The sequence below is a fragment of the Sporosarcina sp. ZBG7A genome (assembly GCF_000813425.1).
Lineage (GTDB): Bacteria > Bacillota > Bacilli > Bacillales_A > Planococcaceae > Sporosarcina.
This window is the reverse complement of sequence record NZ_JWIB01000016.1, coordinates 1-57,671: the sequence shown is the minus strand read 5'-3', so window position 1 is coordinate 57,671 and position 57,671 is coordinate 1. Positions and strand designations below refer to the sequence as shown.

Annotated in this window: 59 protein-coding genes, 1 other RNA gene, 1 pseudogene and 1 riboswitch (1 of these 62 running past the window's edge); of the genes and pseudogenes, 19 read left to right on the top strand and 42 right to left on the bottom strand. The window is 41.7% G+C overall.

The features are described from left to right. Together RL70_RS07580 and RL70_RS17520 are read left to right on the top strand one after the other, a co-directional pair. Positions 1 to 1,203 carry the 3' portion of a heavy metal translocating P-type ATPase gene (locus RL70_RS07580; protein ID WP_039042807.1) on the top strand. 702 nt of this gene lie to the left of the window's left edge, so 1,203 of the gene's 1,905 nt are visible here — the last part of the coding sequence; its start codon lies off the left edge, out of view; the stop codon is at positions 1,201 to 1,203. Positions 1,204 to 1,598: 395 nt separating this feature from the next. Next, a pseudogene (locus RL70_RS17520) lies at positions 1,599 to 1,748 on the top strand (IS5/IS1182 family transposase); the annotation flags it as partial. A gap of 399 nt (positions 1,749 to 2,147) precedes the next feature. On the opposite strand, the gene RL70_RS07575 reads toward RL70_RS17520, so the two are convergent. Together RL70_RS07575 and RL70_RS07570 are read right to left on the bottom strand one after the other, a co-directional pair. Continuing rightward, the gene (locus RL70_RS07575; RefSeq protein WP_231567250.1) at positions 2,148 to 3,179 is read right to left on the bottom strand and encodes a YihY/virulence factor BrkB family protein; all 1,032 of its coding nucleotides are present in this window, start codon (positions 3,177 to 3,179) and stop codon (positions 2,148 to 2,150) included. Positions 3,180 to 3,207: 28 nt separating this feature from the next. After that, a complete protein-coding gene (locus RL70_RS07570) occupies positions 3,208 to 3,573 on the bottom strand; it encodes a hypothetical protein (RefSeq protein ID WP_052245844.1) in 366 nt (121 codons plus the stop codon). 245 nt (positions 3,574 to 3,818) lie between these two features. Here RL70_RS07570 and RL70_RS07565 point away from each other — a divergent pair, with 245 nt between their 5' ends. Further along, positions 3,819 to 5,195 (top strand): sodium:alanine symporter family protein, encoded by a 1,377-nt coding sequence (locus RL70_RS07565; protein WP_039042806.1) that lies wholly within the window; start codon positions 3,819 to 3,821, stop codon positions 5,193 to 5,195. 42 nt (positions 5,196 to 5,237) lie between these two features. Beyond that, the gene (locus RL70_RS07560) at positions 5,238 to 5,459 is read left to right on the top strand and encodes a DUF1128 domain-containing protein (RefSeq protein ID WP_039042805.1); all 222 of its coding nucleotides are present in this window, start codon (positions 5,238 to 5,240) and stop codon (positions 5,457 to 5,459) included. 69 nt (positions 5,460 to 5,528) lie between these two features. Here RL70_RS07560 and motB read toward each other — a convergent pair whose 3' ends face one another. Then, positions 5,529 to 6,287: a flagellar motor protein MotB gene (gene motB, locus RL70_RS07555; protein ID WP_039042804.1), complete on the bottom strand. Its 759-nt coding sequence runs from the start codon at positions 6,285 to 6,287 to the stop codon at positions 5,529 to 5,531. Beyond that, the gene (motA, locus tag RL70_RS07550) at positions 6,271 to 7,086 is read right to left on the bottom strand and encodes a flagellar motor stator protein MotA (protein ID WP_039042803.1); all 816 of its coding nucleotides are present in this window, start codon (positions 7,084 to 7,086) and stop codon (positions 6,271 to 6,273) included. The genes motB and motA overlap by 17 nt, the downstream gene beginning before the upstream one ends. Positions 7,087 to 7,276: 190 nt before the next feature. Here motA and RL70_RS07545 point away from each other — a divergent pair, with 190 nt between their 5' ends. The 3 genes from RL70_RS07545 to RL70_RS07540 all read left to right on the top strand — a co-directional run bounded on the left by RL70_RS07545 (position 7,277) and on the right by RL70_RS07540 (position 9,423). Continuing rightward, a complete protein-coding gene (locus RL70_RS07545) occupies positions 7,277 to 8,509 on the top strand; it encodes an aminopeptidase (RefSeq protein WP_039042802.1) in 1,233 nt (410 codons plus the stop codon). 100 nt (positions 8,510 to 8,609) lie between these two features. Beyond that, complete coding sequence (locus RL70_RS17850; protein ID WP_156137944.1) at positions 8,610 to 8,750, top strand: hypothetical protein; 141 nt, start codon at positions 8,610 to 8,612, stop codon at positions 8,748 to 8,750. A 91-nt stretch (positions 8,751 to 8,841) separates the two neighbouring features. Beyond that, positions 8,842 to 9,423 carry a carbonic anhydrase gene (locus tag RL70_RS07540; RefSeq protein ID WP_039042801.1) on the top strand — a complete coding sequence of 194 codons (582 nt, stop codon included), beginning with the start codon at positions 8,842 to 8,844 and terminating at the stop codon, positions 9,421 to 9,423. A gap of 139 nt (positions 9,424 to 9,562) precedes the next feature. Here the strand turns inward: RL70_RS07540 and RL70_RS07535 are convergent, their stop codons facing one another. Next, a complete protein-coding gene (locus tag RL70_RS07535; protein ID WP_039042800.1) occupies positions 9,563 to 10,108 on the bottom strand; it encodes a GNAT family N-acetyltransferase in 546 nt (181 codons plus the stop codon). Positions 10,109 to 10,318: 210 nt separating this feature from the next. On the opposite strand from RL70_RS07535, the gene RL70_RS07530 reads away from it, so the two are divergent. From RL70_RS07530 to map, 3 genes are all read left to right on the top strand, one after another. Then, a complete protein-coding gene (locus RL70_RS07530; protein WP_039042799.1) occupies positions 10,319 to 11,053 on the top strand; it encodes a hypothetical protein in 735 nt (244 codons plus the stop codon). 134 nt (positions 11,054 to 11,187) lie between these two features. Next, positions 11,188 to 11,553, top strand: coding sequence for a DUF4870 domain-containing protein (locus tag RL70_RS07525; protein WP_039042798.1), 366 nt, complete (start codon positions 11,188 to 11,190; stop codon positions 11,551 to 11,553). Between the two features lie 83 nt (positions 11,554 to 11,636). Further along, positions 11,637 to 12,383 (top strand): type I methionyl aminopeptidase, encoded by a 747-nt coding sequence (map, locus tag RL70_RS07520; RefSeq protein ID WP_039042797.1) that lies wholly within the window; start codon positions 11,637 to 11,639, stop codon positions 12,381 to 12,383. A gap of 43 nt (positions 12,384 to 12,426) precedes the next feature. Here map and RL70_RS07515 read toward each other — a convergent pair whose 3' ends face one another. The 3 genes from RL70_RS07515 to RL70_RS17515 form a co-directional block, all read right to left on the bottom strand. After that, positions 12,427 to 13,590 (bottom strand): DEAD/DEAH box helicase, encoded by a 1,164-nt coding sequence (locus RL70_RS07515; protein ID WP_039042837.1) that lies wholly within the window; start codon positions 13,588 to 13,590, stop codon positions 12,427 to 12,429. A gap of 58 nt (positions 13,591 to 13,648) precedes the next feature. Then, positions 13,649 to 15,118, bottom strand: a complete 1,470-nt coding sequence (locus tag RL70_RS07510) for an amidase family protein (protein ID WP_052245843.1) — start codon at positions 15,116 to 15,118, stop codon at positions 13,649 to 13,651. Positions 15,119 to 15,193: 75 nt separating this feature from the next. Then, complete coding sequence (locus RL70_RS17515; RefSeq protein WP_082003357.1) at positions 15,194 to 15,343, bottom strand: Fur-regulated basic protein FbpA; 150 nt, start codon at positions 15,341 to 15,343, stop codon at positions 15,194 to 15,196. A 176-nt stretch (positions 15,344 to 15,519) separates the two neighbouring features. On the opposite strand from RL70_RS17515, the gene RL70_RS07505 reads away from it, so the two are divergent. Further along, complete coding sequence (locus RL70_RS07505) at positions 15,520 to 16,740, top strand: carboxylate--amine ligase (RefSeq protein WP_039042796.1); 1,221 nt, start codon at positions 15,520 to 15,522, stop codon at positions 16,738 to 16,740. 54 nt (positions 16,741 to 16,794) lie between these two features. On the opposite strand, the gene RL70_RS07500 is transcribed toward RL70_RS07505, so the two are convergent. Next, complete coding sequence (locus RL70_RS07500; protein WP_039042795.1) at positions 16,795 to 17,514, bottom strand: YebC/PmpR family DNA-binding transcriptional regulator; 720 nt, start codon at positions 17,512 to 17,514, stop codon at positions 16,795 to 16,797. 166 nt (positions 17,515 to 17,680) lie between these two features. Continuing rightward, positions 17,681 to 17,786: riboswitch (TPP riboswitch) on the top strand. 79 nt (positions 17,787 to 17,865) lie between these two features. Between RL70_RS07500 and RL70_RS07495 the strand changes: the two genes are divergently transcribed. From RL70_RS07495 to RL70_RS07480, 4 genes are read left to right on the top strand one after another with little or no spacing between them, the layout of a single operon-like run. Continuing rightward, positions 17,866 to 18,861 (top strand): ABC transporter substrate-binding protein, encoded by a 996-nt coding sequence (locus RL70_RS07495; protein WP_039042794.1) that lies wholly within the window; start codon positions 17,866 to 17,868, stop codon positions 18,859 to 18,861. 13 nt (positions 18,862 to 18,874) lie between these two features. Next, positions 18,875 to 19,165 carry an MTH1187 family thiamine-binding protein gene (locus RL70_RS07490; protein ID WP_039042793.1) on the top strand — a complete coding sequence of 97 codons (291 nt, stop codon included), beginning with the start codon at positions 18,875 to 18,877 and terminating at the stop codon, positions 19,163 to 19,165. Then, positions 19,162 to 19,947 (top strand): ABC transporter permease, encoded by a 786-nt coding sequence (locus RL70_RS07485; protein ID WP_039042792.1) that lies wholly within the window; start codon positions 19,162 to 19,164, stop codon positions 19,945 to 19,947. The genes RL70_RS07490 and RL70_RS07485 overlap by 4 nt, the downstream gene beginning before the upstream one ends. Beyond that, positions 19,928 to 20,662, top strand: a complete 735-nt coding sequence (locus RL70_RS07480; protein WP_039042791.1) for an ABC transporter ATP-binding protein — start codon at positions 19,928 to 19,930, stop codon at positions 20,660 to 20,662. The genes RL70_RS07485 and RL70_RS07480 overlap by 20 nt, the downstream gene beginning before the upstream one ends. A 240-nt stretch (positions 20,663 to 20,902) precedes the next feature. Here RL70_RS07480 and RL70_RS07475 read toward each other — a convergent pair whose 3' ends face one another. The 5 genes from RL70_RS07475 to RL70_RS07455 form a co-directional block, all read right to left on the bottom strand. Beyond that, positions 20,903 to 22,627 (bottom strand): AAA family ATPase, encoded by a 1,725-nt coding sequence (locus RL70_RS07475; RefSeq protein ID WP_039042790.1) that lies wholly within the window; start codon positions 22,625 to 22,627, stop codon positions 20,903 to 20,905. A gap of 543 nt (positions 22,628 to 23,170) precedes the next feature. Beyond that, a complete protein-coding gene (locus RL70_RS07470) occupies positions 23,171 to 25,033 on the bottom strand; it encodes an ABC transporter ATP-binding protein (RefSeq protein ID WP_039042789.1) in 1,863 nt (620 codons plus the stop codon). Beyond that, a complete protein-coding gene (locus RL70_RS07465) occupies positions 25,030 to 26,754 on the bottom strand; it encodes an ABC transporter ATP-binding protein (protein ID WP_039042788.1) in 1,725 nt (574 codons plus the stop codon). The genes RL70_RS07470 and RL70_RS07465 overlap by 4 nt, the downstream gene beginning before the upstream one ends. A gap of 28 nt (positions 26,755 to 26,782) precedes the next feature. Then, on the bottom strand, positions 26,783 to 27,835 hold the full coding sequence (locus tag RL70_RS07460) for a cell wall metabolism sensor histidine kinase WalK (protein WP_082003355.1): 1,053 nt from the start codon (positions 27,833 to 27,835) through the stop codon (positions 26,783 to 26,785). Next, positions 27,832 to 28,509: a response regulator transcription factor gene (locus tag RL70_RS07455; RefSeq protein ID WP_039042787.1), complete on the bottom strand. Its 678-nt coding sequence runs from the start codon at positions 28,507 to 28,509 to the stop codon at positions 27,832 to 27,834. The genes RL70_RS07460 and RL70_RS07455 overlap by 4 nt, the downstream gene beginning before the upstream one ends. 191 nt (positions 28,510 to 28,700) lie before the next feature. Here RL70_RS07455 and ssrS point away from each other — a divergent pair. Beyond that, positions 28,701 to 28,890: non-coding RNA, 6S RNA (gene ssrS, locus RL70_RS17505), on the top strand. 47 nt (positions 28,891 to 28,937) lie between these two features. On the opposite strand, the gene RL70_RS07450 is transcribed toward ssrS, so the two are convergent. The 12 genes from RL70_RS07450 to RL70_RS07395 all read right to left on the bottom strand — a co-directional run bounded on the left by RL70_RS07450 (position 28,938) and on the right by RL70_RS07395 (position 41,028). Further along, positions 28,938 to 29,360 carry a DinB family protein gene (locus tag RL70_RS07450; RefSeq protein ID WP_039042786.1) on the bottom strand — a complete coding sequence of 141 codons (423 nt, stop codon included), beginning with the start codon at positions 29,358 to 29,360 and terminating at the stop codon, positions 28,938 to 28,940. Between the two features lie 27 nt (positions 29,361 to 29,387). Further along, a complete protein-coding gene (locus tag RL70_RS07445) occupies positions 29,388 to 29,897 on the bottom strand; it encodes a heme iron utilization protein (protein WP_039042785.1) in 510 nt (169 codons plus the stop codon). A gap of 23 nt (positions 29,898 to 29,920) precedes the next feature. Next, positions 29,921 to 30,700, bottom strand: coding sequence for an ABC transporter ATP-binding protein (locus tag RL70_RS07440; protein ID WP_039042784.1), 780 nt, complete (start codon positions 30,698 to 30,700; stop codon positions 29,921 to 29,923). 1 nt (position 30,701) lies between these two features. Continuing rightward, positions 30,702 to 31,688, bottom strand: a complete 987-nt coding sequence (locus RL70_RS07435) for an iron ABC transporter permease (RefSeq protein ID WP_039042783.1) — start codon at positions 31,686 to 31,688, stop codon at positions 30,702 to 30,704. A 17-nt stretch (positions 31,689 to 31,705) separates the two neighbouring features. After that, a complete protein-coding gene (locus RL70_RS07430; RefSeq protein WP_052245842.1) occupies positions 31,706 to 32,698 on the bottom strand; it encodes an ABC transporter substrate-binding protein in 993 nt (330 codons plus the stop codon). Between the two features lie 344 nt (positions 32,699 to 33,042). Then, positions 33,043 to 33,855, bottom strand: coding sequence for a Cof-type HAD-IIB family hydrolase (locus RL70_RS07425; RefSeq protein ID WP_231567249.1), 813 nt, complete (start codon positions 33,853 to 33,855; stop codon positions 33,043 to 33,045). A 68-nt stretch (positions 33,856 to 33,923) separates the two neighbouring features. Further along, the gene (locus RL70_RS07420; protein ID WP_039042781.1) at positions 33,924 to 34,778 is read right to left on the bottom strand and encodes an STAS domain-containing protein; all 855 of its coding nucleotides are present in this window, start codon (positions 34,776 to 34,778) and stop codon (positions 33,924 to 33,926) included. Positions 34,779 to 34,894: 116 nt separating this feature from the next. Beyond that, positions 34,895 to 35,677, bottom strand: coding sequence for a 3D domain-containing protein (locus RL70_RS07415; protein WP_052245841.1), 783 nt, complete (start codon positions 35,675 to 35,677; stop codon positions 34,895 to 34,897). Between the two features lie 188 nt (positions 35,678 to 35,865). Beyond that, positions 35,866 to 36,534, bottom strand: coding sequence for a peptide-methionine (S)-S-oxide reductase MsrA (msrA, locus tag RL70_RS07410; RefSeq protein WP_039042780.1), 669 nt, complete (start codon positions 36,532 to 36,534; stop codon positions 35,866 to 35,868). A gap of 921 nt (positions 36,535 to 37,455) precedes the next feature. Next, a complete protein-coding gene (locus tag RL70_RS07405) occupies positions 37,456 to 39,012 on the bottom strand; it encodes an ABC-F family ATP-binding cassette domain-containing protein (protein WP_039042779.1) in 1,557 nt (518 codons plus the stop codon). 142 nt (positions 39,013 to 39,154) lie between these two features. After that, the gene (locus RL70_RS07400; protein WP_039042778.1) at positions 39,155 to 40,495 is read right to left on the bottom strand and encodes an Nramp family divalent metal transporter; all 1,341 of its coding nucleotides are present in this window, start codon (positions 40,493 to 40,495) and stop codon (positions 39,155 to 39,157) included. Between the two features lie 179 nt (positions 40,496 to 40,674). After that, positions 40,675 to 41,028, bottom strand: coding sequence for a helix-turn-helix domain-containing protein (locus RL70_RS07395; RefSeq protein WP_039042777.1), 354 nt, complete (start codon positions 41,026 to 41,028; stop codon positions 40,675 to 40,677). A 145-nt stretch (positions 41,029 to 41,173) separates the two neighbouring features. Here RL70_RS07395 and RL70_RS07390 point away from each other — a divergent pair, with 145 nt between their 5' ends. Beyond that, positions 41,174 to 41,773: a nitroreductase family protein gene (locus RL70_RS07390; RefSeq protein WP_369795211.1), complete on the top strand. Its 600-nt coding sequence runs from the start codon at positions 41,174 to 41,176 to the stop codon at positions 41,771 to 41,773. A gap of 61 nt (positions 41,774 to 41,834) precedes the next feature. Here the strand turns inward: RL70_RS07390 and RL70_RS07385 are convergent, their stop codons facing one another. Continuing rightward, entirely contained in the window at positions 41,835 to 43,052 is a 1,218-nt protein-coding gene (locus RL70_RS07385) for a helix-turn-helix domain-containing protein (RefSeq protein WP_039042776.1), read from the bottom strand. A 111-nt stretch (positions 43,053 to 43,163) separates the two neighbouring features. On the opposite strand from RL70_RS07385, the gene RL70_RS07380 reads away from it, so the two are divergent. Together RL70_RS07380 and RL70_RS07375 are read left to right on the top strand one after the other, a co-directional pair. Further along, positions 43,164 to 44,465, top strand: coding sequence for an MFS transporter (locus RL70_RS07380; protein ID WP_369795209.1), 1,302 nt, complete (start codon positions 43,164 to 43,166; stop codon positions 44,463 to 44,465). Between the two features lie 108 nt (positions 44,466 to 44,573). Further along, on the top strand, positions 44,574 to 45,170 hold the full coding sequence (locus tag RL70_RS07375) for a hypothetical protein (protein WP_039042774.1): 597 nt from the start codon (positions 44,574 to 44,576) through the stop codon (positions 45,168 to 45,170). A gap of 74 nt (positions 45,171 to 45,244) precedes the next feature. Here RL70_RS07375 and RL70_RS07370 read toward each other — a convergent pair whose 3' ends face one another. From RL70_RS07370 to RL70_RS07305, 15 genes are all read right to left on the bottom strand, one after another. Next, complete coding sequence (locus tag RL70_RS07370) at positions 45,245 to 46,264, bottom strand: hypothetical protein (protein WP_039042773.1); 1,020 nt, start codon at positions 46,262 to 46,264, stop codon at positions 45,245 to 45,247. After that, a complete protein-coding gene (locus RL70_RS07365) occupies positions 46,261 to 46,806 on the bottom strand; it encodes a hypothetical protein (RefSeq protein WP_039042772.1) in 546 nt (181 codons plus the stop codon). The genes RL70_RS07370 and RL70_RS07365 overlap by 4 nt, the downstream gene beginning before the upstream one ends. A gap of 510 nt (positions 46,807 to 47,316) precedes the next feature. Then, complete coding sequence (locus tag RL70_RS07360; protein ID WP_039042771.1) at positions 47,317 to 47,925, bottom strand: serine/threonine protein kinase; 609 nt, start codon at positions 47,923 to 47,925, stop codon at positions 47,317 to 47,319. Positions 47,926 to 48,172: 247 nt separating this feature from the next. After that, positions 48,173 to 48,340, bottom strand: coding sequence for a hypothetical protein (locus RL70_RS18190; protein ID WP_231567248.1), 168 nt, complete (start codon positions 48,338 to 48,340; stop codon positions 48,173 to 48,175). A gap of 200 nt (positions 48,341 to 48,540) precedes the next feature. Beyond that, the gene (locus RL70_RS07355) at positions 48,541 to 49,128 is read right to left on the bottom strand and encodes an ankyrin repeat domain-containing protein (RefSeq protein WP_039042831.1); all 588 of its coding nucleotides are present in this window, start codon (positions 49,126 to 49,128) and stop codon (positions 48,541 to 48,543) included. A gap of 118 nt (positions 49,129 to 49,246) precedes the next feature. Next, positions 49,247 to 49,645 carry a VOC family protein gene (locus RL70_RS07350; RefSeq protein WP_039042770.1) on the bottom strand — a complete coding sequence of 133 codons (399 nt, stop codon included), beginning with the start codon at positions 49,643 to 49,645 and terminating at the stop codon, positions 49,247 to 49,249. 66 nt (positions 49,646 to 49,711) lie between these two features. Further along, positions 49,712 to 51,628: an ABC transporter permease gene (locus tag RL70_RS07345; RefSeq protein ID WP_039042769.1), complete on the bottom strand. Its 1,917-nt coding sequence runs from the start codon at positions 51,626 to 51,628 to the stop codon at positions 49,712 to 49,714. After that, the gene (locus tag RL70_RS07340; RefSeq protein WP_039042830.1) at positions 51,615 to 52,373 is read right to left on the bottom strand and encodes an ABC transporter ATP-binding protein; all 759 of its coding nucleotides are present in this window, start codon (positions 52,371 to 52,373) and stop codon (positions 51,615 to 51,617) included. Before RL70_RS07340 ends, RL70_RS07345 begins: the two co-directional genes overlap by 14 nt. A gap of 467 nt (positions 52,374 to 52,840) precedes the next feature. Then, positions 52,841 to 53,863, bottom strand: coding sequence for a HAMP domain-containing sensor histidine kinase (locus RL70_RS07335; protein WP_039042768.1), 1,023 nt, complete (start codon positions 53,861 to 53,863; stop codon positions 52,841 to 52,843). Then, positions 53,863 to 54,564 carry a response regulator transcription factor gene (locus RL70_RS07330; protein ID WP_039042767.1) on the bottom strand — a complete coding sequence of 234 codons (702 nt, stop codon included), beginning with the start codon at positions 54,562 to 54,564 and terminating at the stop codon, positions 53,863 to 53,865. The genes RL70_RS07335 and RL70_RS07330 overlap by 1 nt, the downstream gene beginning before the upstream one ends. Positions 54,565 to 54,578: 14 nt before the next feature. Next, entirely contained in the window at positions 54,579 to 55,100 is a 522-nt protein-coding gene (locus tag RL70_RS07325) for a hypothetical protein (RefSeq protein ID WP_039042766.1), read from the bottom strand. Positions 55,101 to 55,143: 43 nt separating this feature from the next. Next, positions 55,144 to 55,644, bottom strand: coding sequence for a GNAT family N-acetyltransferase (locus RL70_RS07320; RefSeq protein ID WP_039042765.1), 501 nt, complete (start codon positions 55,642 to 55,644; stop codon positions 55,144 to 55,146). Then, positions 55,644 to 56,201: a GNAT family N-acetyltransferase gene (locus RL70_RS17260; RefSeq protein ID WP_052245839.1), complete on the bottom strand. Its 558-nt coding sequence runs from the start codon at positions 56,199 to 56,201 to the stop codon at positions 55,644 to 55,646. The genes RL70_RS07320 and RL70_RS17260 overlap by 1 nt, the downstream gene beginning before the upstream one ends. Then, positions 56,158 to 56,856: an alpha/beta fold hydrolase gene (locus tag RL70_RS07310; protein WP_052245838.1), complete on the bottom strand. Its 699-nt coding sequence runs from the start codon at positions 56,854 to 56,856 to the stop codon at positions 56,158 to 56,160. The genes RL70_RS17260 and RL70_RS07310 overlap by 44 nt, the downstream gene beginning before the upstream one ends. 97 nt (positions 56,857 to 56,953) lie before the next feature. Then, on the bottom strand, positions 56,954 to 57,331 hold the full coding sequence (locus RL70_RS07305; RefSeq protein ID WP_039042764.1) for a PH domain-containing protein: 378 nt from the start codon (positions 57,329 to 57,331) through the stop codon (positions 56,954 to 56,956). Between the last annotated feature and the right edge of the window lie 340 nt (positions 57,332 to 57,671).

Below are 57,671 nucleotides of genomic sequence, written 5' to 3'. Positions count from 1 at the left end.
AAATCTCCTTCCCAGCAATTTATCGAACGGTTCGAAGGGAGTTACGTCAAAGTTGTTCTTGTAACAGTTGCACTTATGCTGTTCTTGCCGCACTTCATATTTGGTTGGGATTGGACAACAACTTTCTATCGAGCTATCGTTCTTCTCGTCGTCGCATCTCCCTGTGCGCTCGTCGCTTCGATTATGCCTGCGACACTCGCAGCTGTCTCTAATGGTGCGAAACGCGGTGTCTTATTTAAAGGCGGCGTTCACCTCGAGCATTTAAGCTCACTACGAGCTATTGTGTTTGACAAAACAGGGACGCTAACGACAGGTAAACCCGTTGTAACGGATTTCATCGTACGTGAAGGTACTTCTGTTGAAGACGCGCTGTCACTTTTAGCAGGTATCGAGTCTCGCTCGAATCATCCTCTAGCGACAGCAGTTACAGCATACGCACTCACTAAAGATATCCCGATGCGACGCGACTTTGACATTGAAGAAGTTCCAGGCAATGGCTTGCGAGCGTTTCCACCTGAAGGAGAAGTAATCGTTGGAAGCCCACGGTTTGTTGGAATTGAAGAAGCTAAAACATTTCAAAGTGGATCCGCTTTCGCTCTAGCTGATGAAGGTAAGACAGTTCTATTCATTAAAGATCAGAAAGGCATTCTAGCAGCGGCTGCGCTACAAGACGTTCTCCGCCCAGAGGCGATAGAAGCTATTCAAGAACTCAAAAAAGCTGGATTGAAAACCATTATGTTGACAGGAGACAACGAAAAAACCGCAAAAGCTATTGCTACCCAAGCCGGCATTGATTCTTACACTGCGGAATGTCTTCCAGATATGAAAGTTCAGAAAGTCAAAGAATTGATGGGCCAATATGGTGCTGTTGGAATGGTTGGGGACGGCATTAATGATGCACCTGCACTCGCTACAGCAACAAGTGGTATTTCGATGGGTGAAGGAACAGACGTCGCATTGGAAACAGCAGATGTCGTTCTTATGAAGAATGACTTAACTAAACTCCTTTACACGATCAAACTTTCGAGAAAAATGCAGCGTATTGTAAAGCAGAATATATTCTTCTCTATTCTCGTCATCGCAATGCTCATCATTTCTAACTTCATGCAAGTCGTGGATTTGCCACTTGGTGTACTCGGTCATGAAGGAAGTACGATTCTTGTCATTCTAAACGGATTACGAATGCTCAATACAACAAAGTAAAAGCAATGCTACGGCTTATACCGTGGCATTGCTTCAGACTGTAGACAAACTCCATAAATCACTGGGTTTGCCTATAGTCTTTTTCTTTTACAATAGGATTAATTATGAAAAGTTGATTTTCACTGCGAGCGGACGCTTTCCAAGGGGCTTGCTCTCAGCCAATCGAACAACGAAGAGTTCGATTTGCCGTATTTTAGCGCACTTTGCTGAAATTAAGGCAGCACTCATCTCCCTCGCTTTGCTCAGTCCAGGGTCTTCGAGCTTCGCTTATCCCTCCGGAGTCGCCGCTCTCCGCTACAATCAACAGTATCTCCCAACTATCAAATGAGGTAATTGAAATGATGATGAAGAATCAAATCAAAGAACGGGAACTGATAAAGATGCTTACAATCTAACTGTCATTTCCACAAGACCATCTGGTTCGTAAATTAGATGCAGCAATTGATTTTTCTTTCATTTATCCATTGGTTGAAGATCTATATTCATTATTTGGGAGACCCAGCATAGATCCAGTTGTACTCAATAAAATGTCATTCATTCAATACACTAAGCCATCTTAGTGTTGGCCAGCGGATACCATACTTCTCCTAAGCATCAGCAAAAAAGCGTTCAACTGTCTCTTTACATTTCCATAGACTTCTTTGATTTCATATCGGTGTCTCATGTCTTCTGCTACATCTAGTTATTCTTGCCAGCTGGACATGGAGCACTCCGATTGAATCCTTTGCTTGAATGATGTGAATGTGTCATAGGACATTCAGTTGATTGAAGTGCAGGACGGCGACTCCTGGGGATTAGCGCAGCGCGAAGACCCCGCAAGAGCGAAGCGATGAGGAGGCTGAGGGCAAGCCCCCGGAAAGCGCCCGTCCGGAACGGAGATTAACGACCTGTTATCATTCATTTTCAGAGTCAACGATGCAAAAAGACAAAAACAATGCTACGGCTTATACCGTGGCATTGCTTTTTAATTCTCTTATTCGTTCTGCCCGTTCTTTCATGACTGCATTGATTTGCCCGCCAATCATGAGAATGATTGCTGAGAAATAAAGCCATAGCATAAGAATTATGATGGTTCCTATACTACCATACGTATTTGCATAGCTTCCGAAATTGGAAACATAAAATGAGAATCCGAGAGTAGTAATAATCCAACCTATCGTTGCAAACAAAGCTCCCGGAAGTGCTGTTTTAAATGGAAGTTTTACATCTGGTACTAACCAATAGATGAGTGTGAACACGACTGCAATCAGAATAGGTGGTAGTATGAATCGCAACTGATTCCATAATGTGTTGAATCCATCTTCAAATCCTAAATAAGAAAAGATGACTGAACCGATTTGCTCTCCAAATACTGGTAAACCAAGAGCTACCACCACTACAAGTACAAGCATTACAGTAAAGACAATGGACATTCCACGCTGGACAACAAACGAGCGTGAGTCTTCTTTAAAGTATGAGCGATTTAGCGCTTTCGTTAATGCATTCATCCCTTTGGAAGCAGACCAAAGTGTTGCTAAAATACCAATGGACAACAAGCCACCATTTTTGTTAGCCAGCACTTGCTCTAGAATATCGCTAATCATGGTTGCCACTTCTGCCGGTGCATAATCCCTTATGAACAGAATGACTTGCGCCTGGTCAAGATTTAAATACGGCAACAACGTGAAAAGGAAAATAAGCAAAGGAAACATTGAAAATAAGAAAAAATAAGAGAGTTCAGCACCAAGCCCGGATACATCGACGGTTTTAATGCGCAAAATCAATTCTTTCAAAAACCCATCTTTTGTTGTTACATCAAATGTATGTAGGTCTCCTTCTTGTATATCTGATACAAAGCCGCCTATTTTAGAATCCGAAAATTTGTTTCCGTCATCATTGGATCGGTGCGAGAGTTCGTTTATGTACGGTTTGTCCTGATGGGCCTTTTTGAGTGAAGGCGGCCCATCGGACAACTGGTTTTTTTTATTTTCTTTCAACGCGTATCCCTCCTTTTCGCTTCGCGGTTTACGAGGTGGCAGATGGTGAATCCTTCATTATGGTTTCGTACTCTTCTTTTGAATCCACAAATGTTTCCTTAGTATCTGTTACCAATTCTTTCACTTGCGGCGTCAATGCCTTAAGTTCTTCTACTTGCTCCTTAATATAAGACACATCTCCAGATAACTGTTCAAAGGCAGCTTGAAATTTGTCTTTCTGATCAACCAATTTTTGTTTCAAAGTTTCCGGATTCTTGGCATAGAACGAAATTTCATTTGCCGCTTTTTTCGAAGTTCCCATTACAGAATTACGTGTCGAACGATCGAGCAGAGCAGCTGCCCCACCAAGTAAAGCACCTAACAAGATAAATTTACCAAGTTTACTATTCCCCATATAAAATACCTCCAAATAGATTACTTAATTGCTTACCGTATTATACCCCACGAAGTAAAAAACAAACAAATCAGTCCGTATCTTTAAAAAAGTACTTGACGGATGCACTGAAGTTTCGCAATATTAGTACTTAATAACAGTAACTAGTTATATTAGTTTGAATTTTCTTTCTACAAAGGGGGTGCGGACTTCTTTCTTCGTATTTATAGACATATAGTTGGTCAAACAACAAGGGGGGAATTGGGATGGAACAAGTACAGGCATTTCTAGGTAAATTAAGCGATATCATTTGGGGGCCACCACTACTAATTTTACTTGTTGGAACAGGGATATTTTTAACGTTCCGACTCACATTCATTCAGTTTCGATTATTACCGTACTCATTGAAACAAGTGTTTTCTAGAAATCACGACAAAAAAGCAGACGGTGATATCACTCAATTCCAAGCGTTGATGACGGCCATGGCTGCAACGGTCGGTGTCGGTAACATCGTAGGTGTTGCCAGCGCTGTTGCAACTGGAGGACCCGGTGCGATCTTTTGGATGTGGATCGCGGGACTATTCGGAATGGCAACTAAATATGGAGAAGCAGTACTCGCAGTTAAATACCGCGTAAAAGATGCAAATGGTCAAATGGCCGGAGGACCGATGTATTACTTAGAACATGGTCTTAAACAGAAATGGCTAGGTGTTTTATTTGCCATCTTCGGTGCATTTGCTGCATTTGGAATTGGTAACGGAACACAATCTAAAGCTGTTGCAGATGCAATGAATAATGCATTTAATGTGCCTTTCTGGGTAACTGGAATTGCGCTCGTCATTTTCGGAGCACTTGTAATTTTAGGCGGCATCAAGTCAATCGGTAAAGTAACAGCATTCTTTGTTCCGATTATGGCACTTTTCTATTTCATTGCAGGAGCAATTATTATTATTTTAAACTTCGACTTGGTTCCAGCTGCATTCGGCTTGATTTTCAGCGATGCATTTTCTGGTCAAGCTCTTGCAGGCGGAGCAATTGGTACAGTAATTCGTTTTGGAGTTGCGCGCGGACTCTTCTCAAACGAAGCAGGTCTCGGGTCTGCTCCAATCGCTGCAGCAGCAGCAAAGACCGACATGCCTGGACGTCAGGCACTAATTTCCATGACGCAGGTTTTATTTGATACGCTGATCATCTGTTCGATTACTGGAGTTACAATCGTTATGTCTGGACAGTGGAAGAATGGCATCGACAAAGGTGCTTTAACTGGTGAAGCATTTGGTACGTTCTTGGGCGGAGCCGGACCCATGATTGTAACTATTGGACTCATCTTCTTTGCATCATCTACGATTCTTGGATGGAGTTATTATGGTGAGAAGTGCTTCCAGTACTTGTTCCCGAATCCAAAAGCTGTTTTCGCTTATCGCATTGTCTTTGTACTCTTCATCTTCGTAGGAGCTACGGCTACTCTAGATGTTGTATGGACACTCGCAGATGTTCTAAACGGTCTGATGGCGATTCCTAACCTTATCGGTCTTCTCGGCTTGTCTGGTGTCATTGTAATGGAGTCTAAACGTTTCCAAGCTAAAATCAAAGAAGAGAAAGAACAAAAAGAGAAAATGCAGGTTGACAGTGACTTAAATTAATGGAATGATTAAGTCCGTAGATAGCGAAAGGCGGAAAAAACTATGGACTTAACTCAACCCACTCCTGAAAATGTTTCTTATATGATTACTGAAATTAAAGAAAAGCTTCGTATGGTCAATGTAGATGCCATGAAGGCAGAGAACTTCAGTACATCTAAATACGAAGATCTTCATTACATTTACAAAATGGTAATGAAACGCGAGACCATTACACCGAACGAGATGCAGGCAATTGTTGCCGAACTCGGTTCACTTCGCGGTTAATTTCCAATACGTTTTACAGCAAAAAGCAGCAGCTCCCATTCCGCGGAGCTGCTGCTTTTTATTTAGCAGTTATTCATATGCCGTCCCGTCTTTTAATACGAGCGGTTGAATTAAAACTTCAACCCGTCTGTTCTTTGCACGATTGGACTCTGTATCGTTTGCTGCAATAGGACGAAATTCTCCGTACCCTTTAGCACTGAACGCCATTGGGTCCACTTTATCATTTTCAGCAATTATCGATAAGAAATTAACTGCACGCATGACACTTAGCTCCCAGTTCGATTTATACTGACCGCTTGCCATCGGCACGTTATCCGTATGACCTGCAATTACGATTTGTCGTGGCTTTTCAAATACGAGCAATTTCGCAATATCAGATGCAACCGAACGGTATTGAGTGTCAATCTCGGCACTACCTGTGTTGAACAGAACGCTGTCACGAATCGTGACCAGTAATCCCTCTTCAGTAAGTTTTGTATCAAACTGACCTTCCAATTCATTTTCAGCTATATAGTCCTCTAGATTTTCTTGAATCTCTCCGAGAGATCGCTGGTCCTCTAAATAGGAAGAATTTTCATTTCCTGCGCCTGCATCTTCTTGCGGTACAGGAACAGTGGTTGGAGAAGAACTATCCATTACCCCTTTACCACCATCAAAAACTTCACTAAACACTGATGAGATTTGACTGAACTTCGCCTCATCAATAGAACTGGAAGCAAACAATACGATAAACAGGGCAAGTAGCAACGTTAACAAGTCTGAATATGGCAAGAGCCAGGATTCGTCGACGTGTCCATCATCTCTTTTGCGCTTACGCTTCTTCGGCAACTTCCCCCGCCTCCTTGCCATTCGAGCTTCCGTTAGCAAGCTTACGACGTTCCTCCATAGATAGATAAGAAGATAGCTTTTGTTCGATGACACGTGGCGCTTCCCCTTCAAGAACAGAGAGAATCCCTTCAATCATCATATTCTTCTGTCTTACTTCCTCTGCGGATTTACGCTTTAGTTTGTTAGCAAATGGGTGCCAGAGTACATATCCTGTGAAAATACCTAGCAAAGTGGCTATGAATGCTGCTGAAATGGCATGACCTAGTTTTTCAATATCGTTCATATCCCCAAGTGCAGCAATCAGACCAATAACAGCCCCGAGCACACCAAGCGTTGGCGCATAGGTACCTGCTTGTGAAAATATGAGCGCACCTGCCGAGTGTCTATCAGACATCGCATCGACTTCTTCACCTAGAACATCTCGTATATAATCTGCATTTTGACCGTCAATTGCTAGTCCCAATCCATTTTTCAAAAAAGGATCTTCGATCGAATCCGTTTGGGCTTCAAGCGAAAGCAAACCTTCCCTACGAGCTACATCCGCCCAAGATGAAAACATACGAATAATATTAGCATCCGAAGATAGCTTTTGTTCTTTAAAAATCACCCCAAAAAGTTTCGGGACACGTTTAATTTCGTTCATCGGAAATGCGATGACTACCGAAGCTATCGTACCAAAGATAATAATTAAAATAGCTGCGGGATTAATCAAGCTTGAGAGTGCCGCACCTTTTAAAAACATGCCGACAAATACTGCTACGACACCGATAATTAAACCAAATACCGTTGATAAATCCATGCAAAGACCTCCATGTCTTTCATTCTTCTATTTATTTCGTCAGATTTTGAACTTTCTTTAGAGAATCTGGTCGAGAAATCTCAGGAAACTTTTTATCAATAGTTGAAAGCGGATTCAAAACTTTCTTTTTGCACTTTTCTAACCAATATTGGTACTATTAGATAACATTGAGAAAAGGGGTATGAATCTATTGAATACATTTGAACAACAATTACAAAACTATGCAGAACTTGCCGTTACAGTCGGCGTAAATATCCAACCTAACCAAAACCTCTTTATAAGTGCTTCTACAGACGTTCGAGAGTTTGTCAGAATCATCGTTGAAAAGGCGTATGCTGCAGGTGCGCGACAAGTCTTTGTTGACTGGAGTGACGATGTCGTCTCTCGTATTCGTTATGAACAAGCACCAGCAGATTCCTTCGGAGAATTTCCTTCTTGGAAAATTGCTGAGCGCGAACAGCTTGCAAAGCAAGGAACTGCCTTTATGAGTATCGTTTCACAAAGTCCGGACTTATTTAAAAATGTTGATCCCTCACGTATTCGAGATGCACAAAAAGCAAGTGGTCAAGCTCTCGACGGATTCCGTCAAATGATGCAGGCAGACAAGTTTAGCTGGACAGTCATTGCCGCTCCTTCAGCTGATTGGGCATCTCTTGTCTTCCCTAATTTACCGGAAGCAGAACAAGTACCAGCCCTATGGAACGCGATATTCAAAGCTGTGCGTGCCAACACATCAAATCCAGTTGAAGAATGGAAACAGCATGATCAGAAACTCCATGAAAAAGTGGACTATTTAAATAGCAAACATTATCACAAACTGCATTACACAGCTCCAGGCACTGACCTAACGATTGAATTACCGGAAAAACATACATGGTGTGGTGCTGGTAGTGTAAATGCAGATGGCGCTACGTTCATGGCGAACATGCCTACTGAAGAAGTATTTACAGCTCCTTTGAAAACCGGAGTGAATGGTGTCGTTTCAAGTACAAAGCCATTGAGCTATGGCGGAACAATCATAGATGACTTCAAGATTACATTCAAAGATGGTAAGATTACAGACATCGTTGCAGGACAGGGACAAGACGTGCTAGAAAATATGATTGAAGCGGATGACGGTGCGAAATATTTGGGTGAAGTTGCCCTTGTTCCCCATGAATCCCCTATTTCAGCATCTGGGCTCTTGTTCTATAATACGCTTTTCGATGAAAATGCTTCCAATCACTTAGCCATTGGTAGCGCTTATGCATTCAATTTAGATGGCGGTAAAGAAATGGATCGTAAGGAACTTGAGAAAAATGGATTGAACCAAAGTATCACTCATGTGGACTTCATGGTTGGGTCCGGTGAGATGAACATTGACGGTGTCCTTCCTGACGGAACAGTTGAACCTCTCTTCCGAAATGGGACTTGGGCGTTTTAACACTAGATTCTAGACAAGTTTCGCGTAAGCTCTTAATCTTTTCATGTAAATGCGTTATAATGGTGTTAGTCACTGATTATCAATAGAGAGGAGACTAATAATGGCCTTACTAATCGTTACTATCGTCGGTTTTGCAGTTACCTTCGGCTTAGCTGCGATGTTCATGATTCATTACATGAATGATTCTTTAGTGTCTCACGATGCTGAAGTTATCGATCCAAAGCCAGATGTCACCTATTAAGCATAATCCTATATAGGATTTTTGAGAATATTAAAAGGGCTGCCAACTGGCGCCCTTTTTCTCTATATACTTATAAAACGGAGGAATTATTATGACACTACTTTCAACAATTTTAGAGCATAACGACCAGTTCGTAACTGAACATCAATATGAAAAATTTGCCACAACAAAATTCCCGAACAAACGAATTGTTATCTTAACTTGTATGGACACTCGTCTGACAGAGCTCCTTCCGAGTGCTATGAACCTAAAAAATGGAGACGCTAAAATCGTTAAAAGTGCTGGTGCACTCGTTGCTCATCCATTCGGTAGTATTATGCGTAGTCTACTCATCGCTATTTATGAGTTACAGGCTGATGAAGTATACATTATCGGTCATTACGATTGCGGTATGAGCTCCATTGACACCGATTCAATTATCGACAAAATGGTAGCTAGAGGGATTGACCGTGATCTATTTAAAACTCTTGCTTATTCTGGAGTAGATCTTAAAGGTTGGCTTCATGGATTCAAAGATGTGACTGCAAGCGTTAAACAAAGTGTCGATGCTGTCCGTCACCACCCCTTGATGGATACAACAGTTCCTGTACATGGCCTTGTCATGCATCCCGATACTGGAAAGCTAGATGTCATTGAAGATGGTTATTCTAAAACAACTGTACAAAACGACTAATTCCGTTTTATTTCCCGGGAAATAGACAATAAAAAACACATTACCATTCAGCTTGTAGAAGCTTGTGGTAATGTGTTTTTTATTGGTAAAACCATATCCGAAAGCGACTTTTAAAAAATCGCCATGCGGTCTTACCCTTTCAATAATTGTCTTCAAGTTGTGCATACATATAATGGTCTTCCCAAACACCATTTATGTAAAGTAATTTCCGGTGCAATCCTTCACGTTCAAACTTCGTCTTTTCAAGGACTCGAATAGATGCGACATTACGAGGAGATACATACGCTTCCACACGGTGTAATCCTGCTGTTTCGAAAGCGAATTTCGTTGCCTTTTCGAGTGCTTCCGTTCCTAACCCTTTTCCGGCTGACTCATGATCAATCGAGTAACCTACAAATCCACTTGAAAAAGGTAATCGCTTTATGCTGTAAAGCGAGATTTGTCCAACTAATTGGCTAGTTTCGCTGTCGAAAATACCGAAATTATACTCTCGACGATCACGCATTTGATAAAGAGACTCACGAATCTTTTCCCTTTGCATGGGTACTGTGTAATAGCTAGCATCATGACGTGGTTCGAACACTGTCCAATACTCTTTGTTTCGTGAGACTAATTCTGTAAAAATCACAGCATCTTCTTCAGTTAAAATCCGTAAATAGCATGTTTTTCCTTCAAGTAGTATCACATTCTATTCCACCTTTTGTACGGGCCATTAGCCATTCCTTTTTCCTTTTCGTACATAAATGTTTATGTAATCATTTTGCTTAGTATACCATGTTCTTCCCTTAAACAACTGCCCTATACATGCACATTTATGAGAATTGTTGCGAAAACTTCATAATTACTTTTTTACAACGTCCTATTTACTAGTATACTGGTACAAGGAGGATTTTTCATGAAAAAAATGATTTTAGCTTTTGCCTTTCTTCTTTTAACTGCTGCACTTACTATTTCAAATTCAACACTGCTAAACGGGATGACTACAATAGAAATAGCCCATAAACTACCTATTCTTCTTATGCCTGCAGACTTTACTTTCTTTATTAGACCCATTATTTTTGTATTTCTCGCATACTGGGTTGTTAAATTCAATTCCGGTGATTTGATTTCCACAAAACGTATTGTGCTATTCATTATCGCTTGTCTGACAAATTCAGCATGGTTTCCATTTTGGCATTTTGGCTATTTCGGATGGGCATGTCTCTCTACATTGGTTGGGGCATTCTCACTTTACGCGTTGTATCGTTCCTATCCATCAAAGCAAAATAGTTGGGGACATCGCGTTCCAATTGCTCTCCTGTTTTCCTGGACACTCATTAGTTTTGTTGTGAATGCCAACTATTTAATTGTTTGGGATGAATGGAATCGTTTAGGCCTTAGTTCGGTTCTCTGGACAATTATAAACTTAACGGTACTCGCAGCCATTGCACTACACTTTAGTTATCACCATCGGGACTGGATCATTAGTACAATTTTCATTTGGGTATTTTTTGGTATTCTCGTGAATATTCAATTTGAAGAACTTTTCGTAACCTTATCTACCCTTTTCTTAATAGTGATTATGATAATAGGTATGTTCATGTTCTCACCTTCAGCTCCCTCTAAAAAAAATGAAGAGACGTCGTTTTAGCAACTATTGGTTGCTAAAACGACGTTTTTTTCTGAAACAACCTTTTTTCAAGGAACAATTAAATTAGTTGTGCTTTTGGATGTCCGTTTGGCAATACTACCTATACGGACTTGTTAGAAAGGAGAAGAACTATTTTGGATAACTCGAAATTACTTTCTTCACTCAGCTATTTTAGTGTTCTTTTTGCACCTTTGTTATTGCCCTTCATCGTTTGGATTGTTGCTGATAATCGTGATGTCAAACATCATTCCAAACGAGCTCTCATCTCTCATCTCATCCCAACAGTTCTATTAGTTGCGGCTAGTTTAATTTCATTTTTTCAGTTTTTTTCATTTCGTCAAACCTCAACAGACTTTCTGGACTCTCAAAGTTTACTCACAGCACCTAACTCCATAGGCTTTTGGGGTGCGGCACCAATTCTTTTTATGATGATATACAGTTTTCTGTTTCTGATTGTTCTCGTCTGGAATATTGTGCAAGGCGTGAAAGTATTTAAATAACAGTAAACTGTCTGCTCGGGTAGTTCCCTTTATATGTGGTATAGTTGTAGAGGATAAAGAAAGTACAGAAAGAAGGATTTCACATGATTGCAAACACAGAAGAAGAAATTGCTGCCTTGCGAAAAATCGGAAGAATTGTAGCGGAAATTCGTGAAGAGATGAAAGCAGCAGCTACCCCTGGCATGACGACGAAGGAGCTTGACGAACTCGGTGGAAAACTTTTCACTGAAAAAGGAGCCATTTCTGCTCCGATTGATCAATATGATTTCCCTGGCTATACGTGCATAAGTGTCAATCATGAAGTGGCTCACGGAATCCCAGGCAAACGAGTTCTAAAAGACGGCGATCTCATCAATATCGATGTCTCCGGTTCTTTTGGTGGTTACTTTGCAGATACAGGTATTTCTTTTGTGCTCGGTACTGCTGACGAAGCCAAACAAAAGTTATGCGATACTGCAAAGAATGCTTTTGATCGGGCAATGACAAAAGTGAAGGCAGGTTCACGTCTCAACCAAATCGGGAAAGCTGTAGAACGCGAAGCAAAAGATAATGGATTAACAGTGATTAAGAACCTTACAGGTCACGGAATCGGAACGACACTTCATGAAGAGCCCCAGCATGTCCTTAATTATTACGATGCATGGGAACCTACAATCATGAAAGAAGGTATGGTCATTGCTGTTGAGCCATTCATCTCAGAAAAGGCTGAGCATATTATTGAAGAAGGCGACGGCTGGACATTCATCACACCTGACAAGTCCCTTGTAGCTCAAATCGAACATACGATTATCGTTACAAAAGACAAACCGATTATTTTGACAGAACTTTAAGCAAAAAAGTACGCCATGAGAAGTTCTCATGGCGTACTTTTTTTTACTTTTTCTTCTTTTTAGGTGATGAAGGTTTTGGGCCGCTCACAGTTTTAGAATTCCCTTCAATCAGCTTGCCGCCATGCCATACTTTTTGAACTGGTTTATATCCTTTTGCAAGTTTTCGATAATCCCGTTCTTCTGGATAGGATAATAATGTCAGTACTTCACCGTCAGATCCTGCACGTCCTGTTCTACCAGATCGGTGTACGTATTGCTCCACTGTGTGCGGAACGTTGACATGGATCACATGTGTGAGTCCTTCGATGTCCAATCCACGTGCTGCTAGGTCAGTTGCAATAAGGATTCGGATATCCCCTTTACGAAACTTATCTAACGTATCTTGACGTTCGAATTTGTTCATATCTGAATAGAGAACCGCAATGGGCGCGCCTTCATAGTGGAGTTTCATCTCTTTCATGCGCAACTGATCCACGTTGTTAATGAATGCCAATGCTCGGAGCCCCTGGATATGGGACATCCCGCGTAATAGATCTGTCTTATCTCGTTCTTCCGTTTTCACATAAGAGTGTACGACTTCTCCTGTTGCTGGCATTTCCTCTGCCGTCACTTTCAAACGAACTGGGTCGTTCATGAATCGTATTGCGACATCTTCAATGTCCTCTGTAATCGTTGCTGATACAACGGCTACTTGACGTGTTGAATGGGCAGACTCAATCATATTTTTCACTGATACACGATTTTCACGTGACAACAGCTGATCGCCTTCATCGAGAATAATATGACGAATCTCTCCCATTTTCAGTTTTTTGTTTTTGATCAACTCGTTGAGTCGACCTGGTGTTCCGACAACAATTGTAGGTTTCTTTTTCAACTTTTCAATTTGGCGTTGCATATTTGCACCGCCAATCAGTTGCGTGACCGTAATTTCCGTCCCCGTAATCCATTCACGAATTACATTTACAATTTGCATGGATAATTCTTGAGATGGGGTCATGATAAGAACCTGAGTTTGCTGTTTAGAACCATCCGCAAGTTCCAGTAGTGGCAGCACATAAGCGAGCGTTTTCCCTGAACCTGTTGGGGATTCCGCAACTACATCACGCCCTGCTAACATTTCCGGAATCATTTGTTCTTGTATCGGCATTGCGTTTTCAAATTTCCATTTTTCTTTAACTTCTTGACTCATTCCTTCTAAAAAGGACATTTCCATCCCTACTTTCGCTCTCTTCCTCTCAGTTTACCACAGTTTGTTATTAGCTTGCTTATTTCTTCTGTGCCATCCTGAACTTGCGACGTACTTGCGTCTGTTGTTCAAAAGCATATGCGTACCCTAGTAAAGACGGTTCAGAATATGCAGGTCCTGTAAATGTTAAACCGAATGGCTCGCCCGAATCCGTCACTCCTGCAGGCACAGTTATAGCGGGATAACCAGCAGCCGCTTCAAAACTGCAGCCATGATCTTGAGGGAACGCTAAGATATCGACACCATTTTGTTCTAAGGCTTTTCCAAGTGCTACCTTTCTTGCTAAGTGACGATTTCGTAGTAGAGCCTCGATATAAGGTTGTTCGACTAGTAAACCAGTCCGGTCATTTATTTTTTTGAGCAGTTCTTGTCCATATCGTAAAGTCTGTTCTGGGTGATTGTTGTTGAAACTAATTATATCCGCAATTGATCGAATGGGATTTGTTATTGGGGTTTTGCCTAAATAATGATTAAGTGCTGCTTTACACTCATGTAAGAGAACATTGTAGCCTAGATCACTTTCTTTTGTTCCTAGATCGATATCTGGGATGATTTTGGCGCCTAATTGTTCTAATATTTTTAATGAATCTTCAAATAATTTCATCCGTTCTGGAGATACTTCGTTTCTAAATACTGAACTCGCGATACCAATACTTATTCCTTGCAGTGATTCTTTTTTTAAGTAGTCAAGACCATGCGTGGAATCATACTTTTGCGAGTAAATTGTTATAGGATCGTCTGGATCTTGTCCAAGTAACACCTCAAAGACGATTGCAGCATCTGTTACTGTACGTGTCATCGGACCCGCCGTATCCTGTGTCACTGATAATGGTATGATGCCGCTTCGACTGATCGCCCCAATTGTAGGTTTCAGACCAACAATTCCATTTTGTGAAGCCGGGTGAATAATCGATCCCGTCGTTTCAGTACCAATCGATGCAACTGCTAAATTAGTCCCAACAGCTACTGCGGACCCTGAGCTGGACCCTCCCACTTCGAACTGTCCATATGGATTGAGCACTTGACCTCCTCTAGAACTCCAACCGTTTGGCATATCAGCAGACATGAAATTCGCCCACTCTGTCATGTTGGTTTTTCCAAGTAGGATGGCTCCTGCCTTTCTAAGCTGTTGAACGAGAAAAGCATCCTGCGGTGCATAGTAATTTTCCAATGCTAAACTACCTGCGCTCGTATGCATGGCATCTCCTGTATCTATATTATCTTTCAGTAAAATTGGTATACCATGTAGCATTGAACGTTTACCTGATATCCTTCTTTCAAAATCGAGTGTCTGAGCGATTTGTAAGGCATGGGGATTTAACTCGAGAATTGCATTAGTTATTTGTCCTTCTCTGGATATCCGATCCATATAAAATAATACTAATTCTTCAGAGCTGAGCGATTCATCTTCCAGTGCTCGTTGAATCATAGTTATGGTGGCTTCATTCACCCATTCGAGTCTACTACGAATTGATTGACTATCGTTCATGTCCATTCACCTCTTCACTAATAGAGTGGTAAAACAAAGCCGGCTAAGGAGAATTTCCTCAACCGGCAATTGCCATTATATGTGCCTATAATATTCTTTCATTAATATAAGTAATGGTAGTTCATAGAGCTGCTTTCCTTCAATCTTGAAAATACCTCGCCCTACTAGCCTTTGGATGACTTCCTCACGCTTCATATCCATTTTTGTTTCTTCAATTTTCAACATGGTGCTTGTTCCTCCTTGAAATGAACCTCATTTTTCTATTCCTTTTTTTATCCAGATTTAAACCTGATTAGGTACACTCCCGCGTAGGCTAACTGTTGTATACCAAAGTGTTTTCCATGTAATATAGAGATTAGGATTTTAGGAACGACAATTCCATCGAGATTTAGGAGGATACAATGAACACAAAAAAACTTCCATTCTTACCAATCATAGTTGGTACAGATATGAACGCATACAACATGGCGATTTCTTTTCACGAAGCCTACCATATCAATCCTGTATTGATCGGGAAAGAGCCGTTATCATTTACACAACTTAGTACAATTCCCTATAAAATCGAGCTCAATACAGAGCTATCTGACGAAGATAAGTTTGCTGACATTCTAATTAAAATTGCGGCTAAATATAAAGCTGAAGGGCGCGAACTATTGCTAGTAGGTACGAATGATTTGTATGTCCGGCTTATCATTGAACATGCAGATCAGTTAAAAGAGCACTTTACTTTCAATTATATCGACCGTGAGCTCATGGACAATTTACAGATCAAATCCCACTTTTATAAGTTGTGCAAAGAACATGGTATTGATACTCCATTAACATTCTTCTACGATTGCAAAGTGGATGGACCTTTCAAGGAAGACATGAATTATCCTGTAATCGTGAAGCCGAGTGATACTGTTGTCTATAACCAAAACAAGTTTGCCGGACAGCAAAAAGTGTACAAAGTGAACTCTCTGATTGAATTAAACGAAGTCATTGAAACGGTGAAGAAAAGTGGGTACAACGAAGAGCTGATTATTCAAGATTTCATCCCAGGTGATGATACATATATGTGGGATTCGGTTATCTATTCAAATTCAGCTGGACAAACCCAGCTCGTCACGTTTGCACAAGTTGTTTTGCAAGAACATACTGTGACTGCAATCGGAAACTACACAGCTGTGATTACACGATACAACGAAGAAATGATGTACAAGTTGAAAAACTTCTTAGAGGCTGTGGGCTATAGAGGCTTTGCGAACTTCGACTTGAAATATGACCCTCGCGATAAGAAATTCAAAGTTTTTGAAGTGAATATCCGCCAAGGTCGTTCTAGTTACTATACAACGGCTCTAGGACATAACATGGCAAGTTATTTTGTGGATGATTTGATCTACAACAAGCAAAAGCCACTAGTATTGCTCAACAAACCTTTCCTGTTCACAGTAGTTCCAAAGATTGTGCTAAAGAAGTTTGTAACGAACAAGGCAGTTAAGAGAGACATTAAACGTCTTTTGAAACAGAAGCAGTTTGTAAACCCGCTGTTCTACAAAGGGGACAAGCATTTGAAGCGGAAGCTTTATTTGTTCCTTAGACAAGTGAATTATTATAAAAAGTATAAGAACAATAATTGGTGACAACTAAAAAAGCGACAAGAGCGTTAGACCGCTCTTGTCGCTTTTTATTGTGTTTTATTCTCCAAGATCTACGTTGTGATAGACTTGTTGAACGTCTTCGAGGTCTTCGATTGCATCGATCATTTTTTCGAATTGCTCAACTGATGCCGCGTCAAGCTCGACATCGTTTTGTGCAAGCATAGTCAATTCAGCGACTGTGAAATCAGTGATTCCTTCAGCTTTAAACGCTTCTTGAACTTCGTGGAATGCTGTCGGATCTGCGTAAACTAGAACTTGCCCGTCTTCTTCGCTAATGTCATTGACATCCACGTCGTGTTCCATCATCAATTCAAGGACGTCATCTGCTGACTTCCCTTCAATTCCGAAAACAGCAGTGTGGTCGAACATGTATGCAACAGAACCACTCACACCCATGTTGCCTCCATTTTTACCGAACGCTGCGCGTACTTCTGATGCCGTCCGATTGACGTTATTCGTTAACGCATCGACGATGACCATCGATCCATTTGGTCCGAATCCTTCGTAGCGAAGCTCATCGTAGCTCTCTTCTCCGCCACCTTTAGCTTTTTCAATTGCACGTTCAATAATTGTTTTCGGTACACTATATGTTTTTGCACGTTCTAAAACGATTTTAAGAGCTTGGTTCGATTCCGGATCCGGCTCCCCTTGCTTTGCTGCTACATATATTTCGCGACCGAATTTTGCATAGATCCGGCTCGTGTTGGCATCTTTTGACGCTTTCTTCTCTTTAATATTATTCCACTTACGGCCCATTTTGACCACTCACTTTCTGTTTGGATGAATCAGAGTAGAAAATCCTTTTCTTAGTATATCATGACTAAATTCATTGCGGAAAGTAAAAAACGCTGAAACTATGAGACTTGCTACTTACAGAAAAGTATGGCAAAGTAATAAGTGAACACCATACAACTTCATCACTGACAATATGTAGGGGTACCGGAGAACCGGTTGAGATGCATGCGACATGCAGACCCTTTGAACCTGATCTGGGTAACGCCAGCGGAGGGAACATATTCATTCCATAATGATTATGTGACGCGTACTTCCGAAAATCGGGAGTGCGCGTTTTTTTGTTGCAGTGTGAAACTCCAGGAGGGAATTTCATTGAAACGAATACTCACAGTTCTGTTTGCTGCATCGCTTCTCACAGCTTGCGGAGCAGAAAACGAACCAAGCTCGTCAAGTGGAGACGACAAAGAAGCTATCCAAAAAGTCCATTTCGCGCTCGATTGGACACCAAATACGAATCATACTGGTTTGTATGTAGCTCAAGAAAAAGGATACTTTAAAGATGAAGGACTGGATGTAGAAATCATGCTTCCGGGCGAAGCTGGTGCTGATCAGCTCGTAGCATCAGGAAAAGCTGATTTTGGAATCGGTGCACAGGAAGCACTCACAGAAGCACGTGCGGCAGGTATTCCAATCGTTTCGATTGCTGCAATCATCCAACACAATACGTCTGGATTTGCTTCCTTAAAAGAGGCAGGCATAGAATCGCCGAAAGACTTCGAAGGGAAAAATTATGGCGGTTGGGGTGCTCCTGTTGAGCAAGCTGTCGTTAAATCCCTGATGGAAAAAGATAACGCCGACAGCAGTAAAGTAAAGTATATCAACATGGGTTCTTCTGATTTCTTCACAGCGATTCAACGTGATATCGACCTTGCCTGGGTATACTATGGCTGGACAGGCATCGAAGCCGAACAACGTGGAATGGAACTGAACATGCAATATTTGAAGGACTACTCAGAGAATCTGGATTACTATACACCCGTCATTACTACAAATGAAAAACTCATTGCAAAAGATCCCGAGAAGGTGGAAGCCTTTGTTGCAGCTGCTGTAAAAGGGTACCAGTTTGCAATTGATCATCCTGAAGAAGCTGCAGATATCTTAATAAAAGCTGTCCCTGATTTAGATCCAGAGCTCGTCAAAAAAAGTCAGCAATGGCTTTCCCCTAAATATCAGGATGACGCACCTCGCTTCGGTGAACAACAACTGAAAACATGGGAAAATTACGCGCAGTGGATGGATGAGAACAACTTGCTTGAAGGCGAATTCAACGCAAAAGATGCATTTACAAACGAGTTTTTACCAAACTAAGGAGGAAATGAAAATGGCGAATGCACTTGTTAGTATTCAAATAATACCAAAGACCCCAAACGGTGAAGATGTCATTCCGTATGTAGATGCGGCGATTGAAGTGATCGAACAATCTGGTGTTCCTTATCGGGTCGCACCACTTGAAACGACGATGGAAGGCGAACTTGGAAACTTGCTCAGCATTATTGAAAAAATGAACACTCGTATGACTGAATTAGGAGCATCAAGTGTCATTTCCCAAGTGAAAATCTACAGCAATCCTGAAGGTGCTTCTATGGAAAAGCTAACGGAGAAATACAGATGAAATCGGCAGTAAATAAAGGATGGCGGCCGCTTCTGGTCTTCATCCTTTTACTCGTTATGTGGGAAGGCGCTGCTCGGCTTTTCGATGTGCCCGCTTGGCTTCTTCCTTTACCTACTCAAATTGCTGAAGAGGCATTCACCGGCTATTCATTGTATGTCTCTCATATTATGTCCACAATCACTCTTTCAGCAACTGGCTATCTTGTCGGAATTACTGTAGGAATTGTTGTAGCCATACTGTTATTTCGGATCCCATTTCTTCAGCAAGCCTTTTATCCGCTCCTGATTTTGTCGCAAAACATTCCGGTGATTGTACTCGCTCCACTTCTCGTCATTTGGTTCGGGTTCGGGATGCTTCCGAAAGTCATCGTCATCGTTCTCGTCTGTTTTTTCCCAGTAACGATTGCTGCACTGGATGGATTCAGACAAACAGATCGAGACATGTTGTACTACTTAAAGATGATTGGCGCAAGCAATCGCCAGATTTTCTGGAAATTGCAATGGCCACACTCATTGCCTTCACTGTTTTCAGGACTAAAAATCGCAGCAACCTACAGTGTTATGGGGGCTGTCATTTCTGAATGGCTCGGTGCGAACAAAGGAATTGGTGTCTATATGACACTCGCTTCTTCTTCGTTCAAAACGGACCGTGTTTTTGTTGCCATTGTACTGATCATGATTTTGAGTTTAACGTATTTCGGAATTATTTTAGCTGTCGAAAAAAGCGTCCTACGTTGGCGAAGTCAAGGAGGGAAAGAATCGGATGGGTCAACTCACTCTTGAAAATCTATCAAAATCATATGGTCTAAACCATGTTCTTCAAGACATTACATTGTCCGTGAAAGAAGGCGAGTTCGTCTCTATTGTGGGTCCTTCAGGAAGCGGGAAAAGCACGATTTTCCAGCTCATTGGTGGACTTTACACACCTGATTCTGGCACAATTTCTCTTGACGGTTCTGTTCTGAATAATTCCCGTGGATATATTAGTTATATGCCACAAAGTCCAGCGCTTTTTCCTTGGAGGACTGTATTACAAAATGTTGAGTTAAGTGCGGAAATTGCAGGCACCAAACAAGACCGTACTAAAACGCTGGAACTCATTAAAAGCGCAGGTTTGTCCGGTTACGAAGATGCCTATCCTAATGAGCTTTCCGGTGGTATGAAACAGCGCGTATCTTTCATCCGTAGTTTAAATGCCCCACAATCGATAATTTGCTTGGACGAACCTTTTTCAGCGTTAGATGAATTCACACGTCTTGAAATGCAGCAGTGGCTCTTATCTATTTGGGAAACGTACAAAAAGTCGATTCTTTTCATTACACACGATATCGACGAAGCCCTTTTTCTATCTGACCGGATTATCGTCCTATCTGACAAACCTGCCGTTGTGAAAAAAGAAATCACCGTTCCTTTTGATAGACCCCGTTCTGAGGAATTATTGCTGAGTGACCCATTCCTCACTCTGAAAAGGGAAATCTATAATCTGTTACGCAGTTAGTTACTTGGGATTCTCTTACAGGTTTAAATACCCCCTCAACATGGGAAAAGAGGGGTATAACTTCTTTTAAGGAGCGAAGCATATGAAAATTACTAAAGTCGTTAAGACAGCTGTTAAATGGGGACCAATTATTTTACCGGTCGTTATGAAATTCGTAAATGATAAAAAGCACAGTGATAAGATTCCTAACCGAAAAAGATAAAAGAGGGCAAGCCATATAATTGGCCGCCCTCTTCTTTATTACGAACTTGGAACGAGTTCTTTTTTCACACCGCACACAATCTCATGCACTTCAGAACCGTCCAATGTTTCTTTTGTATATAATTCATTGACCAAATGCTCGAACTGGCTAGCATGGCCACGTATCAATTCTTCAGTCCGCTCAACAGCGACAGTAAAGAGTTCTTGCATCTTGATTTCTTTGTCGGTTTTACTGAACGTCAACGTGAACCCATCTTGAAGTAACCCCGTGTCGACCATCCGTTCAATAATATCTTTTGCCTGTTGAACGTCTCCACTTACACCAATACTATGTTCTCCCAGGTAGATACGTTCTGCTATACCACCGCCAAGAATCATACTGACTTGGTCAAGGAGTTCACTTGCAGTTTGTAAATGCAGTTCTTTTTGAATTGGCGCAACGTAACCAAGCGCTTGCCCTCTTGGTATAATCGTTGCTTTTCGCACTGAATGTGGTTTTGTAATCGCAGCGATTAATGCGTGACCAGATTCATGAATTGCAACACGTCGTTTAGTCAATGGATCATTCATGCTCCTGGACGCATTGCCAAGAATGGTCCGGTCAATCGCAAAATCCATATCACTCGTGACTATTTCAGCACGCCCTTCACGAATCGCTCGTTTACTTGCCGTTGTAAAGAGTGCACTTATTTGTGCACCTGAAAAGCCTGATGTACTTTCTGCCAACATGTCTAGTGACGCAAACACGTTAGGTGCCAATGCCTTCCCTTTAATATGGATGTCCATAATTTCTCGACGCCCTTGTGTATCAGGGAGAGGAACTTGGAACGAATAATCGATGCGTCCAGGTCGTAAGAAGGCTTCATCCAACATATCTTTCCGATTTGTTGCAGCAATGAACAAAACTCCTTCATTATCCGCCCCGCCATCCAGTTGGACAAGAAGCTCAGTCAACGTTTTCTCAGACTCTTCTCCACCGTGAGCTTTTCTTTTTCCAGCAAGCGCATCCACTTCGTCAATGAAAATGACTGCCATCTCCTGCTTTCGTGCATTTTGGAACATGGTACGGATTCGAGATGCCCCTACACCGACAAAGAGCTCAGTAAATGCAGCACCACTTGAAGAATAGAACGAAGCACCGATTTCATGTGCAATTGCCTGGGCTAGTAAAGTTTTACCAGTTCCGGGTGGTCCTTCGAGCAAGATTCCTTTCGGTGCTTTCACACCAAGTGCTTCCGATCGTTTCGGGTCTTTAATGATATCCAGTGTTTGGTGGATTTCGTCTTTCATTTCTTGTGACAGTCCTCCGATATCATTCAAGGTAATGTCCGGAAGAGGAGTTTCTTTCGATGCGCTATGTTTCATAGAAGCTGCGCCTACACCCAGTTTTCCTTTTTGTTGAAGAATAAGTAACGTGAGAAGCGCAGCTAACAGTAACCCTGCAATTAGGTAACTGGATGCATTTCCACCTGAATACGTATACGAAACGTTATATGTCTTAACAAGCTGTTCTGCAAGTTCACTTTCGGGACGTACATTTGTAACATATAGGCCATTCGCTGTTTTTAAATAGAGAGATCCCGATGAGGTTTCTTTTAACGTCGCACTATCTGCTGCTGCAAGCTTCTGCTCTAACGCAGGGTATGACAGCGGAGTCGCGCGATGAGCATCACTCGTTATCCATAACAGAAAAGATGCTGTGCCAATGACTAGGAGGGACAGGACGATAAATGTTTTTGAAGTAAACGACTTGAATGACTTCAAATTCCCCAGCTCCTTAAATAAGATATCTCCATTATAGGGAGTCTTTTTATAAAAAGACAATAAGTTATCTTACAATTTCTTGTCTATCTCGTGAACGGTATATTGCACAAATGATAGAATCCATCGCAGTGGTCTTACTAAATAATCTTCAACAAAAATACATAAAACGATTTGGTAAAGCCATATTAACAATGAACGACATAACAACAACTAGGGAGGTTTTAGTATCACAAAAGAAGTCCGAAAAGGTGCAAACGGAAACTTTCAAACACTCTCCACGGCAGAGGAAAAATCAAACAAAACAATCAAAAAAATGAAAGAAGAAATTTCACTAGAGTTATCTGAGCTCGGAAATCTAAAACCAAAACACGAGCCGATGACGCCTAACCAACGGGACAAATCAGAAAGAGATAGATCCTATTGATGGAGTAAGTAAAAAGAAAACCAGCGCCTATAATTGACAGGCGCTGGTTTTACTTATGAAAAAATAGCTGGCAGATTACATTGAGATTAAGCTAACTTTCTTTAACAACAGCTCCAACCTCATACCGCAGGATTCGATGAAAACTGGCTATTGTAGAGGTCTGCATAGAAGCCATCTGTTTCCAACAACTCATCGTGCGTACCTTGTTCAATCACACGTCCTTCATCCATCACCAAAATGAGATTAGCATCTCTAATAGTTGAAAGTCTGTGTGCAATGACAAAGCTTGTGCGCCCTTCCATTAACCGATTCATCGCTTGTTGAATGAGTAACTCTGTTCGCGTATCGACACTTGAGGTCGCCTCATCCAAAATCATAATCGATGGGTTCGCTAAGACTGCCCGGGCAATTGTGATCAGCTGTTTTTGTCCTTGAGAGATGTTGGATACCCCTTCGTTCAGAATCGTGTCATAGCCGTCAGGGAGGGTCCGGATGAAGTGATCCGCTCGCGCAGCAATTGCAGCTTCAAGAATCTCTTCTTCAGTTGCTTCCTTCTTGCCATACGCGATATTTTCTTTAATCGTTCCATTGAATAACCAAGTATCCTGCAAAACCATTCCAAACGTTGTACGGAGATCCGTTCTAGACATCTCTCGTGTATCAATACCATCGATTTTAATTGCGCCACCATTCAACTCATAGAAACGCATCAGTAAATTGATTAACGTTGTTTTACCAGCACCCGTAGGACCGACAATTGCTACGGTTTGACCAGGTTGTACGTGAATGTTCATGTCTTCGATTAATAACTGATCGCCATATCCGAAATCGACATGTTCAAACTCCACCTCACCTTTGGCTTCTTTCAAAGTCGCAGTCGTAACTTCCGGAATTTCTTCTTCTTCATCCAACAATTCAAACACACGCTCTGCTGCTGCAACGGTGGACTGAATGATGTTAGCAATGTTCGCAGTTTGCATGATTGGTTGTGAAAATTGACGAGTATACGTGATGAACGCTTGAATATCACCAATGGAGATTGCGCGTTGTGTAACCAGGATTCCACCTACAATACAGATCAGCACATATCCTAGGTTTCCGATCAGTGACATCATCGGCATGATGATTCCGGAGATGAATTGTGCTCGACGCCCTGCATCATATAACTCCTCATTCACTTCAACAAATTCTTCAATCGCCTTTTTTTCGTGTCCGAACACTTTCACCACTTGATGGCCAGTGTACATTTCTTCAATATGACCATTCAGTTGCCCCAATGTCCGCTGTTGCTTTGCAAAATACGTTTGCGAACGCTTTATAAGTGGTCGAATGACAAAAATAGAAAGCGGTAGACTGACGAGTGCGATCAACGTCAACCATGGACTAATCGTTAGCATCATCACAAGTATTCCGACCAATGTGATAATCGATGTGATGAATTGCGTAATACTTTGTTGTAACGTACTTCCAATCGTGTCAATATCATTTGTCACACGACTCAATGTGTCCCCAACTGGGTGTCCATCAAAATATTTGAGAGGTAGTTTTTCCAGTTTATGATTCACATCTTCCCGTAAATCATAAACCGTTTTTTGCGATACACTCGACATGATGAACTGTTGTAAGTAAGTGAACACACTACTGAATACGTATAGACCAGCTAACAAAAGTAATATCTTCCCGAGTACATCAAAGTGAATCATAGCTCCAGGAACACCTGTAAGTTTTCCGTAGGCACCTGTAAAGATTTCTGTAATGGCATTCCCCATTATTTTTGGACCAGCAATACTAAATAACGTACTAAGGATGGTTGCGATGAACACAGCAATCAGTTGATTTCTACGAGGTTTTAAATACCCTAGCAGACGGCGTAATGTTCCTTTGAAGTCCTTGGCTTTTTTCCCAGCCATCATCATGTTTCCTCCGCCATGGCCACCCATAGGGCCTCCTCCACGTGCGGGTTGTTGTCTCTTCTCACTCATGCGATTTCCTCCTCTGCAAGTTGAGATTCGACAATTTCACGATACACGTCATTCGTTTCAAGAAGCTCTTTGTGTGTACCTACTCCAGCGAGTTGGCCACGATCCAATACAAGTATTTGGTCGGCATCGATGACCGTACTGACACGTTGGGCAACAATCACAACTGTCGCTTCTTTCGTTTCCTCTTTTAACGCTGCTCGTAAATTGGCATCTGTTTTATAGTCCAGCGCTGAAAAACTATCGTCAAATATATAGATATCTGGTTTCCGGATGAGTGCCCGTGCAATGGACAACCGCTGTTTCTGTCCACCTGACACGTTCGATCCACCATGTGTGATTTCAGATTCATATCCCTTTTCCATTTTGACAACGAAATCTTCCGCTTGCGCAATACGCGCTGCATGTTCAATTTCTTCTTTTGTTGCCTCTTCTTTTCCAAAGCGTATATTCTCTTCTATCGTCCCAGAGAATAGCGTCGCTTTTTGAGGAACGAAGCCAATCTTCGAACGAATCTCTTCTTGAGAAGATTCTTTACTATTGACTCCGTTGATACAAATCGAACCGCTTGATACTTCGTAAAACCGTGGAATCAGATTAACCAATGTCGTTTTCCCAGCACCAGTACCTCCGATGATTGCTGTCACTTCTCCGGCTCTTGCTTTAAAACTAATGTCCGACAATGCAGGTTCATCCGCACCTGGATAATAGAATGATACTTGGTCGAATTCCAATGTTCCCGGTTCTTTATCTGCTTTCAGAGAACCTTCATCCAAGAAAGTCGGCTCCATTTCCAGCACTTCGTTTATCCGTTTCGCTGAAACCGCTGCACGAGGAATCATAATGAACATCATCGAAGCTGTCACGAGTGAGAACATGATCATCATGACATATTGGATGAATGCCATTAAATCACCGATTTTCATCCCCCCACTGTCAATGCGCATTCCACCGAACCAAATGATCCCTACAACAGTCAAGTTCATGACGAGCATCATCGTCGGCATCATGAATGCCATCAATTTGTTCACTTTAATAGAGACATCCGTTAACTCCTTATTTGCATTTTGAAGGCGCTGTTGCTCTTCTTTCTCACGATTGAATGTACGGACTACCCGGATTCCCGTTAAGTTTTCCCGGAAAACCAAGTTCAGACGATCGAGCCTCTTTTGTACGGTTTGGAATAACGGAACTCCTTTTTTCAGTATTAACACGATTGTCAAAATCAGCACCGGCATGATTGCTACGATAACAAGAGACAATTTCGCATCTTTCGAAAGGGCCATAATCAGACCACCGACTAACATGATTGGTGCACTGATGACCATGCGTAGCATCATAATAACCACTTGCTGAATTTGCGTAATATCGTTCGTCGTTCTAGTGATCAAAGACGCTGTTCCAAGTTTGTCAAACTCTTGTAGTGAAAAACTTTCAACGTGACGGAATACTTTGTGTCGAATGTCCCGACCCATCCCAAGCGCAGCTTTTGATGAAAAATAACTAGCAACAATCGCAGCCAGTGCGCTTACTGCAGTGACACCGAGCATGGCAGCACCGATTTTCCAAATATACGGAATATCCCCTACGACCACGCCTTTATCGATAATGTCCGCCATCAGCGTTGGGAGGAACAAATCCGCCATAGATTGGATGAAAACCAATCCAACAATCGCTACAACGAGCCACTTATATACAGATAAATTTTTCAATAATTTTATCATACTACTGACTCCTTACTTCATTTTCTAGTTACCCATTTGAAATTGGTAAGTGAATGGTGAAGACAGTTCCTTCATCAGTCTCACTTTCCACCATAATCGAGCCTTCGTGCATATCAATGATTTTCTTTACAATGGACAAACCTAATCCACTCCCACCAAGAGCTCGATTTCTGGATGGATCCACTTTATAAAAACGTTCAAAGATGTGCTCTTGATGATCCGAACTAATTCCGATACCAGTGTCTGAAATCCTCACTTCTGCAACTTCATTTTGTTTACGAAGCTTGACTGCAAGCATTCCTCCATCTGGCGTAAATTTAATGCTATTCGTAATGAGGTTCAGCCATACTTGATCCATTAGCTCTTCGTCTGCATGCACTTCGAATTCATCTAACGAAATGTCCAATTGAAGCGACTTCGCCACCCATTGCGGCTCACACGATAAGAGAACTTTTCGGATTTGCTTATCCAATCGATAAGTTTTCAATTCAAAAGGATATCTATCCGACTCCATGGAGGTTAGCTTGAGTAGATTATCACTCAAATGACCAAGCCGTAAGCTTTCCGTTTCAATGATATTCAAATAATGATTTCGCTCTTCCGCAGTCAATTCACTTCTCTTCAACACCCTTGCAAATCCACTTATGGAAGCGAGTGGAGATTGGATTTCATGAGAAACATTGGAGATGAATTCTTGCCGCATCTCCTCTAGCTCTTTCAGTTCCACTGCCATATCATTAATGCCTTCCACAAACTTTTCAAAAGGATGATTTTTCGCATGACCAAACTGGTGATTCAGTCGAACATTAAAATCACCTGCTGAGATTCTTTTCATCGCATCGATGATCGATGTGAGAAATTCCATACGCCGTGATACACCCGCTAACGAGACGAGCCAGATCGTGAGGAAGAATAAAAGAATTGTGAGGATTGTTTTTATAAAGCCCTCACTAAAATCAGTTAAGTGGAAGTTCAATGCATCACTGATGTATCGAAATCCGAAGTTCACGAGTGCTGAGTAGATAAAAACCAGTACCCAAAACGAGCAAACTACTTTGAGGATATGAATGGCTTTTTTCATGTGATTGCCTCTAAGCGATATCCCAATCCACGGACAGTTGTAATTTTTAAATCAGTTTCGAGCGAGGTAGGAAGTCGCTCTCGCAAACGATTAATATGAACGTCCACGGTCCGATCCGTTCCTTCATAGTCATATCCCCATATCGTTTCGATCAACTGCTCCCTAGAGAATGTTTTACCTGGATAACTTGCCAACAAAAAAAGTAATTCAAATTCCTTAAGTGGAAGTTCCAAACTTTCTCCAGCTAGTTCCACTTCGAAGGTTTTTCGATTCATGGATAGACTTCCCACGATTACAGTTTGCGAAATCGCGATTCGATAACGTTTAAGTAATGCTTTGACCCGCGCGACCAACTCAACAGGTTCAAAGGGCTTGACGAGATAATCGTCTGTTCCTAGTTCGAACCCTTTCACTTTTTGTGTCGTATCCCCTTTTGCAGTAAGCATGAGCAACGGCATGTCATATGATTTACGTAATTCACGACACAGCTCCCAGCCATCCATATTCGGCATCATGATGTCCAAGACAACCAAGTCCGCCTTGAATGACTCAAGCTTCGATAACGCTTCTAACCCGTCGCACGCAGTGGCCACTTCAAATCCTTCAGGAAGTAAAAAGAGTTTGACGAGCTCCCTCATATGCGGGTCATCGTCTACAATTAACACCTTAGCCATAGCACAATCACTCCTTCGCATTCATCCGCTGCTGATAAAAACAATTCACATCCGCTCACATGATTTTATAATAGTACACAATTGTAAACTCAGTATAAACTTATTAAAACTTATCTTCCCTATTCTTATCTCCTACACCCGCGCACAAACATTTCCATTGCATTTCGGCTCATGTAGCAGTAAGATAAGTACATAAGCTGCATTGTTCGTATTCCCATAAAGTTTTAACCTTTAAGCTGTAAAAGGGAGTTTTATATAGGCTGGGAATGACACGCCGATCATTTATGGTCGGACAGACAGGAACAGTTCTGCGAACACCCACTTTGAGGAGTGGTGGTTTAAAACTTTCTATGAACCGTAATACGGCAAAGGCGGCCATAACGAAAACGCACCTTCCCATGTGGAAGATGCGTTTTTTTTGTTGTGCTTTATTTGTTTGAGCCATGTTTCTGTATCAAAGAAATCTGCCCTGCATGCATCCCTGTATGGTACATGAGACGTCCTACTGCCTCCAGAGGTGAAGAAGAACCCATTGGAGATTCCACTGGAGTTCCCCATTGGTCTTCGGGAAGTTCTTGCATCGCTTGGACTAAATGTGCATTGGAAGCTGCCAGTAACTCCACAAGGTCCTGTAACGATTCTGATGAAGTTTGTGCAGGATATTCAGGTTTTGTTTTGCCGAAGAACCACTCTGCAAACATATATTCAACTTCAGCCGTATGATAAAGGAGCCCACGGATGGAAGACTTACCTAGTGTAAGATTAAGATCTGATTCCGGCAATGCTGACGTCGTTTTTGTAAAGCGTTGTCGCAGTGCCTCCCAAATTGGGAGTACAGTCGTGTAAAACATATAGTAATTCTCCTTTTGGTTATAGACTCAGACGTTTGCCTTGTTCTTTTTGTCGACAACTACGTGTGTGAAGACCTCACCTGAGATGTCCGCATCGAAAGCCATTCCAAATCCAACGACATAACGTCCCATTGACGGTGTCAGTTCGAATAGTGAGAAGTCGAGTCCGCGAAGCACATCCAGCAATTTTGAATCGAACTGTGCATTGAAAAGCTCGAATATCTCATCGTGTCCAGCGTTTCCAATATTTTTCGGTGTGCAACGCATTCGCATGCGTTCAGTTGCAAATGGATTTTTAGTCGTAGACTCATCCGCAATCATCATTGCATCGATCCACTCACTATTCTCCATATGGTAATAATGCTCTGCAACTTGGCTTATGTAAATGTACAACTTGCCGTCTTTCTTCACAAATGGAGCACAACTTGTAAACGGTTTCCCTTCTCCGTCTAACATAGATAAGACAAGCCCTTTACGTATCTCCATAAATTCCAAATAAGACTTTTTGTATTTTTCTAGGTCGATTGCTTTCGCCATGTCGCATTCCTCCAGTAATTTAATTATCGTGCTGTCCGTAATAAATGAATACGGGGTTTTCGTTCTGCATGATTGTACATCACTTCAGAATCCATTCTATACACTTCCCGGATCATCTCTGTTGTCATAACCTGATCCGGTGTACCGCACATCGCCTTTTCACCACTTTGTACGACGATAACTCGATCGCTATAATGGGCCGCCTGGTTTAAATCATGCAACACCATGATGACAGTCATGCCCATTTCCTCATTGAGTTCGCGCACAAGTTCTAGAACCTCGTGTTGATGGGAGATGTCTAGGTACGTCGTAGGTTCATCCAATAGAAGGATTTGAGGTCGTTGTGCGAGTGCCATTGCAATCCATGCGCGCTGCGACTCTCCCCCTGAAAGGGACGCGACAGTTCGTTCTTGGTAATCCGTTAAATGAGTTCTTTCTATCGCCCACTCGATAATGTCCCGGTCATCGTTAGTCAATTTTTCAAACCAACGCTTATGTGGATACCTCCCATATGAAACAAGATCGTATACCGTCATATCACTTGGTGCCTGATTTTTTTGACTAAGCATACACAACTTGCGGGCAATTTGTTTGGGATTCATCGCCTTCATGTTCATGCCACCCAGTTCCACCGAACCAGATTGGTAGGGTATTTGGCGAGAAATAGATTTGAGTAACGTCGACTTCCCAGATCCGTTTGGGCCGATAATCGATACGACTTCTCCTTCTTCTACACTAAATGAGAAATCGTTAATTACCTTTTTCTGTTCATATTGAATTGAAATTGAGTTTACCGTTAACATATTAAAATACACTCCTTCTCATCAAATAAAGAAAATAAGGTCCTCCGATTACCGCCATTAGAATCCCTGCTGGAATTTCAAGTGGCGAAAACAATGTTCGGCCACCTGTATCCGCCACTAACAACACTAATGCACCAAGAGCCATGCTCATCGGCATCATATACTTGTAATTGGAGCCGACTAAAAATCTGGCCATATGCGGAACAATGAGTCCGACAAATCCAATCATTCCAATTGCCGCAACAGAAATGGCCGCTAAAAAAACTGCTAAGATGGAAAGGAGAATCCGGATACGATTGACGTTTTCACCTAAGTTAGCGGCGACTTGATCTCCCATTCGAATCACATTTGCTTTTCTGATGGCAAAGAAGGATAAAATCCAACCAACGATTGCGTAAGGAAGAATCATGGAGACGACTGAATTCCCCTTTGCTGCTAAACTTCCATTCATCCACTGGACGGCAGAAGGAAGTCGGTCGCTGTAAATAATCGACAGATAACCGACCACTCCACCGCATAATGCATTGACCGCCACTCCAGCTAAGATAATTGAAATAGGTGAAATCCCGTTTCTTCGCCAGGCTAGCGCATAGACTATCGTTGCTGCCAACAACCCGCCAATGAGCGCAGCGAGCGGCATGAACTGGGTGTACTCAGGTTTCGCCAACATAATGACTAGGACAAAAACTGCCGCTCCACTTGTAACTCCTGTAAGTCCTGGATCTGCAAGTGGATTTCCCATGACAGCTTGCAAGATTGCCCCGGAGATCGCGATATTCGCCCCGATGATCAAAGCCAAAATCACACGTGGCAATCGAATATTGAAAATAATCGTGTCGTTTACGTTGCCAGCCGTTGAGTGAAAGAGTGTCTCTAAAATATCAGGTACTGAGATTCGAATACTTCCTAATCCGATCGCGATCACCGCTGCCGCAATTGCTAGAAGAAACGTAATGACAACAATGAGTCCGCTTCGTGATTTAGTCATACAACGCTCGCCTCTCTTCATTCATAAAAATAATTTGAGATATCGGTAAGCGCCTTTTCTGCATTTTTAATAGACGTGACACCAAACACTCCGTAGTCCAATACTTCAATTTTGTCGTTCTGATAAGCAGAAAGCTTAGTCCACGTATCATTGCTCTCTACTTCTTTTTTGAAGGCGTCTTCAGAAGCACCATGATCTCCTGAAGCTAGTACGAGGATGATGTCAGGATCTGCGACGACAACGTCTTCCATATTAATTGGTGAATAACGATCTTTCACTTTCAAAACAGATGTCGCGATATTGTCAGCACCCAATTTTTTCACTAAGCTTCCAACATATGATTCATCATTCATGACCATGAACGAATCCGCAGTACCGATAACAAGTAATACACTAGGTAAGTCTTTACCTTTTCCTTGCTCTACTAATTCGTTCTCTTTAGATACTAATTGGTTAAGGACTTTGTCCATTTCATCTGTCTTATCAAAGTATGTTCCTAGTGCTTTGAAACTGAGTTTCAAATCATCGAACGAATCGGTTGGAAGATAAGCTGTTGGTAGATTCATGCCTTCCAAGCTTTTGTCTAACGTGCTACGCAATGACTCTGCCCCTAAGATTAAATCAGGCGTCAAACTCGTAACCACTTCAAGATCCGGCTGCATAGGAGATCCGATTTGATCGATCTTTTCAAAGTTTGCCGGTAGTGGGTTTGTTGAAGTTGGCACGCCTACTGGTGTTACATCTAGTAAATCAAGCATCTCTGCTAATGGCACAGATGTCGTAATAATCCGTTCAGGTGAACCTTCAGGGAATTCGGCAAGTGTATCTTTTAGTTCTTTTTCATCCACACCGTCAGCCGTTTTCGTATCCGTTTTCGTATCCGCTTTCTCTACTTGCTCAGTGTCACTCGCTACTGGTGTTTCTTTTTTAACTTCTTCTTTCTCTGTTGGTCCACATGCAGTTAAGACTACAAGCAACCCAATTGATAATCCAGTTAAGATCTTTCTCAATTTAGTTCCCCCTAAATATGTATTAGTACAAGGTTTTACAATTCTCTTGAATGTTTAATTGAGAATGAATTTCATTTTCAATGATAACCATTCTCATCGATAAATGTCAAACTATTTTTTAATACCTCGTATTTTTAGAACTTATGGGGCATTTCCAAGATGATAAGTAGCAAGAATAATGATTCCTAACTCACTAGATGAGTTACATGGATTTAACTACAAAGAATCTAGATATAGTTTTAAAGTGAACGCAAAAAACCCGCTATCTTTGTGGAACAATAGCAGGTGAATTTCCTATAGTCGTTAAGTTTTAAGGTTCAAAGCAAAAGATGCTATACAAACTTTTAGTGATTTTTGTGCAAAGAAACTTCCGCTTCTTCTAACAATCCACAAGCAAGTAAGCCTTTTAATATGCCGTCGTTTGAACATGTATCAGTTACAAGATCTGCCTTTTCCTTTAACTCTGGAATTGCATTCCCCATCGCGATTCCTGTGCCAACGAATTCAATCATTTCAAAATCATTCGGCCCATCCCCGAATGCGTAACTATTTTCAACAGGAATATCAAGGTGTTCCATCAATTTACGAATACCAACTGCTTTTGATGCGCCTTTTGGCAACATGTCCACCGCATTTTCATCCCAGTGAATAAAGACATAATCCTCTTGATAGCGATCTTTGTAAGACTGCATATCATCCATATTGCCGTACAACTGAATTTGGTGAACAGGTGAATGAGCGAAGATTTCTTCATCCACTTCCGGATACTTCAGCTTCAGTCGACCTAGACTTCCAGCAACGAGTGGATGTTCAGCTGCATTCGCGGCGAACACTTCCGAATTGGAGTACGTAATGCCATGTCCATTTTCTTTCGCAAGCGCACTCAGTTCTGTCAGAATGTCCGTGTTCATCGGATTGGAGAATAATTCGTTGCTTTCATATACAACATGTTGGCCGTTCATAGAAACATACGAATCGAATTCTAATTCAGTCAGTAGTTCCTGGAACATTCTTGGGGCGCGTCCTGTACAAATGACAGTAATGACTCCTTTTTCACGAAGTGCATGCAATGCTTCTTTTGTTGACGGCAAGATGGTTTTGTCATGACTCATTAATGTACCATCCAAATCAAAAAATACGATTTTTTTATTGGTCAATTCCATTCCTCCTAGCGAACTTGAACTGAATATAATCTTGCACAATTCAAGCACATACCTTTAATGCTTCAGTCCACTTTCTTCACAATATATTTGTCTTTTAAAGCTTGTTGCAACGAACTATGTGTTTCAATCGTTGAGAAGTCCAAACCTAATTGGATGGATGTCTGTGCGATTTCAGGACGAATTCCAGTGATTGTCGACTTAACTCCAAGCAAGTTAAGCACTTGAATGACTTCATAAATTTGATTGGCGACCATGGTATCGATAATCGAAACACCAGATAAGTCGATAAATAATTTTAAAATATCTGCTTCCATACATTTAGCAGGAACGACTTCCAATATTGCCTTTGCGCGTTCAGTATCGATATCTCCTACCAATGGTAAAATTCCGATATTCTCATTTATTTTTATAATAGGAGAACTCAGCTCATCGATCAAACTTTGCTGGGCATTTAAGCGTGTCGTCATTAAGGTAAAGTACATGTCCGAGAAGGCTGTCAGTAATTCGTCAAACGCTAAATGGATCGTCTCTCCCCACTGTAAAACAACCGCAACAGGAACAGTTTCAGGATGCTGTCCGACAAAACGTTCAATTTGCCGCCAAAAAACTTTTCGTACACGACTAATGGCATCGACCACTTCAGATATCGCCGTATTTGATGCAATACGGCTCTTAGCAATCAATTCAGCCCATTCCGTTTTTTGCTCCTCAAAGTTCCCACTAGGACCTAACAAACTGCTAGCAATCGTTCGGTTCGTTAAATTGTTCTGCTCTCTCAACGTTTGCTCAGTGGCTACACCCGCATCACTTGAGTAGATGGACTGCTGACCAGGATCACGAAGTGCAAGCCATTCATCTGTTATTGTTTTAATATTGTCCATTAAGTAGATATTTAGTTCCTTATTCCAATCTATCATCGTTTGTTCTACTCCTGTCTCATACTAATATGTACACGCTTCCCCTCTGTCCATCTTACATTATAATCGAATTTTTTGCAGAAAAAAACCGGAGAGTCGCCTCTCCGGACAGGTATTTAATTTAGAACCTTGACTCTAACTTTTTTTACGCCCCAAGCCATTGCTGAATTTTGCCCGGGTATGAACACATCAATTTTATGACCTTTAATTGCGCCGCCTGTATCACCAGCAATCGCTTCTCCATATCCTTCCACCCATACTCGTGAGCCAAGTGGAATGACAGAAGGGTCTACCGCAATTACTTTTTGGTTCGGATTCGCACGCAAGTTAATGCCAATCTTTGTCGTACCGGAACAGCCGTTGCAATATGCGGTATATGCGGTTGCGGTCATGGTAAGCTCTCTTCCGGTCTGGGTTGAAGCAGGAACCGTTGCAGGAGCAGAAGCGGTTTTAGTCGAAACCACTTTCTTAGTAGCAGGGGTAGCATTCGTTTCCTGTTTTGTTACCGGAGCTGCAGCAATAGCCTGTTTCATCTTTTTCATATTAGTTGTTGAACCTGGTGCGTCTAAAGAGACATTCAATACATCTCCCGGGTGTATGAGTTCGCTTGACAGCCCATTCCACTCTATTAATGATTGCAAGGGAACGGAGTGAGCTAACGCAATTCTGTATAAGTTATCTCCAGGTTGCACTTTGTACGTAAGAGAAGTTTCCTCTTCTAACAGTGGGTTATCTGCAATAAGTTCGGATCCAACTGCAGGTTGGAATGGATAGACATCCCGACCCTCTGTAGCTTCAGATTCATCTACTGAATCTGATTCGTTCGACTCGGCAACAACAGGTGCTGCTAGCAGTACAATTGCCAACAGGAAAACAATTGCTTGTACAATCTTTTTCAAATGAGTTCCTCCTTCAATGATTAAAAATGCGCGCCGCTTTTATCAATCTTTCGACGCTGTTTGTAAGTATTACCACTCATATACTTTTTAATCATTCATTTGATAAATGAAGAGTTTCTCAATTTGAAAACAAGAAAGTAGCAGACTCCCTGTTTTTGGGAAGCTGCTACTTTTTTAGTGATTGTTTGCTACCATTTCATAGTCTGAAGTGTGTCGAATAAAACCCGCTGAGCATCACTGGTGATTGGCCACCTCGTGATTTCCGTAATCAGTTCTTGACGAGTGCTAAAACCTTTCACAAAGCCATTAAGACGGGCGGCGAACGCTGAGTCAATTAGCATTTCTGGAATAGGATACAAAGCTTCAATTTGTTCAAGCGCCCTTGGATAGCGCTTGAGATAGTATTTTTGATGACGTGTTTCTGCGAGCGAAAACGATTCGAAAGGAGCGATTTCTGTTTCAATCCCCTCTCCTAAAACGGCTTCCATTTCCTTTTTGACGCGCTCGATGTCGCGACGCTGTTCTTCGCTACGGTACCGGATGATCGACAAATACTGTCGTCCTTTATAAGCGTCACGATTCGGATAATGATTGTTCCAAAAAACACTCAGCAACTTTTCATAGGAGACTAGTGTTGGATCAAAATCCACTTCCACCGTTTCCGTATGATCGCCCATTTTCCGATACGTCGGATTTTCAGTAGTGCCTCCCGCAAATCCTACACGGGTCCTGAGTACACCTGGAATTCCTCCAAACCTAGCTTCAGGTCCCCAAAAGCATCCCATCCCAAATAACGCTGTTTCAAAAGGTACTTCATGTAATCCTTGTTCTAGTTCTAATATCGTTATGGGTTCCATGATTTCACCTCAATTGATTTATTGTACCCATTATGAGGAGGGGCGAATCTCAAGGGGAATTTGGGATTCATAAATCTTTTTTTGTGCTCGTATCCCCTGTGATTTCGCTCATAAACTCGGGATTGTGCTCATAAATCGCGGTTGTCACTCATAAACTCAGGATTGTGATCATAAATCACGGTTTCCGCTCATTAACTCGGCATTGTGCTCATAAACCGCAGATTTCGCTCAGAAACTCGGCATTGCGCTCATAAATCACGCTTTCCGCTCATAAACTCGGGATTGTGCTCATAAATCGAGGTTTCCGCTCATAAACTCAGGATTGTGCTCATAAATCACGCTTTCCGCTCATAAACTCGGGATTGTGCTCATAAATCACGCTTTCCGCTCATAAACTCGGGATTATGCTCATAAATCACATTTTCTGCTCATAAACTCGGGATTATGCTCATAAACAAAGTACTACTGAAAATTCTATCAGAGTTTGCACTTCTCAACTTCTTATTAAACGCGACTCCACCGTGCCCTGACGCACTCCATCCATCAGCTTGCGTTCTCGATCACTCCGTTGAGTTTACCTATCACTCCCAAAAGGTTCTTCATCACTCACTCAATTTTGTCCGACACTCAGAGTCATTTCTCCATCGCAACGAAGAGTTTGTCGATAACGGGACACACTTCAAATGAGTTAAGGGATTAATTGGTAGCGCTTCGCTTGTTTTAAGATGGGCTACCACAGCTAAGTTATGGAATCTCGGCCAGATCACGAGATGATTCAGCCATATAGTGGATTTAATTGGCTACAGGACACACTTCAGCATAGTTAAGGGATTTAATAGTATCGGCTTGCTAATTTAATTTAGCTAACCAAAAAAACTGCAAGTACACCAACCTTCATTGGCACACTCGCAGTTCATCCTATTAAAACATCTTCGTCGTCCATGTCTCGCCGTTCCACATTTTGTTCACGACACCCTCATAAAAATCAGGCTCGTGGGAAATGAGCAGGACACTCCCTTTGAACTCGGTCAGCGCGCGCTTCAGTTCAGCTTTTGCATCGACATCCAAGTGATTCGTCGGCTCATCCAGCACAAGTAAGTTCGTTTCTTGATTGACCAGCTTACACAAACGTACTTTTGCCCGTTCGCCACCACTCAATACTTTTACTTTACTCTCAATATGCTTTGTTGTCAGACCGACGCGAGCAAGAGCTGCGCGCACTTCATACTGTGTAAAGTGAGGGAATTCACTCCAAATCTCTTCCAAACAAGTCTTGTCACTATCTGACTTCATTTCTTGTTCAAAATAACCGATAGCCAAATGTTCGCCACGCTCAACCGATCCAGACAATGCTGGAATCTCTCCGAGTAAACTCTTCAGCAACGTCGTTTTACCAATCCCATTGGCACCTGACAAAGCGATTTTCTGACCACGTTCCATCTCAAGGTCCAGTGGACTAGATAACGGTTCGTCGTATCCAATCACGAGTTGGTTTGTTTCAAACAAATACTTGCTTGGTGTCCGTGCCATCTTAAAGTCAAAACGAGGTTTTGGCTTTTCAGAATCAAGTTCGATCATATCCATCTTATCGAGTTTTTTCTGTCGAGATTGTGCCATCTTACTCGTCGCTGCGTTGGCTTTGTTACGCGCAACAAAATCTTTCAATCCCGCGATTTCCTTTTGCTGCTTCTTATAAGCCGCTTCCACTTGTTGTTTCTTCATCTCATGGACACGTAAAAAATCATCATAATCTCCTGGATAACGAGTAATTTCCTGATTCTCCATGTGATAAATCAAGTTCACAACACTATTCAAAAATGGAATATCATGTGAGATTAGAACAAACGCACTTGGATAGTTTTGCAAATACGTACGCAACCATTCAATGTGTTCCACATCCAAATAGTTCGTCGGCTCATCCAATAGTAAAATATCCGGCTTTTCTAGAAGCAATTTACCAAGCAACACTTTCGTACGTTGTCCACCACTCAAATCATGAACATCACGGTCTAAGCCAAATTCATCTAGCCCAAGACCGTTTGCCACTTCTTCCACTTTTGCATCTAATATATAGAAATCCTGTTGTTCAAGGTCCTCTTGAATTTGGCCAGTCTCTTCTAAAATAGCTTCCAGTTCATCTGGATCTACTTCGGCCATCTTCGCAAACAACTCATTCATTTCACTTTCCATATCGTACAAATATTGAAAAGCGGTACGCAATACATCGCGGATTGTCATCCCCTGCTTAAGTGCAGCGTGCTGATCTAAGTACCCTACGCGAGCACGTTTCGCCCAAGAGACTGTTCCCGCGTCTGGTTCAAGTTTCCGCGTAATAATATTCATAAACGTCGACTTTCCTTCTCCGTTCGCACCGACAAGACCTATATGCTCGCCAGCCAACAGTCTGAACGACACGTCTTCAAAAATTGCACGGTCTCCAAAACCATGACTCAAATTTGATACAGTTAATAAACTCATGTTGTACACCTATTCTTTCTTCCCAGATTCAAGTGAAGTGGAAGTATAACCAATTCACATCTATTCGCTATCATACTAAAAACAGAGGGTGACCGCCACCTTCTCCATCAAAAAACGCCTCTATAAAAGAGACGTTTTCCATTTAACCGAGGTCATGCCCCGTCACAACAACATATCCAATAAGGAACACGTTCAAGATAATGATGACGACTGTACTCGTCCATGCCAAAATCTTGATAGGCAACGAATTCACAAACTCGCCCATTTTCTTCTTATCACTTGTAAACCTAACAAGCGGAACTACCGCAAAAGGAAGTGCCAAACTTAAGATTACTTGACTCCACAACAACAATTCCCCTGTACCTTTTGAACCCGCAATCCATGTGACGATAAAAGCAGGAATAACGGCGAGTAGGCGAGTAATCAGTCTTCTCAACCAAGGAGTAATCCGTAAATTAATGAACCCCTCCATAACAATTTGACCGCTAATCGTTCCTGTAATCGTAGAATTTTGACCCGATGCAAGTAATGCCACTGCAAATAACGTACTGGCAATCCCCACTCCAAGAGTTGGACTCAACAAATTATAAGCAGCTTCAATTTCAGAGATATCCAGTTCCGTTCCGTAAAACGCAGCAGCTCCCAAAATAAGGATCGCTGAGTTTATGAGGAACGCAACCGTCAACGAGAACCCCGAATCAATCAGCGAGAACTTAATCGCTTCTTTTTTCCCTTCTTGAGTACGTTCATAATTTCGTGTTTGTACAATAGAAGAGTGCAAATACAGATTGTGCGGCATGACAGTCGCACCCAAAATTCCGAGGGCAATGAACAACATACTCGGATTCGTTACAATCTCTGTCTGTGGGATAAATCCAGCAAACAATGAAGATAATTCTGGTTTAGAGGAAATCACTTCGAACACAAATACGACAAAAATAGTGGCCATTAGCACAATGACAATCGATTCAATAATACGGAATCCTTTCCTCTGTAAATAGAGAAGGAGCAAGACATCCAATGTCGTAATGGCAATACCGACTAATAACGGAATCCCAAATAGCAGATTCAGTGCAATCGCCGATCCAATCACTTCCGCCAGATCTGTCGCAATAATGGCTAACTCTGTAATAATCCATAAAAATATAGACATCTTTTTGCCAACGGAAGCACTTGTAGCTTGTGCCAAATCTTTTCCCGTTACAATTCCAAGTTTTGCAGACAAAGACTGAAGAAGCACGGCTATTAAGTTTGAAATTAGAATTACACTAAGCAATAGATATCCGAAACGTGAACCGCCAGCAATCGAAGTCGCCCAATTACCAGGATCCACGTATCCTACTGCTACGAGTGAGCCGGGGCCGGCGAATGCAAAAAGTTTACGCCAAAATCCTTTTTTGTTTCGGACATTAATTGTGCTATTGACTTCTTCCAGACTAACGCCTGTGCTTTCTCGAAGCCAACCCTCTTTTTTATCGCCCATTAGTAACCTCCTAACTTTCTTTCCCTTGTACAACTTTTTGATTTTAGTAAGTCACTTCCATTTAATGTTTACTAGCATAGCACGATTTTTCGTGAAGTAAATTACTTTGCTTGAATCTTCAAAACTGAAATCACAAAAACCGTTCAGAATAGTCTGAGCGGCTTCTTTTACATCTATTCCTATTTTGCTTGTTTCTCAACAATCCCCATATGCTGTTTGTGGACAACATGATGGGTCCCCCACTCATGCATCGCTTCTAAAATCGGGCTCAGAGTTCTTCCATAATCCGTCATCGAATATTCCACTTTAGGAGGAACTTGGGGGTACACCACGCGTTGGATGATATCTTCCTCTTCTAACTCTCGCAGCTGTTTCGTCAGCATCTTTTGCGTAATTCCTGGCACGCTACGTTTCAATTCACTGAATCGTTTTGTCCCTTCATGTAACAAATACAAAATGATGACAGGTTTCCATTTCCCCACAACAATTCCGAGCGCTTCTTCTACTCGACATTGAGACACTTCACCTTCCACACATACTCCCCCTAACGGTATCTTTTTGGATACTATACCACTTTAAAGTGCGTACTTCCACATAAGAAGTTGGCTGACTATACTGGAAGAGAAGTGAAGTAGCTCTTATATGAGCCCTTTACGCAAAACTAAGGAGGAATTCATCTTGTCACAAACATTTTTGGAGTCCGTTGAAAACCGGCGTTCTATTTATGTCATTAATAATGAACCGATCCTTTCCGATGAAAAACTGGAGGAACTCATCCAGCATGCAGTGAAACATACGCCTTCTGCATTCAATTCACAAACGGCACGTGTCGTTGTCCTGTTAGGTGAACAAAGCAAACGACTATGGGAAATCACAAGTGATACCCTGAAGAAAATCGTACCTGAAGAGAATTTCGAATCGACTGCACAACGTATGACGATGTTCGGCAGTGGATACGGAACAATTCTCTTCTTTGAAGATATGCAAGTCGTCGAGTCGTTACAAGAGCAATTTGAGGAATATAAGGATAATTTCCCGACATGGTCTCAACAATCTTCTGGAATGGTTCAATTTGTTATCTGGACAGCTCTTTCTGATGAAGGTTATGGTGCGAGTCTTCAGCACTACAATCCATTGATCGATGACGCAGTAAAAGCAGAATGGAACCTTCCTTCTACTTGGAAACTCATGTCGCAAATGCCTTTTGGTAAAGTAGTGGCGCCTGCAGGAGAAAAGGAATTCCTCCCTATCGAAGACCGTTTGCATGTTTTCAAATAAGTCCATCCTCAAAAAACAGAGAACGCATCGATACGATGCCTTCTCTGTTTTTTCGTGCTATTTATTGTGACGCTAAGCGTTTAGCAGTCTCCCTGACAAACTGTGTGTAAGGCGTATCCGGCATCTGAGCCATATTAGATTCCGCTGTTTCTGCGAGCTCGCGAGCGTAAGCCAACTCCCCAAGTTGCTCAGCACACAATGCAGCATAAGCATCCTTCTCATAATACATGGACAGGTCGTAAGGATGATGCACTTGCTCACTGATGACTACTTGTTGCAGCATGTGAAGCGCTTCCTGGAACTTGCCTGCCCCGTAGAGTGCCTTTCCGCGTTCCAGAACAAAGAAATTCGTGAAGAATTCATGCTCAGGCATAGGACCCGTCAGTTCCGAAAGCTTCTTGAGTGCCGTTTCATGGTCATGGTGGAACGAATTCAGCTGATGGATCCGGACCAGTTTCGTGAACCAGAACGCATGATCATCTTCTGCAAATTCCCCGTATTGGAGTAACTTCCGCTCGTAGTAATCGAGTTTTTCATCATCTTCGTCAATTATCGCTCGATAAGCCGCCAGTCGGTAAAGCTGCTCGACCTGATGAAAAATTTTTTTGTCTTTCGAATAGCTAATTGCTTCATTCATCAGCCGGGTCGCTTCAACCGTATCATTGACCGCAAAACGGAAAATCACCTCATATGTGTATAAATCTAGACGTGTCAGAGAATCGATATAGCCACTCCGGCTTTCCACTTTTGCTTTTTCCTCTAACAGCCGAGTGAGTGCTTCTTCATACCGATGCTCAGTGAACAACACCATAGCCCAGAAGATTCCAACTGCTGCCCGCCGTGGTACAATATTGAGCTCTTCGTAAATAGCTGATGCTCTTTCCGCTATTGGTTGCCAATTTGAACGGCCTATTAGATAAGAGAATTTACTGTAGATTTCTAATAAACGGCCAGCGGTGTAACCAGACAAAAGCTTTGGTAGTAACGGCTCTATCATTTCCAAAGTTTTCTCGTAGTTTTTTTTCTCTTCAGATTTAACAACTTGTTCGGCTTTGTCCAGTAGCGCTTGGAGCTCGCTGCCACTCACTTCCTCCATCAGTTCAGATACTTCTACCTCGAGACGCTTCGCTAAATAATTGAGATTCTCCATCGAGGGATTCGCTTTATTATTTTCAATCAGACTGAGCATACCTTTAGTCATCTGCTCGCCTGCACATGATTCCAACGTCAACTTCCTTTGTTTCCTAAGCGTTCGGATTCGCTCTCCTAATGTTCTCACAGCTAATCACTCCTGCTAATGTAATTAAGTTTAATTATATTAAACTTTCTCTTGAAATGAAAGAGTTCTCATGTTATTCTTTGTTTAATCTTATTAAACTTTCTGAATGGAGTGACTATTTTGGATGAAAGCGTAAAAAAGTTGAAGCGTGCCACCTATCACTTGTGGACTTTTGCTGCGAGCAAGATGATCAGTGCATTCGGTGCGCAGATTTATGCATTTGCCATTAGCTTTTACATTTTGCAGATAACCGGTTCTGCCACCAGTTTTGCAGCCAACCTCATTTGCAGCATCCTACCGCGTACTCTTATGGCGCCATTTGCCGGATACGTTGCAGATACGTATTCTCGCAAAAAAATTGTCATCACGGCACAAATCGCTTCTTCCCTAGCGATCCTTGGTCTGCTAACTGTTAGCTTGACTTATGGGTTGTCGTTAGCTGCCATATACACAACAACCGTTGTTCTATCGTTAGCGTCAACATTTTCGAGCATCGCCTTTACGTCTTCCATCACAGGTTTGGTAGATGAAAATCGGGTCCAAAAAGCGATGTCCCTGAACCAGATGTCTGTCTCCTTAGCAGCAATCAGCAGTCCGGCAGTTGGCGGAATGATCTATGGTGCTGTTCCCATGCCTGTGTTTCTTATTCTCTATGCGAGTGCATCGATTCTTGCAGTTCTGCTAGAGTCGACGATGAATTTCAGCCTGTTTGCAAAGCGTAAAGTGAAGGAAGAAGGGGCCGTTAAAGAAAAAATGCTAGACAGTATGAAAGCAGGTTTTGCGTATGCCCGACTGCAGCCATTGCTAATGTCTGTGATTTGGGTCGCGCTGATTGTCAACTTCCTGTTTGGAGCAGTCACGGTCGGCTATTCGTTCATCCTTATTGAAAAACTGAAGATACTCCCTTCTCATTTCGGACTGATTGAAGGGGGAATGGCGGTTGGCACCCTTCTTATGTCTATCTTCTTAGCAACACGAAAACCGTTTGCTTCACCACTACTAGTATCTAAATGGGGAATCGCAGCAATGGGTCTTGCGATGGGGCTAGTCTCAGTACCGCTGTTGTTTTTCCTTCCATACGCCGGCGTATTTGCTTTTTACTTAACGATTTCTTTCCTAAGCGGAGCCTTGGGACCGCTTATTAACACCCCTATCCAAGTGTTCATGATGAAAATGATCGACGACGATTACAAAGGCCGGGTGTTCTCCATATTGGAAACGATGGCGATGGCGCTCATGCCGCTCGGAATGGTCCTCTTCGGATTTTTGTATGATTTCTTGCCAGCGCCTTGGATTTTAATCACTTCGAGCATACTGCAAATCTTGACTGTGTTCATTCTTTTACGGGCTTCTGTAATCCGCCAAGTGACTGGCGTGAAATCTGAAGAGGATCTGAAGACGGTCTCCACTTAAAAACAGGGCTCCCTGTACAGTTATAAAAAAACTATTTCAGAACAGTCCCGCATATGATCTCTAAAGCTTCATTGTCTTTGATCACCTTTAGAGAGCGAGGAACCACTTTTGAAACGGAAACTTATCTTCGTCCTTATACTTGTCGTTATAGGAATAATCGGTTATAAAAAACTAGCTCCGAACAAGTCCTTGCTTGAAATATGCTTTCCTACCATTGTCGAAAAGACGGAAATCACCTTGCTGGATGCTTATTTCATCGGTATGGAAAAGGCCAAGGAATTCGATTCGAATCCTGAACTCGTCTTTATGAATAGCGTAAATGATGGTGAAGTTAGTGGAAGGGACGGCAAGCGCGGGAATTGGCAAGGTTATATCTCGCTTACGGATAGCAATAAAAGTCTTGTTTTCGCTATTGAAAAGGGGAAGTTAATAAACTATAGGGTTGGAGATGTTTCCTATGAAAAGACGATCAAACCATCTTCAATTAAAATCGACAGTAGCTTGATCGTGAAATCAGCAATCAAAGAGTTCAATCTAAAATCTGGCCCCAAGAGTGATTCGTTTTCCAACGGTTTTCATTTCCGTCTATTAAGGGATGCTGAAAATATTTTCATCTCTGTGGAAGGCTTGATCGACGGCAAGCAAGCTGAAATCTTTTATAACCCTGAAACCGGTGAGTATATGGGGAGAGTACAAAGTAATTAAATTATACAAAAAGCAGATGCCCACAACTAAACGTGGGCATCTGCTTTTTCATGTCTTTCAATTACAAACCAATTTTATTCCTCAAGCGATACTTCTTCCACACCGCTTCCATCTGGACTCATCCTATACAACGAATTGTCTGGACGACTTCCCCCAAAGTCTTGATCGACCATAAAATACACTTTTCCGTCAGCTCCATAGATGGGGTACTCAGCATACTCATGTAAGTGCGTGAGTTGTGAAATGCTTTGCGTATCCCAATTATACGTGAACAACTCATATTCAAAAATCCCCTCCGAATTCGTCCCAGCTACCGCTTGATAAACAAGTTCGGAACGGTCAGGAATGAGCACGAAATCATAGAGATCCTGAGTATCTTCTGGAATACTAATCACCATTTTGTGGTCAGGGTTGGATAATGGAATTTTAAAAACACGACCTTTCGTTTCAAAGGTGTCTTCAGCTGTTTCCACATCCGCATCGTCATCCATTTGTATATAGATGGAATCCTCTTCGCTGGAAACTTGAAGAGAGGCCATACTGTATTTGTTTAACTTCGTATGTTGTCGATGCTCCCCCGTTTTCAACTGAACACTGTGCACGTCGAAGTCATGTGGATACAAGCTCGCGACCGGTGAATAGTTGGAGAATTGGGCTGCTTGCACGTAAAATACTCGATTTTCATCCTTCGGGTCAATCACTAGCTCCATAACTATGGCATCGTTTGTGAAAAGGACTTCATCTTTCCCCGATTCAATATTAACTTGGTGTATGACACTTTTACTATGCTCATCCAACTCTTTGTCCGAATTTACATAGAGCACTGTTTTTCCGTCTGGCATCATTGCAAGGTCTAAAATGGACTGATCAGGAGGAAGTTGAACGACTTGTCTCAACTGATCAGATTTCACGTATAGCGTGGGCTCTCCTCTTTCGTATGTTACATATGCAATATCCCCTTGTGCGGAAACATCAAATTGCCCCGTCAGTCCTTGTTGTTTTTCCTCGTCTGGAATGCTATGGGTGAACCCGAGCAACAAGCAAATCCCTGTCACTAATATAATTATGCTTGCGAACAGAATAGTTTTTCTCAAAGCCCTCCCTCCCCTGGTACTACCATCCATAATAGGAGAAGCACAACTGGCATTAGGATTTGTATGACAGCAACTGTATACACGATACTCTTACGCTGTACGCCAATTGCCTTCATTTGAATTACATAAGCGATTCCATACAATACAAGTGGAACAAACAACTTCCATATTTCACCGTTTCCATCTTCGCTGAATAAAAAGAATATGTATGTGAAATACAACGTACCAGCTGTTAACGCGATGCCGATTGTGATGTTGATAGCATGTAATACCTTCGCGTTTGTTGACAGTTCATCATGAAGACTTGTTCGATAAATACAAATGATTGCACACACTACCAACAGATAACCGATGATTGAGAGACTTGTTGAAAACGGGCGTTCTAAATACTTTGCGAGAATCGTTCCATAACCTAGTAAGAAACCATTCACAATGAGCAAAGTATTCATCACTGCACGACGTCTGCTCATCCAATTCTTTAAATTCGTTGAGCTAAGTAGAAGTGCTGAACTTATTAAAACCCCGATCAGCAAAAAGCTCATATGGGCATCTCCCGAGCTGAATAGGTGGAACAGATAGATGGTATATATAAATAGAAGCGAGAAGATAGATAAGCCTACCGGCAATTTTTTCAGATAGAGTCCCACAGATTGATACCCCACAATACAATGAAAGCATTTGTTTCAGATTACCATTATGCTGGGCATGTGACAATGCCCTCTTTTAGTGGGGAATGATGTTTAAAATAGAGTTATATAAAAGTACTTGAAAAATTCACTTAGTGACAAATAGTTACTCTACTATTAAAAAGAGATGGATCAGAACGATTTTTCGCTTTAAGTTCATTACCTTTCTCTGCACATGTTGCGCTTTTTAACTTTTATTATGGAAATATCTCTAGCAGTTGAAGAATATTCAATGAGCACTTTTAATCTGGACTAGAGTCGTTAGACACTTGTCATCGACAACCAGATAATTATAGATACATCCCTTTATTTCATCGTATGAAATAAAAGGATGTATCTTAATGGTGCGAGTGGACGATTAGCACTTCACAATCGGTAGTATGGTATAAGACCCTTTTTATAAAGATAAGCCACGATATTCAAGAATGGAGAAGGGATTTTCTTCAAAAAGTAACGTTTGGAGTAAACTTGACGATGGGCTTTTTTAAGATTACGCCATTGCCTGCAGTCTTTCAATTGTCTATAACGTGCAACGTCAATGAGCTTTATCTCATCATTAGATGTGATGAAAATATTACGCAAGTGAATGTCAGAAGGATTTAACCCCAAATCTGAAGCCAATGATAATGCGTAATCAATTTCTTTAATATGATCTGATGTAATGAGTCTCCCATGTGTCATACATTCAAATAATGTATAACCATCGATGTAATCCATGACAATATAATTCACTCCAGCTTCATAGATAAATGGAAAATAACTAATATCTTGAAGTGATTTATAAATTTCAGCTTCTTCTTTAGCAATGTACGTAGAATCAGGAAAGAACACTTTAATTGCTTTATTTACTGACTTCACTTTGAAAACACATGCACTTCTCCCTGTTCCGATAAGTTTTAAAGATTTGTCGTAGCTAACAAGGTGATTCTTCTTATTAAATACAACTGAATTTGCAAGTTCTAGATAATTATTCAAAGGTTAACCTCCAATAACTTTCATAAAATAAAAAAGAGACACTATAACCAATTCTCGGTCATAATGTCTCAAAGAAAACAAAAGACCTCACCAAATAAATGGTAAGGTCTCGCAAACAACGATTGTTGCCAATAAAGCCGAGGATCTAAATCCTGTATTGACGACTTTTACTGTATTAGCTACTCCCCTTAGCGGAAGTTGAATATATTATTATGTAAATTCACTATAAGTTTTAACAGCCTAGATGTCAAACGTAACAAAGAAATCGTGTAGGATAGATGATAAGATTTTCTGGGGCCGCTTTCCGTCTGCTGCCAGTAGGAAGTAATCCATGTCTTTTTTCAAGACGCTTCAACGCCGCATATAATATCCCCTCATACGTATCGTCGCTGAGCTCTTTCAGTACTTTCACCATTTCGTACCCGTACATATCTCACTGGGCGATCAAGGAAAAATGAGGAAGTCTATGCTGCCTTTCATCATTTCCTGATCCACTGTATCCTCCTCTATTTCTAAAATCAAGTATAGTTCGCAATGAAAGGGCTCTTTTGTATGATTCACATTAAAAACCCCATTACTCCTAGTCTCATTAGGAGTAATGGGGTTACAAACTTTTTACTTAGCCGCTTCTAAAATATCCACAATTTCTAAATACCCTTTGTCCTTCGCATGCTGCAAAGGAGTTATGCCATCATTGTCCGTAATCGACTGATCTGCTCCGTGGTTTAGTAGGATCTTAATAATTTCCTGATGCTGAACTCCACCATCACTCAAAACCACAGCTTCCATAAGTGCGGTCCACCCGAGTCTATTCACATGGTTCACGTCAACGTCCGTTTTGTTCAGCAACTCTTCCACGACTTCGACATGCCCACGCTCAGAAGCTGGAATAAGTGCAGTCCCACCATAACGATTCTTGATCGTTGTATCGGCTCCTGCTTCTATCGCTAGCCTTAAAATATCCAGATAGCCTTCCGCCCCTGCATAGAGGAAACAGTTGTTTTGCATGTTGTCTTGGATAGAAATATCAGCTCCGGCTTCTATCAAGGCTTTCGCGGTATAAGGATCATGGTTGTATGTTGCAATCATAAGCGCTGTTCTTCCCTCGCTGTCTTGCGTGTTCACCTCAACGTTTTGTTTAATCAGTTCCTTCACTTTCTCTGTATCTTGTTGATCGGCAGCTTTCAATAGCTCAGTTGTCATTAAATCTCCTCCTAGTCTAGTGTCGGTATTCCCGTCTTTTTCATCAGGCACACATGAGGACAGCAGAAAAACAGCTATGCTTACCATGAACAAATAGCGCATCAAACTACCTCCTAACTCATTCGTTTGGAGCGACTACTTCCACCTTCATGCGATCTGGATCTTCGAAATACACAGCATAATGGGATTCGCCACCTGCGTATGGATGGGTATCAGGGTAAAGAATGCGCACGTTACGACCCTCCAGTTGCCTTGTGATTAAATCCACGTGCTCTCTGGATTCCGCATGGAACGCTAGATGATTTAGGCCTGTCCTACACCGATGATACGGTACATCCAGAAAACGTTCTTCCGTTTGAACAAATACTAGATATGTATCACCAAGTTTCCAACTCTTCCCCTCTGGCCAGTCTTGATGCAACGTGTATCCTAATTCCTCGAGTAGCCATCCCCAAAATTCTACTGAGCTCTCCAAATCAGATACATATAATTCAATGTGATGAAGCAACCCTTTCATACGTAAATCCCCCTTCTAAAAAACGCCCACTATTCATGTTGAATAGTGGGCGTTTCGATAACTTGATTATAACGCAGCTTGAATCGTTTTACGATAATATCCGACAGTCAAGAATGCGAATACTAAATAGATTCCTATATAGACAGACATTGTAATTACGGTCGGTACCGTAACATCACTCATAAAGATAAATGAAGCAGATTTCAAAGCAAAAATCGAGTGCAGCAATCCTATCGCAAGTGGCAGTCCAAATACGAATAGTTGCTTTTTCACAACGCCTTTCATGATTTCTTGAACACTGAATCCTAACTGGCGCAACGTTGTGTAACTTGCTTTCTCTTGTTCAGCTTCTGTCATCTGCTTGAAGTAGAGAATACTTCCTGTTGAGATGAGGAACACGAGACCAAGGAATCCGGCAATGAAAATTAGCATACCGCTAGACTGCAGTGCGTTTTGGTATTGTGTATAGTAGTCCCATTTCTTCCAGCGAGCATCGATTTCATCATAGAGTCTCGTCGCTTCCTCAAATTGTACTTCGTCTTTCAAATTAATTGCTGTTGAATGATGCAGCTCATTATCCTCGTGTGCTAGATATTCAGATTTCATTGACTGGAATTGCTTTTCTTTCACAACAAGTGTGGAGAAAAATTCCACACTATTGAATGCATTTCCTTCTGCGAATCGTTCTATAGGAATTGTCTTATTTAAATCGCGGGGATCCATTATCAGTTTAAATGGTACATCAACAGACTTTAGCATCCAGTAAAGCGAGCTTTCAAGAAACACACCTGAATTCCGATCTTTTACATCTATCAGGTGGCCTGCATTACCTAATTGATCCTCACTTACAACTCGAATATTTACCCCCGTCCCCATCAGCAAGGGATTTGGTGCCTCTTCAAAATTCGCTTTCAACTGAAGTTCTTCGATCGAGGCAGCCTTGTATCCAATTCCAGCTTCATCCAGTGATTTCGTAAACTGATTTGTCGCTTCCACATCGTCCTGAATCATATAATCGAATGGTTGCAGCAAGCGTGATTCTTTTTCTGTGGAGTAGTAAACAGAATATGCAGCAGCTAGCATTGTCAACGTCATTGCAGACAACACAGTAATAATTGTCAGCGAATTCGCATTAGCCTTCATTCGATGCATCAATGGTGCTAATGACAAGCTATTCGACAATCCGAGATGACCGTTTTTAGACATCCGTATTTGATAAAGCACCCATCCAATCGTAATTCGAAACAGTAAATACGTACCGAGAATGACTGAAACTAATACAGCAATCATATTGTAAAACAGCATATTATTGAGCATATTTCCTGACAGCCAATATCCGAATCCAATTAAGAGAATGCCCAAGATTCCAAGTACTGCAGAAGTAATTACTTTCGGCTTTTTGATGCGTTCTCCGGACTGGTCTGCTTTGAACAATTCCAGCAATGTACTGCGTTTAACTGCAAACGCCATTTGTAGTGAGGTTAGCGCTAAAAGCGCGACAAACACGATGACAGTTTGCAGAATCGCTGCTACAGAAAACGACAACGTCAACACGCCATCTATTCCTACTAATTTCATCAATAGAAGTAGAAATACTCTAGAAACGAGTAAACCTATTCCAATACCAATCGCAAGTGCTCCAGTTCCAAGCAAAAAGTTTTCCGTAATAAGCATTCGTGCCACTGTGAATTTGGACAAGCCTATCAGCTGATAAAGTCCTACTTCCCGGCTTCTGCGTTTCAAGAAGATTGAATTCGCATAGAGTACAAATACACCTGAGATGAACAGCAATAAGATTCCCGCTGCTTTAAAAGCTGATGACATATTAAAAGAAGTAGCGGTCCTCTCCATCACAGTTGTGTCATGTTGCAGCGAAGCAAATACAAAATACAGCACAACACTTAAAATCAATGCAAAAAAGTATAAGTAGTAATGTTTCAAGTTTTTCCGCATACTGCGGACAACGAGGTCAAAGAGCGTCAACGCTGTCACCTCCAAGAATCCCTTGCACTTTAAGGATTTCTTGAAAGAACTGCTGCCTCGTCTGATCCCCTCGATACAGCTCGGAGTAAATCGTACCGTCTTTCAGGAATACAACGCGATTGCAGTAACTTGAAGCGACTGGATCATGAGTTACCATCATGATCGTAACATCCCGTTCGTCGTTGACTTTCGCTAATGTTCCGAGCAAGGACGCCGCTGATTTCGAATCGAGCGCACCTGTTGGCTCGTCCGCAAACACAATCGAAGGTTCGTTGATCAAAGCCCGTGCAGCAGAAGTCCTTTGCTTTTGGCCGCCTGAAATTTCACCTGGGTATTTATTTGCTAGCTCCGGAATCCCAAGAGTACGTGCAATTGATTTGAAGCGATCTTCCGCCACCACACGTTTTACGTTTCCGACTGAAATCGGAAGCAATATATTTTCTTTCACCGTCAATGTATCGAGCAAATTATAATCCTGGAAGATGAACCCAAGTTGATCGCGTCTGAACTGCGATAGTTTGCGGTCGTTCATCGAAGAAATATCTGTTCCATTTATCTTAATCGAGCCTTCCGTAGTACGGTCAATCGTCGCGAGTACATTGAGCAATGTTGTCTTTCCGGCACCAGAAGGACCCATGATTCCGACGAATTCACCTTCCATCACCCGGAAGTCGATTCCTTTTAATACGTGCTGTATTTGTCCACGTTTTCCGAACGACTTACGAAGTGAAGTAGCTTCCAACATAGTTGTTTGTTGTGACACTTAAAACGCCTCCCTGATTTCTATACACTCACTTTACTGCAGAAATACAGTGGAGTCGTTCGATTTGGATGACAAACTGCGCGGGCAACCTTACAGTTTTGTCACTTACGGGTTGCACCAAATCAGTTCCCTTTGGAAATACCAGTGTCATCCCTGTTCCCGGCATGCCCAAAGGCAAGCAACGCACCTGTTCTCTCCAAAAGTGCTCTTCACCAATCAATACTAAGATTCAGTTTGTGTGCTTCGTCTTGCAAAGCATTTACTACTAGTATTCGTGAGGTGAAAGTATTCTTTATAGTGAAAAACAATTCGGGACGACTCAAAGCTTAGCAATGTGCTCATAAAAACGATAAATTGCTCATAAATCCATGAAAGTGATTATAAATTCCAAAATGTGATCATAAACCAATGAAAATGATCATAAAACTCTAAATGTGATCATACCCCCGCTACTTACGTGTTGCGTCAAAGTCATTTTCTGTAGAGAACGTCATCACCATCTTTGTGCCAGATGAACCATCTGATTGTCCGTGCAATCGCACTCCTATTTTTTCAGCCGTCTGTTTGGCTAAATATAGACCAAGTCCCGTCGCACCGTGTTGGATTCGACCTACATTTCCTGTGAATCCTCTATCAAATATGCGTGGCATTTCGTGTGCCGGAATCCCTGGCCCTTCATCTGCTACAGTTAGTGAAACGTACCCTGTTTCATCTAATTTCGCTTGAATGGTCACCGTACCGCCAACCGGACTGTATTTCACAGCATTCGTCAACAGTTGTCGGAGGATGAAACGGCACCACTTTTGGTCAGTCACAACTTCCACTTGTACTCCTTCGATTTCGACAGCAATATTCTTTTCCAAACACCATGGCATCAGTTGACGTACTTCTTCAGCGGCCAATCTGACAACATCGGTTTCTTCCAAAACATAATCAGATTCTAATGAAGGAAGTCGAGAAATATACAATTGCTGATCAATAAGTAAATGGATCCGCAACCATTCTGCATCGATTTTCCGAAACACTGGCTGTTGACGATTTGCATCAATTATCAACTTCATTGCAGTAAGTGGCGCTTTCACCTCATGAACCCAAGCTGCAGTATCATTTTGCCCAGCATGCACAAATTCCTGCATCCGTGCCATCCGCTTACGGTAGGAAACGTCAACTTTCTGAAGCAGTTCGGACATCATTGCCTCTTGACGAAAAACAGAAATAGGAAGTCCTTCTTGCCAGTCATCGGGCAACTCTTCTAAGAGACGGTCTAGATTTCGTAGGTAGGCAGTCTCCTTGCGATACCGCCATATGAAAAACAATATGAAGATTGTGAGCACCAATAGGTTCAAATACCCGATGGATACACTACTGATAGACAGTCCTTTATCCAAAACTAACAACAGATCCGTTAATAGGAGCGATCCTACAAATAGGGCAATCCAGCTTTTCTTATCAGCAATATATGAACGTACCATCAGGATTTCCCCTGTAGAGTAACCGCCATATAGCCCATTCCCTTTTTTGTGACAATTGCTTCTTCCAAACCTAAATCGCTCAGTTTTTGGCGTAAACGTGTCACGTTAACAGTCAACGTATTGTCATTGACAAAGCGTTCATCATCCCATAACTTTCTGATTAAATCATCCCGTGACACAATTTCATCATTTGACTCAACCAGGATAGAAAGGATGAAAAACTCATTTTTCGTGAGCTCGATTTCCTGGTCATTCCCTTGGATAACACACCGTTTTAAATCGATGGTCGTCCCATTCCATTTCAATTCATCACTAGATTCTTCTGTCTCTGTATATGAGTAGGCACGTCGTAGCGTCGCCTGAATCTTAGCAAGTAGTACATCCATGTGAAATGGTTTTTGTATGTAATCATCTCCACCCATATTCATCGCCATGACTATGTCCATCGGATGATCTCTCGAAGAAAGAAAGATGATGGGTACATTGGACACCGCTCTGATTTCCCGACACCAGTGAAAGCCATCATACGCGGGGAGTTGAATGTCCATAATGACGAGTTGCGGATTAACTTTTGTGAATGGAGTCATGATGTCTTGAAAACTTTTTGGTCCAACTACACGAAACGACCACTGTTCCAAATGGTCTCTCAATGAAGAAAAAATTGCTCCATCGTCTTCTACGATAAAAATAGTTTCTTCCATTTCATTCTCCTTCCTCAGTGCTGCATGCGGCTCAATACATGTAACGTATCCAAAACATGCTCTAAAAAGAGCGAGAGTTCAGTCATGTGGTCCTCTGTGAGCCGTGGTTTGAATGCAGCTTCAATGGAATTCATCAACTTGGGATTTTCTTCACCATACACGTAACGAATCGTTTGCGTGAGTTCTACATCCTGTTCCCAAATCGATGCCATCACTTGTTCAATCCCAGCACATTCAGCGTCAGGATCGACAACACTTTTTTGAAAACAGAGTGACAACGAACAGGCTGGATTCGCATTAGGGTCCTCCATGATTTCACCGGCAAGATCACGGACACTTGCACGCAGCGTGACTTCCACTTCAATTTCAGGATGGTTGCGAAGGACGAACCGTAAAGCAAACTCGCGAGATAGCACCGCAAAGTCCATCACATCCCGGCGATTTCTAATTTCGATTTGTTCTTCTATAGTGTCCAAATCATATAGCTGATTTTCTAGAGCAACTTTCAAGTTATCAAATATCGTCGGATCGTACATGTTCAATATTCCTCCTGTAAATAACAAGCGTTTTTGAAATAGTCTATCGATGAATCCAAAATCGTCTTACAACGGTACCATCGTCCTCGGTAAAGCTTTCATCTTCTACTCCGCCATTATTTTGAATCGTTTTCGCAGATCCAATATTCTCTTCGTTGCATGTAATGAGCACAGAATTTATCCCCAACGTATCCGTTAGTTTCAATGCTTCTGCAAGCATCCAGGTTGCATACCCTTTACGTCTCTCTGATGGATGAATGCTATATCCGATATGTCCGCCTACTTGGTGCAAATACTCGTTTAAGTCGTGGCGGATATCAATCATCCCAACAACCCGATCTGTATCATCTACGAGAAAGTAGTTTGTGCATGGCAGCCATTTATCATGACCAGCTTCCCTCTTTTCTAACTCTTTTAAATAGTCTTCATAAGGGATGCCTTCTTTTAAATGAAAGCTACTCGGTGTCATCCGTTCCTCATCCCATTCCTTCATATATGCTTCGTGTTCCTCTTTCCACTCAAGAGACGGTCTTACAAGGCGCATTACATCTCCTCCATTCCTTTTGATTTAATGTCATTTATCAACAATTCAAATGTTGGTTCTTCTTGCTGTGTATCCTCAAACCATTGAATGGCTTTAAACCTAAATCCAAGCTTCTCTAAAATACGGAGAGATGCAGCGTTTCGGGAATCAGCAGATGCGGAAATTCGTAAAAGCGATGAATGGTTTTTAGCGATTTCTAAGCAAAGCGAAGCAGCTTCAAATGCAAATCCAAGCCCCCATGATTTCCTTCGGAAGTGGTAGATGAGTTCGATTTCCGCAAGGTCCCCGTACCAATTAAATCCAGCAGTCCCTACTAACTCCCCCATTTCCTTATCCATCACGCCATAGACGGACAAGCCGTAATTCAACTGCTGTTCGCTATACGCCTGAATCGTTTTGTGGAACTTCGAAAAATCTGAAGCGCCACCGCAAAGATTCATGACAGATTCATCACCCCAAATCAGTTTCAATGGTTCTATGTGGGATTCCTCAAGTTTTACAAGACAGATTCGCTTAGTTTCTGCAATTACTGTGAATTCGTTTGATTTCTTGCACATCTCTTAGCTCTCCTTCTCGTTCAGCTAAAAAGCGTCCTGATTGTAAAAATAGTGCGGTTAGTGCAGCTGTTTCTCGTCGATGATGAATATCTTTATGTCCATACGGAAGGGTTGTAAAGTCTGTCAGGTCTGCATAATGCACAGAGGAAACTTCTACGCGCCCGTCATTTTGTCCTTTGATTAGTTGTCCTAACCATAAATTACTGTTTGTACCCGCAATTGCACCAATTTCAACCCCTGCGACATTCGTCATGTTTAGCTTTTGAATATAGGTTGCATGCAGGGATTTAACAGTACGGAACAAAGAGCTATATCCTTTTAAGGACCCTGCAAGTGCTGCAAGTTGACTGCCTTGGTTTGGTGTTGCAAGTTGTACACAGCGACCGATACGAGCAGGAATGTCAGAATGGGAAAGCACCTTACGAATGAGCAAACCACCTGTACTATGACCTACAAGGTGGATTCTTTCGGGATGATTCTTCTCAATATCCTTCAATCTATCCAAAACAAAATGGACCGAATAATCGAACTCACGGCGGGTCAACGGAAGGGTGATAGAATGACAACGAAATCCTAACTTTTCAAGATGATTAGCTAGCGTCTCCATGTCTTTCGCAGTCTTATTGAATCCATGTAACAGTAAAACTTCATCCACTTTGTTACCCCCACATTCACCTTCTTATTACTACGGACGTATTTTTTCCCTTGTTGGTTCTACAGTCATCAAGAATCCATTTTCTTAACTCTCCTCTTCACAAACAGACAGCCGCTAATATTTTTTGAATATCATAGATGCTAGCATCTTTTTTGAATTGCTTGTTTACAAGTGGTTCTGTCGCACTCGATATCCAAATTTTCAGTTCGGCATCCATATCAAACGTTCCAGCGGTTTCAATACTGAAATGAGATATACTCTTATAAGGGATGGAATGATACTCGGTCTTCTTCCCAGTCATCCCTTGTTTATCAACCAAAATCAAACGCTTTTCCGTAAATACCATCATGTCTCGAAATAACTTGAACGCCTCTTCCACAGTCTCTTCTGCAACTAAAATAGGTGCTAACTCTTTTTCCACCGTCGCCGTTTCTACCGTCGATGCATTACCAAGAAATGAATCTAAAAATCCCATTCTAATTCCTCCTATTTTTTCTATTCTCATTAACTAATTTTTCACTCACTTGTATTATATCATGTCAATAAATAACCACTCTGAAAAATGTCCAAACAATTTCAGCTTACTTTTTCCAGCCAATTTTTCTTCATCACATGCTATACTTTTGTTATCGATGAAGGAGGTGGAAATATTGAGCGAGGTATTGTTGCACCAAATACTGTCTGAACTAAAAGATATACAAACGGGTCAACTTGATATGGAAAAACGGTTTGATCGAGTTGATGAACAGTTTGATGGTATACAGGGACAAATCGGTGGTATACAAGGACAAATTAATGGTATGCAAGGGCAATTC

Coding starts and splice junctions, on each gene's coding strand:
- RL70_RS07350 (WP_039042770.1), bottom strand. CDS start 49,645: ATGAAAGGGTTGCTTCATCACATTGAATTATATGTATCTGATTTGGAG.
- RL70_RS07560 (WP_039042805.1), top strand. CDS start 5,238: ATGGACTTAACTCAACCCACTCCTGAAAATGTTTCTTATATGATTACT.
- RL70_RS07540 (WP_039042801.1), top strand. CDS start 8,842: ATGACACTACTTTCAACAATTTTAGAGCATAACGACCAGTTCGTAACT.
- RL70_RS07330 (WP_039042767.1), bottom strand. CDS start 54,564: ATGGAAGAAACTATTTTTATCGTAGAAGACGATGGAGCAATTTTTTCT.
- RL70_RS07400 (WP_039042778.1), bottom strand. CDS start 40,495: ATGGGCGATAAAAAAGAGGGTTGGCTTCGAGAAAGCACAGGCGTTAGT.
- map (WP_039042797.1), top strand. CDS start 11,637: ATGATTGCAAACACAGAAGAAGAAATTGCTGCCTTGCGAAAAATCGGA.
- RL70_RS07485 (WP_039042792.1), top strand. CDS start 19,162: ATGAAATCGGCAGTAAATAAAGGATGGCGGCCGCTTCTGGTCTTCATC.
- RL70_RS07470 (WP_039042789.1), bottom strand. CDS start 25,033: ATGAGTGAGAAGAGACAACAACCCGCACGTGGAGGAGGCCCTATGGGT.
- RL70_RS07465 (WP_039042788.1), bottom strand. CDS start 26,754: ATGATAAAATTATTGAAAAATTTATCTGTATATAAGTGGCTCGTTGTA.
- RL70_RS07505 (WP_039042796.1), top strand. CDS start 15,520: ATGAACACAAAAAAACTTCCATTCTTACCAATCATAGTTGGTACAGAT.
- RL70_RS07440 (WP_039042784.1), bottom strand. CDS start 30,700: ATGTTAACGGTAAACTCAATTTCAATTCAATATGAACAGAAAAAGGTA.
- RL70_RS07435 (WP_039042783.1), bottom strand. CDS start 31,688: ATGACTAAATCACGAAGCGGACTCATTGTTGTCATTACGTTTCTTCTA.
- RL70_RS17850 (WP_156137944.1), top strand. CDS start 8,610: ATGGCCTTACTAATCGTTACTATCGTCGGTTTTGCAGTTACCTTCGGC.
- RL70_RS07515 (WP_039042837.1), bottom strand. CDS start 13,590: ATGTCCTTTTTAGAAGGAATGAGTCAAGAAGTTAAAGAAAAATGGAAA.
- RL70_RS07420 (WP_039042781.1), bottom strand. CDS start 34,778: ATGATAGATTGGAATAAGGAACTAAATATCTACTTAATGGACAATATT.
- RL70_RS07320 (WP_039042765.1), bottom strand. CDS start 55,644: ATGCGCCTTGTAAGACCGTCTCTTGAGTGGAAAGAGGAACACGAAGCA.
- RL70_RS17260 (WP_052245839.1), bottom strand. CDS start 56,201: ATGTGCAAGAAATCAAACGAATTCACAGTAATTGCAGAAACTAAGCGA.
- RL70_RS07565 (WP_039042806.1), top strand. CDS start 3,819: ATGGAACAAGTACAGGCATTTCTAGGTAAATTAAGCGATATCATTTGG.
- RL70_RS17515 (WP_082003357.1), bottom strand. CDS start 15,343: ATGTTGAAAATTGAAGAAACAAAAATGGATATGAAGCGTGAGGAAGTC.
- RL70_RS07455 (WP_039042787.1), bottom strand. CDS start 28,509: ATGGCTAAGGTGTTAATTGTAGACGATGACCCGCATATGAGGGAGCTC.
- RL70_RS07510 (WP_052245843.1), bottom strand. CDS start 15,118: ATGAACGATAGTCAATCAATTCGTAGTAGACTCGAATGGGTGAATGAA.
- RL70_RS07325 (WP_039042766.1), bottom strand. CDS start 55,100: ATGTACGATCCGACGATATTTGATAACTTGAAAGTTGCTCTAGAAAAT.
- RL70_RS07355 (WP_039042831.1), bottom strand. CDS start 49,128: ATGACAACTGAGCTATTGAAAGCTGCCGATCAACAAGATACAGAGAAA.
- RL70_RS07500 (WP_039042795.1), bottom strand. CDS start 17,514: ATGGGCCGTAAGTGGAATAATATTAAAGAGAAGAAAGCGTCAAAAGAT.
- RL70_RS18190 (WP_231567248.1), bottom strand. CDS start 48,340: ATGGTGAAAGTACTGAAAGAGCTCAGCGACGATACGTATGAGGGGATA.
- RL70_RS07445 (WP_039042785.1), bottom strand. CDS start 29,897: ATGGCGAAAGCAATCGACCTAGAAAAATACAAAAAGTCTTATTTGGAA.
- msrA (WP_039042780.1), bottom strand. CDS start 36,534: ATGGAACCCATAACGATATTAGAACTAGAACAAGGATTACATGAAGTA.
- RL70_RS07490 (WP_039042793.1), top strand. CDS start 18,875: ATGGCGAATGCACTTGTTAGTATTCAAATAATACCAAAGACCCCAAAC.
- RL70_RS07405 (WP_039042779.1), bottom strand. CDS start 39,012: ATGAGTTTATTAACTGTATCAAATTTGAGTCATGGTTTTGGAGACCGT.
- RL70_RS07460 (WP_082003355.1), bottom strand. CDS start 27,835: ATGAAAAAAGCCATTCATATCCTCAAAGTAGTTTGCTCGTTTTGGGTA.
- motA (WP_039042803.1), bottom strand. CDS start 7,086: ATGGATTTATCAACGGTATTTGGTTTAATTATCGGTGTCGTAGCAGTA.
- RL70_RS07530 (WP_039042799.1), top strand. CDS start 10,319: ATGAAAAAAATGATTTTAGCTTTTGCCTTTCTTCTTTTAACTGCTGCA.
- RL70_RS07570 (WP_052245844.1), bottom strand. CDS start 3,573: ATGGGGAATAGTAAACTTGGTAAATTTATCTTGTTAGGTGCTTTACTT.
- RL70_RS07335 (WP_039042768.1), bottom strand. CDS start 53,863: ATGGTACGTTCATATATTGCTGATAAGAAAAGCTGGATTGCCCTATTT.
- RL70_RS07305 (WP_039042764.1), bottom strand. CDS start 57,331: ATGGGATTTTTAGATTCATTTCTTGGTAATGCATCGACGGTAGAAACG.
- RL70_RS07365 (WP_039042772.1), bottom strand. CDS start 46,806: ATGAGCTTTTTGCTGATCGGGGTTTTAATAAGTTCAGCACTTCTACTT.
- RL70_RS07480 (WP_039042791.1), top strand. CDS start 19,928: ATGGGTCAACTCACTCTTGAAAATCTATCAAAATCATATGGTCTAAAC.
- RL70_RS07450 (WP_039042786.1), bottom strand. CDS start 29,360: ATGTTTTACACGACTGTACTCCCAATTTGGGAGGCACTGCGACAACGC.
- RL70_RS07340 (WP_039042830.1), bottom strand. CDS start 52,373: ATGTTGGAAGCTACTTCACTTCGTAAGTCGTTCGGAAAACGTGGACAA.